The organism is Rhizobium sp. PK7-22, assembly GCF_056530405.1.
The window spans coordinates 1-55,427 of sequence record NZ_CP096513.1; the positions used below are offsets into that span (position 1 = coordinate 1).

Below are 55,427 nucleotides of genomic sequence, written 5' to 3' on the forward strand. Positions count from 1 at the left end.
ACCTGCGACTCAGATTACATTGAGTCTTTTTGCATCCAAGATCTTGCTTTGCTCGAGAGTGTTGGTTTCCACCGGAGCTTCAAAGCCAGCAGTTGTTTCTCCCCGCTTCAATATCAAAGGCATTGAGGCTCTACAAAGCTCGGTGAATCCTCGTGGCATAGCCTGGCAGCCTTGCTGTGGCACGATACATCCATCACCCGATCTATCTGGCATTGGCCGCGGACCAATCCCCCGTCGGCTTCGACTATGACCGTCTCGTGCTTCTCCTGCCACCCGTCCACGCCACCGGGGAAGCAAGCCATCGTGACTAGAGCCGAAAAGCTCCAGCTTCCGGCGCTCCAAAGTTTGGTCCCAGAGCAGAAACCCCAAGACTCGCCGGAAAAATGGAGGGAAAGTGGATCTCAGGTCATTCGAAAGACCGCATTCCGCCAGCCTGACGTCGGCGGGTAATGCCATGCGCCAAGATTACAACGATAATAGTTTGACTGGTTCAGATTTTTGTATGGGGTGGGTCGCCACTTCGTGCATTTGAGCCCCGGAACCGACTGCAGGGTCTGAATGGCGTGGTCGATGCGCTGGTGTCTGCGGCGGCCATCTGGTTCTAGAGCATTCGAGACATCAGCACGACAATCCAATGTCGATCGAAAAGGCTCCCTATCAATCCCATAGTTGTTCTGACGGATTGTGGCCGGTGTGAGAAGGTCTCTGCAAGCCAATACAACTTCTAGCATCTGTGTTTTCTTGTCCTTGGAAGGTAGACAGGTTCCCAAACAAGGAGCCTTCAATTGTCCCTACCAGTCTCTGAAACCGAAGATCTTCTCATGCTCACCAGTGAAGTTGTCACGGCTTATCTGCATAAGAATGTGGTGCCAGCAGACAGTCTGGCTTATCTTATCAACACTGTGCACGGTTCGCTTGCTGGCCTTAGTTTCAAAACCGAAGAGATGAAGGCGACAACGTTGGTGCCGGCTGTGCCAGTGAAAAAGTCCCTCAAGGCCGACGCCATCACGTGTCTTGAGTGCGGCGTGCAATACAAGTCCTTGAAGCGGCACCTGATCAGCAGACATCAACAGACCGATGATCAATATCGTGAGAGGTGGGGACTGCCATCCGATTATCCGATGGTGGCTCCAGACTATGCGCAAGCGCGCTCGAACCTAGCCAAGCAAACGGGGCTGGGTAAGAATAGATCGAAGGGTGCGAGAGCAAAAGTAGCGCCTGGTACTTGAGATCGTGGAGGTGAGCAGACAGTGAATCTTACCTGTGATTGATCCTAACAACTAAACAGCCCGCTCTTTGAACTGCGCTTAATGGGCAGAAGGTATTTATGGCGGCGGTCACGCATCGATAGCTGCGGTTCCAAGGCGTGCGAAGGTCATCTTCGCGAGGCCGTTGCCGCGCCCGTCGCGGCTTGCGGTCGAGAGCGCTTTTCAAGCTGAACCGGATGGACCGCCGGCCGTCATGCAAGCCCAACCTCGACACGATGCCGACCAGGACACTTGTCGTAGAGGATGGAGCTCTCCTGCTGATGCTGGCCTGCGACGTCGTGCGGGAGCTTGGCTTCGATGTCTTGGAGGCCACCAACGCCGATGCAATCGGATTGCTTCAGAACTCTGCGTAGTTTGCGACTGCGCGCGCCTGCATGTTTTGGCACGATGAACGGCTAAGGTGCCTGCTGAGCCGTGTTGATTGAGGCAACGAAGCGGCGGGTCCGCTCCTGCTCCGCCGCGCCGAAGACCTTGTCGGCAGGGCCTTGCTCGACAATCCTGCCTGCCTCGAGGAAAACCACGTCGCTCGCCACCCGCGAGGCGAGGCGCAAGTCATGGGTCGCAATGATCATGGTCGTACCTTCAGCCGCAAGCTTGCTCAGGACTTCCACCACTTCGGATGCCAGTTCGGGATCGAGCGCAGACGTTGGTTCATCGCAAAGCAGCACGCGCGGTGACATCGCGAGCGCGCGAGCGATTGCGACGCGTTGCTGCTGTCCCCCCGAAAGCGTAGCCGGCCAGGCATCCACCTTGTCTTCCATGTTGACCTTGGCAAGAAGCAGGCGCGCGTGCAGTTGCGCTTTCTCTCGCGGCCATTTCAGCACCGTCAACAGGCCTTCCATGACGTTTTCCACGGCCGTCAGGTGCGGAAACAGCTGAAAATTTTGGAAGACCATGCCGGTCTGGCGGCGAATCTTCTGGATCTCCGTCCAGCCAAGCTTCTGCGCAGGGCGGAACTCCACCGCGGCGTTGCCAATGCGGATCGTGCCGGTGCTTGGGATCTCCAGCAGGTTGATGCAACGAAGCAGCGTGCTCTTGCCGCCGCCGGAGGGGCCGACGAGCGCGGTGACGCGGCCTTCGGCAACTTCCAGACTGACGTCATCGAGCACCAGCGTCTCGCCAAAGCTTTTGGAAATATGGGAAAGAGCAATCATCGGCCGGCCTCCAAGACACCGCCATAGCGGGAGAAGCGGCGCTCCAGCCAAGCCTGCAGATTGGACAAGATGGAGCTCAGCGCAAGATAGAGCAGCGCCGCCTCGATATAGAGGATGAGCGGCTCGTAGGTGGTGGCGACGATGCGTTGTGCCGACTGGAAGAGTTCAGGGACGGTAATGGCAGCAGCAAGCGAGGTATCTTTGACCAGCGAAATGAAGGTGTTTGAAAGCGGTGGCACGGCAACGCGCGCCGCCTGCGGCAGGATGGTGCGCCGCATGGCCTGCCGCCACGTCATGCCGATCGAATAAGCAGCCTCCCATTGTCCTCTCGCAACCGAGGCGATGACGGCGCGGATGATCTCGGAGGAATAAGCACCCACGTTGAGCGTAAAGCCGATCAGGGCGGCGGGGAAAGCATCCAGCAGGATGCCGACGCTCGGCAGACCGTAGAAAATCACGAAAAGCTGGACCAGGAGCGGCGTCCCGCGGATCACCCAGACGTAAAAGCGGGCAAGCATCGCAAGTGGCTTCGGCGCAAAAAGGCGGGTGATCGCGGTGACAAGGCCGAGTGTGAGGCCGAAGGCGAAGGAGAAGATCGTCAATGGCACGGTGAACCGGATGCCGGCCCAAAGGAGCGTCGGCAGCGAGTCGATCATGAGTTGAAGCCAATGCGGCACAGGCTCACCCTCTGCTGTTAATCTTGCGATGCTTTTTCAAACAAGCACGCCCGGCGCTGAGCGCCGGACTGTCCTTGGCCCGGGGGTATGCCCGGCACGGCGCCACGCAACCTATTTCGAGACATCTTGTCCAAAGTATTTGTTGGAGATCGCCTGATAGGTGCCGTCTGCCTTGACCGCTTCCAGCGCCCTGTTCACCTCTGCGACAAGCTCGTCGTCGCCCTGGCGCAGCAGGATGCCGGAATAGCTGGCGTCCGCCTCTTCAGCGACAATCTTGACCGGCGCATCGGGCTTCTGCTTCTTGAAATCGAGGAAGGAGAGGCTGTCGTTGAGGGTCGCATCGGCGCGCCCCGTCAGTACGAGCTGGATCGACTGGTCGAATCCCTCCGTGCCGACCAGTTCGGCGCCTGCGTCTTCGGCCATCTTGCCGTAATTGCTCGTGAGCGACTGAGCAGCCTTTTTGCCCTCAAGATCTGCGAAATCTTTGATGTCTTCATTGTCGTCGCGCACAACCAGCACGGCCTTTGACGCGATATACGGCTCCGAAAATGCGTATTTCTGCTGGCGCGCCTCGGTAATGCCGACCTGATTGATCACTGCATCGTAGCGGTTGGCATCAAGGCCGGCAATCAAGCCATCCCACTTGCCCTCGATGAACTCGGCCGTGACGCCGAGTTTGTCGGCCACCGCCTCACCGATTTCCACGTCGAAACCGACGAGTTTGCCGGAGGCATCATGGAAGGTGAAGGGCGCATAGGTGCCCTCCGTGCCGATACGGATCGTCCCGGCGGACTTTATCTTGTCGAGGTTGTCGCCTGCAGTTGCCGGCAAGGTGGCCACGGCTTGCACGAGAACGGCGGCGACAACGAGCGAGAGCGAGGTCTTGAAGAGGTTCATCTATGGTGTCCTTACAGCGGTTCGGGTGACCTTAATCGCAGAAAGTAGGTGCTAAGGGAGGAAAGGAAACTGCGGCAGGACGTGGCAAAGGCGAATATTTTTGCTCTGACGCAGTGCCGGTCTGAGCCAAACACTGCTGGTCTTGCCTGCCAAAATCATGGACTTGCGTCGGCGAGGCAACATCTCTTGCCTGCTCTTGAGCTCGGAGCAAAGAACAGGCTGCCGTCGCAAATACATCATAGATTTAACGATGACCATCGCACTTCTTGACGAACGTCAATGTTGAACCTCCGGTGTCGATTTGCGTTGTGAGCCAAAGAAGGAGTCACACAATGCTCAGCACGAACACTTGGCTAACGATCATATGCAGCTTCATGGTCAACGCGGTTCTATTTGGCGCAGGCGCAATACTTGTTCTCTCGGTCCCGTCCCTAGAAGCATAGGCGAAGTACCTGATCCCCGCGGTCATTGTCCTTAGCTTCGCTTTTACCTACTTGATTACATCACGCATCGCACCGCGTATGCGCCTGCGCCACTGGGGACAGCGTCGCTGGAAGAAAGGCGACAAGATCTCTGGCTAAGACGTTGCTATGATGTTCGAGTGCAGACCAAGCCGGCCTATCAACAAGCCGGCCTGTCAATTCGGGTGCAATCGCGTTGATCAAGTTCGGTCGAGCTTTCGCCGCCGCCATATGCTGGTGCACCGCCGCAAGGTCCGTGGCGGAGCATATCCACAGCCGACAGCTGCACCGCGATCACATTGGTGTTCGCTGGATCCAGTTTAGGGTATGAGAAATTTTGACCTAGATCTGCAGGCATATGGAAACGTCGCTTTATCTTCCTGTCAAAACCTATCTTGAATCGGCAGGCTACACTGTGAAGGGCGAAGTAGGCGGTTGTGACCTCGTCGGCTTGAGCGATGCGGATCCGCCTGTGGTGATCATCTGCGAGCTCAAACTTAATTTCAACCTGGAGCTCATCCTTCAGGCGGTCGATCGCGCGGCTGTTGCAGACGAAGTCTGGATCGCCGGGCGTCTATCAGCCCGAGGCAAAGGCCGCGAGAGTGACAAACGCTACCGTGATCTCTGCCGCAGGCTCGGGATCGGCATGCTCGGCGTCTCCGATGCAGGCGAAGTGAGTGTCATCGTCAGCTCGATATCACCAATGCCGCGGACCAATCCGAAACGCCGTTCTCGTCTGACGCGTGAACACCAGAAACGACGCGGCGACCCGGCATCCGGTGGCAGCACCCGTACGCCAATCATGACCGCCTACCGCCAGCAAGCGCTCGGCTGCGCTTTCGCGCTGACAGCGGGACCACGGCGCGTGCGTGACATCAGGGCTACTGCACCGGATGCTGGCAAGATCCTGCTTGCCAATGTCTACGGCTGGTTTGAGCGGCTCGAGAGAGGCGTCTATGACTTGACCCCTGCCGGACGGGAAGCGCTGCGAAGATGGCCGCAGCAGGATAAGCCAGCAGCAACCGCCGGCCCAGCCTGAACTCGTTGTGCCTTGAACCGCTGCGGAAGGATCACTGCGTGGGTGGCGGTGCCGATTGTCCCTGGTCGATAGCGCTGGATCGCTTTGGCCAGCACCGCGTTAAGAGCACATGGACTTACTCGCGCCTGAACATCGGTTCGTCAACGTTGGCAGTGTCCGGCTTCATGTGGTTCAGTTCGGCCCCCCCGACGGGCGGCCGGTCATGCTCCTGCACGGATTTCCAGACTTCTGGATGGGCTGGAGACGGCAGGCCGACGCGCTGGCATCTGCGGGGTATCGGGTCATTATTCCCGACCAAAGAGGTTACAACAGCAGCGACAAGCCGCGGGGCATTGAGGAGTATACTCTCCATAAGCTGGTCGGTGACGTCGTCGCTCTTGCCGACGCGCTCGGCCATGCAAGGTTTCACCTGGTCGGCCACGACTGGGGCGGCATTGTCGCATGGGCGACCGCGGCGATCGCGCCGCATCGCCTCGACAAGCTCGTCATCTTGAATGCACCCCATCCGGGAGTGCTGCTGGCTCACTCTTTGCAGTCGCCGACGCAGTTTCTACGCAGCAGCTATGTGGCGTTCTTCCAGATCCCCTTGCTGCCGGAAGCCGCCCTGGGCGCTCATCGGTCGGCCTTGCTGGTGCGAGCCCTCAGGGGCTCCAGCCGACAGGGCGCCTTCGATGACAAGGACATTGCCGCATATCGGCAAGCTTGGGAGCAACCGGAGGCTCTCACCGCGATGCTCAACTGGTACCGGGCCTTACGCTTTCAGCCGAGCCTCAAGCAAAGGGTCTCGACAGCGACCCTCGTGATCTGGGGACAACAGGATCAAGCGCTGGAGTTCGGGCTGGCCAAACGAAGTCTTGACCTGTGTGACAACGGTCAGCTGCGCGTTTTCGAGAACGCAACCCATTGGGTCCAGCGGGAAGAAAGCAGCGCCGTGAACGCCGCGATCCTGACCTTCTTCGACGGCTGAGGGCAGCGGCAGCGCAATCGATCTTGTCTCGCACGCCAATCTCGACCGCGGCGGGTGGCGCATCAGCGATGATGCTGGCATGGCGCCCGGGTGTTGCGTCAAACGCAGCAATCCTCTCCGTTCCTCGACCTTATCCATGGCCGATTAGTCGCTTCTAAAAAACCTCTGCCCTGTCGACTTGACTCTTTTCGATCGGAGGAACAGAAGAGGAACATCGAGAGTTTGAAACAGCACGTTCTGTGCAACGCGAGCCTGAGGAGGTCCGTGAACGATGTCGCGTGTCCGCACTGCTCGGGTGATTGATGAACTGAAAGTCCAGATCGCACATCTGGAGGGGCGCGCAACGAGGAAGACTGCCGTCTTGCCGTTCGGCATCGCTGGCATCGATGAGCGATTGCCGGGTGGTGGCCTCGCCTATGGTGCCCTGCACGAGGTAGCAGGCGGCGGCACGGGTACGGTGGACGGAGCGGCGGCAGCATTGTTTGCGGCAGGGATAGCGGCGAGGGCAAACGGCAAGGTGCTGTGGTGCCTGACCAGGCCCGACCTATTTGCGCCTGCGCTGTCGCAGGCAGGTCTTCATCCCGACCGCGTGATCTATTGCGAGGCAGACAGGGAGGAAGACGTTCTGGCATCCATGGAAGAAGGGCTGTCATTCGGCGGTTTGGGCGCCGTCGTCGGCGAGCTTGTTCGTCTGCCCATGACGGCGTCGCGTCGCCTCCAGCTCGCGGCCGAGAAAACCGGGACCATCGCGCTGGTTGTACGACGGTGGCGGCGACAGACCGAGGCCTCCGACTACGGCAATCCCACGGCCTCCACCACCCGGTGGAGGGTGAGCGTGCTGCCCTCGGAGCCATTACCGGTGGCGGGCGTGGGCAGGGCGCGGTGGCTTGCCGAGTTGATGCGCGTGAAGGCAGGTGAGTGTGCCGAGTACGAAGTTGGAGCCTGTGATGCCAAGGGTCGTGTGTGTTTACTTCCCCTATCTGCCGACAGATCGGATCAGACGTCTTGGAGAGGGAACCGTACCGGCTGAGCAACCGCTCGTCGTCATCTCACGGTCGGGGGCCAAGCGCTGGCTGTCTGCCGTCGACAGGGCCGGCCGCGACGTCGGGCTGCGGCTGGGCATGCCCGCCAGCAAGGCGCAGGCGAGCATCGCCGGCCTTGCCATGATGGACGCCGACCCGACTGCGGATGCAGCGGCTCTGGAGAGGCTTGCGCTGTGGGCGCTGCGGCAATACAGCCCGATTGTCGCCGTGGACGGCCCCGATGGCATTGTGATGGACACGCAAGGCGCCGACCACCTGCGTGGCGGCGAGTCGATGATGGTCTCCGGCCTTGTGAATGCGCTTCGTGGTCGCGGACTGACAGCGCGGGCAGCAATCGCAGATACCTGGGGAGCCGCCCATGCGCTGACCCGCCTCACGGCTGCCGAAGCCACGGTCGTTCCCGTGGGTGAGGTCGTCAAAGCCGTCGCCGGACTGCCCATCCACGGACTGCGCCTGCCAGTCGATACGATTCGGGATCTAGGGCTCCTTGGTGTCGAAACTGTCGGCGAACTGTCGGCGATGCCGCGCGCGCCCTTGACCTTGCGATTTGGCCCTGAGGTCGCAAGACGGCTCGACCAGCTGTTCGGCCGGGTGGCCGAGCCGATCGAGCCGATCCGGACGCCCGAGCTTGTCGAGGTCGCAAGATGTTTTCAGGAACCGATCGGTGCCGCTGAGACCATTCGCAAATATATATGCCGGCTGGTCTCCCAGCTGAGTGCAGAGCTCGAAGGGCGTGGCCTGGGTGTCCGCCGTTCTGACTTGATCATCCATCGCGTCGACAACAGCCGGCAGTATCTGCGAGCCGGACTTGCCAAGCCTGTTCGCGACCCCGTCCGTCTCTCCAGGCTCCTGTGCGATCGAATAGAGCAGATCGATCCCGGATTTGGCATCGAGAAGATGGTGCTTGTTGCCGTCATCACGGAGCCGTTGGAAGAGCGACAGGTCGCGTCATCTTTGATTGAGGAACAGGTTGTCGACGTGACGCCTTTGATCGACATCCTGGTCAACCGGGGGCAGCGGCTCTATCGCCTCACACCGGTTGCCTCGGATGTTCCGGAGCGGTCAGTGGCCCGCATCGCGCCGACGGCGCAGGAGACCGGAACCAACTGGGCAGCAAGATGGCAGCGTCCGCCCCGTTTGATGGCCAAGCCGGAAGCAATCGAGGTTACCGCATTGCTTCCTGACCAGCCACCGGCCGTGTTTACCTGGCGCGGCAAGCGACGCCGCGTCAAGAGGGCCGACGGTCCCGAACGCATCTTCGGCGAATGGTGGACCCGCCCTTCTGAGATGCAGGCCGTGCGTGATTATTTCGTCGTCGAAGACGAGCTGGGCGAACGCTACTGGCTCTTTCGTGCCGGCGACGGCGTCGATTTGGAGACCGGTTCGCATCGCTGGTTCATACACGGAGTGTTCGGATGAGGTATGGCGAACTTCAGGTGACGACCCACTTCAGCTTTCTGCGGGGCGCAAGTTCGGCCGCGGAACTGTTTGCCACGGCAAAGGCACTGGGAGTCGACGCGTTGGGCGTCGTCGACAGGAATTCGCTGGCCGGGATCGTGCGTGCCTGGGAAGCAGCCAAGACCACGGGCGTTCGCCTTGTCGTCGGTTGCCGACTTGATCTCACTGACGGCATGTCAATTCTGGTCTATCCGATTGACCGCCCGGGATACTCCCGGCTCACCCGGCTGTTGTCCCTTGGCAAGAGCAGGGGGGGCAAGGGAAAGTGCATTCTACACATCAGCGACCTTGAAACCTACAGCGACGGCCTGATCGCGGTCCTGGTCCCGGACGAGGCCGACGACGTTTGTGCGAGCCATCTCAGGAAGCTTTCGGTCATCTTCGGTGACAGGGCCTACGTCAGCCTATGCCTGCGTCGCCGCCCCAACGACAGGTTGCGCTTGCATAACCTGTCGAACATGGCCACCAAGCACAAGGTTAGAGCGGTCGTTACCAATGATGTCCTGTTCCATGATCCAGGACGCCGACAGCTTCAGGACATTGTCACCTGCATCCGAAATCGCACCACGATCGACAGCGTCGGCTTTGACCGGGAGCGGCATGCGGACCGTTTCCTCAAGGCGCCCGACGAGATGCACCGGCTGTTTGCCGACTATCCGGAGGCGCTGGCGCGGACGCGGGAGATTGTCGAACGCTGCCGCTTTAACATGAGCGAGCTGCAGTACCAGTACCCGCAAGAAGCTATCGTTCCTGGCCTGGACGCCCAGCAGTCCCTGACAAAATTCGTCTGGGAGGGCGCCGCAGATCGATATCCCGAAGGCGTCCCGGACAAGGTTTGCAAGTCCATCTTGCACGAGCTCGATCTGATCAGGAAGATGTCCTATGCTGCCTATTTCTTGACGGTCTACTCGATCGTCAGGTTTGCACGGTCAAGCAACATCCTGTGCCAGGGGCGCGGCTCGGCTGCCAATTCCGCTGTCTGCTATTGCCTGGGGATCACGAGCATCAACCCTGAGACCTCGGACCTGCTCTTCGAGCGCTTTGTCTCCATGGAGCGCAATGAGCCGCCCGATATCGACGTCGATTTCGAACACTCCCGCCGCGAGGAGGTTATCCAGTGGATCTACGAGACCTACGGGCGCAGCCGGTCGGCGCTATGTTCGACCGTCACACGATATCGCACGAAAGGCGCCTTGCGCGATGTGGGCAAGGCGCTGGGCCTGCCAGACGATCTCATTGCGCAACTCTCTTCGGGAGTATGGGGATGGTCAAAGGACGGGATCGGTGAGAAGCAGCTGAAAGAAAACAACATCAATACCTCTGACTACCGCCTTCGCCTGGCGCTGGACCTTGCAGATCAGCTGATGGGCGCCCCACGCCATCTTGGCCAGCACCCGGGCGGTTTCGTTTTGACGCAGGACAGGCTCGACGACCTGGTTCCAATCGAGCCGGCGACGATGAACGACAGGCAGGTTGTCGAGTGGGACAAAGACGATATCGAGGCCCTCAAATTCATGAAGGTGGACGTACTCGCCCTGGGCATGCTCTCGTGCATGGCGCGTTCGTTCGAGCTCCTGGCCGAACACAAGAACGAGCCGATGAACCTTGCCGAGGTGCCTCAGGAGGATCAGAAGACCTATGCGATGATCCGGCGTGCCGACACATTGGGGACGTTCCAGATCGAAAGCCGTGCGCAGATGGCAATGTTGCCGCGTCTAAAGCCGAGGACGTTTTACGATCTGGTCGTCCAGGTCGCGATTGTGCGTCCCGGCCCGATTCAGGGCGACATGGTGCATCCCTATCTTCGCCGCCGCGAAGGCAAGGAAAAGGTCGAATACCCGACGCCTGAACTGGAGGCGGTGCTGGGCAAGACGCTCGGGGTGCCGCTGTTTCAAGAATCTGCAATGAAGGTTGCCATGGTCTGCGCCGGTTTCAGCGCAGGCGAAGCCGATCAACTGCGGCGGGCCATGGCCACCTTCAAGTTCACGGGCGGAGTCAGCAAGTTTAAGGACAAACTGGTCAACGGGATGGTGACCAATGGCTACTCTGCTGAATTTGCCGAACGAACCTTCACGCAGCTGGAAGGCTTTGGGTCTTACGGCTTTCCTGAAAGCCACGCCGCCAGCTTTGCGCTTATCGCCTATGCCTCGTCGTGGATGAAATGCCATCACCCCGAGATCTTCTGCGCCGCGCTGATCAACAGCCAGCCCATGGGGTTTTACTCTGTGGCCCAGATCGTCACCGACGCGCGGCAGCATGAGGTCGAGGTCAGACCGGTCTGCGTGAACGCCTCAAGATGGGATTGCACTCTTGAGCGTGTCGCCAACTCGCACCGTTGGGCCGTCCGCCTCGGCATGCGCGTCATCCGCGGCCTGGCTGTCAACGATGCCGCTCGCATTGTGATGGCCAGGGCAGGGCAGCCGTTCCACAGCGCCGACGACATGTGGCGACGTTCAGGGGTTTCCACTGCCTGCCTTGTCAAGCTCGCCAATGCTGACGCCTTCCTGCCGTCTTTGGGACTGGAGCGGCGAGCAGCACTCTGGGACATCAAGGCTTTACGCGATGAACCTCTCGAGCTTTGGGTTGCCGCCGCCCAGCGCGAAGCAGGGACGATCGTGGAGATACAGGAGCCGGACGTCAGACTGAAGTCGATGACGGAGGGCAGGGAAGTGGTCGAGGACTATACCAACACCGGGTTGACCTTGCGAGCACATCCAGTTTCTTTCCTGAGGCAGGATCTGAGAAGGAAGCGGATCGTCACCTGTGCCGAGGCGATGGGCGAGCGTGACGGCCGGTGGCTTTGGACGGCAGGGCTGGTTCTCGTGAGACAGCGGCCTGGATCAGCCAAGGGCGTCATGTTCCTCACGCTGGAAGACGAAACGGGCATCGTCAACGCAGTTGTCTGGCCGAGCCTGTTTGAAAAGCAGAGGCGCATCCTGATGACGGCAAGCATGTTGGGCGTTCACGGTCGCATTCAACGAGAAGGCGAAGTTGTCCATCTCGTCGCCCAGCGCCTGTTCGACTTCACAGCTGACCTGTCCAGCCTTGGTCAACGAGAGGGGGCGTTTCCTTTGCCGCAGGGTCGGGGCGATCAGGTCAAGCATGGTGGAGGTCCGGATCCTCGCGACAAGGTGAAGCCAGTGGTACAGGTGCGAGACATCTACATCCCGGATCTTCACATCGACACGCTGAAAACGAAACCGAGGAACTTTCACTAGCGTTTAGCGCCCCGCGACACCTTTGCAGTCGATATCGACGCCGCGTCTCTTCCCCCAATCGCCGTTGCGGCCATCGGGTTGTTACTTGTCACTCAGATGATCGCGGGTCGCCATTTTTTATGGCTGTCGAAATCCATCTCGCGGCGCCGCTTGTCGACAAACAAGCTGTGGGCCTCGTTCTGACGCTGTTCATGTCGCTGACGGACTGCTGGTCGCAATATCCGTCCGGCTACTCGCCATCGCTCCTGCCGTTGCCTGGTCCTTCGGATTGGGCGGCCCAGTGGGCACGGCCGACGTTTGCCAACGGGAACTCCTGAAACCTTGGCCGTCGAGGGATGTTCGTCCCTTCGGGATCAATGGATCGGGAGCACACCGTCTCCCGACCGCCGACAGGAGGGAACTAACGACAGTGACCGAAGAGCCGAACCAAGAGAAGAAGACTGAAGCGCGAAAGGACGCCGATCGATCCATGCGTCTGGGCGGGCGCGGCAAGTCGAAGATCGATGACAACATCGCCGACATCCGAAAGTGGCAAGCCGATGCTCCGGAAGCGGGTGCATTCTGGATGGGCCAGATCCGGCCCCTTGATAAGGAGCGGCGCAAGCAGGTCGAGTTCTTCCTGCCGAGCATCAACATCCCATGAACTGCGACTGCTGCAGTATCGGAGCGAGAACATGAAGGTCGATTTGAAGAATGCGGTGGTCGTGATCACCGGAGCCTCCAGCGGAATAGGTGAAGCGACTGCCTTGGCATTCGCTCGGCAAGGCAGTCGGCTAGTGCTTGCGGCACGTGATCTGGATGCTCTCAACGCCGTTGCCGTGCACTGCCAGCGTCTGGGAAGCGAAGCCATCGCTGTGGAAACGGATGTTATCGATGCAGCCGCTGTAAGGCGGCTTGCCGAGCGGGCAATGGGCTTCGGCAGGATTGACGTGTGGGTCAGCAATGTTGGCGTTGGCGCTGTCGGACGGTTCCACGAGACACCTATCGAGGCGCACGAACAGATTATCCGAGCCAATCTGATCGGACATATGAACGACGCTCACGCGGTGCTGCCGATCTTTCTCAGGCAGCGGTACGGCGTCTTCGTCAACATGATCTCGCTTGGAGGATTTGCGGCTGCCCCGTTCGCCACTGCCTACAGCGCGAGCAAGTATGGGCTGCGGGGGTTCTCGGAGGCGCTGCGCGCTGAATTGGCGGACCAGTCCAATATCCACATCTGTGACATCTACCCGGCCTTCGTGGATACCCCTGGCATCAGCCACGGCGCGAACTATGTCGGGCGAAAGCTGACTGCGCCGCCGCCGCTTGTTGATCCCCGGGATGTAGCAGACGCCATTGTCAACGTTTCCCAGGCACCCAGGGCCACAACCACCGTGGGATCGGTCACCAACGCGGTGCGGCTTGCTCATCTTTTGGCACCGAACCTATCGGCCCGGATCCTCGGGCGGTTCATGGCCTCATACTTCCAAAGGGCAGATCGCGTTGCAAAGAGCAGCGGCAATGTATTTCTGCCGCCGCCCGAACCTGGCGGGATTGACGGAAGGATGCGATCTGGCGACCGATTCATCAGTCACCCAATGATGTTCGCGGTGCTTGCGATTGCAGCCATGGCAGGTGGGGCAGCAGCGGCAGACGCATTCAGACGTCATAGATGAACGCCATCAACAGGTGGGATGCAACACCGATGACGTCCCTAGATATTGCTCCCGACGAGGCGGCGACTTTCTACGCCGGTTGTGCCCGTGCTGGAGCTCAGGGCGACGACGACTGCTGGCTGTAGGAAGCCCCGATTTCGGGAACAACCGAGGCGGGGCACGGAAGTTTCCGAGGTTTCGGCATCGTTCAGCTGCGCGACAAAATCGTCAACCTCCTGGTGTCGATGGATTGGCAGGCGCAAGCGCCGGACCGGCCGGGGCGGGATCATCGAAACTTAGAGGAGTCGTCGTCGAAGAGGTCGTCGGGTTGTCGGGGGAACCGCCGACCTGCGCCCATAGAAGCACCGCCACAAAGACGACCAGTATGCCTGCAATCCAGGCGCCCATGGATGATCGCCGGCGAAGGACGTGAGGGTTGTCAGCGGAGTTTTGTATTTCATGTCTGGGTTTTGCCATTCGGGTCGCTTCCGTTGCGCGCCGCGTTGATCGGCGAATTCTCGGAAGTCGTCTTCTGCCCTGACGTATTCGAGACAGCCCTTTGCAACTCAGCTACCGTGAGAGGTACGTCGGATCTGAGGATGACGGTTCCATCGCGATCGACCAAAAAGAGCTCGAACTTGCCACCATCAGCCTGCAGTTCGCGCCGTAGATCAGCGACTGGCAGTGCTTGAGGCTGACCGTTGACCATCGACGGCTCGCCGTCGGTGGCAAGGCATAGAACAGCAATATCCAGATCACGCAAGGCATCTTGATCGATCTTCAGCAACTCTGTCTGCCATTTGCGAACAGGTGCAAGACTGTCTTCGAAGATCACCAGCGCCCGCTTGTCGGGAACGAGACGAGCTACTGCTCCCACTTGCGGCGCGGGGACTGCGCCAAAAATTTCTGCCAACAGGGACTGTAACATTTGTGGTTCCTCCTGTGGCTCTAACACCATTCATCAGCCGCAGTTCCGTCGTCTGAAAAGCCTCGCCATCCATGACGAATTCTGCTCTTGAGCCGCACCTCTGCGCCCGTTAAAGCTGCCGATGCGCCTCTCCCGCGGTTCTTTCGATGCGGCCGGTCGAGACACGATCGAGAGCGATCCTGCACTTAGCAACGCCCTCCTGCCGATGCTGCAGGCCAGGCAGATGCGGTTTGCACCCGTTTCATGGGCATACCAGGTGTCGGTGAGATCACGGCACTGAGCTTCAAGGCTGCTGTTGACGATCCCACTCGCTTCAAGAGATCGCGTACCGTGGGTGCACACTTCGGTTCTGATGCGATCTTTAATGACCGGTTCGGGCCGACCTCGGTCGTGGTCCTGATGCGCCACAAGCGGCCGTTTCATGAACGGATCTTAACGCTCTCTTGAGGCGGCGATGCAACTAGTTTGCAACTAGCGGATCAGGAGCTGAAAGATGCCGGGAAACCACCAGGACATAAGAAGCTTGTACATCTTGAGCGGCCGATCACGTCACGTTCTTTGGATGGTTGTGGTTGTGTGCCTCCTGGCATTCTCGTGGTTCATCTTCTACCTCTAAGCGTTGGGGGGCAGGTTGCTAGCTACGTGGGCAATATATGCTTGGTCCGTTGCGTTGGCAGGCTTTCTGGTCTGGAAAGACAATTACCGGTCACCCTTCTGCAACATCGATGTTCGGACGAGATTTGGTTGGCAACTGACAACCGCTGCCGTAGCTCCGATTGTCGCTGTATTAGTGCCGTTCAACTTTGTGACCCCGTTTGCGAACGCGAGCCTTATGGGACTCCAGTGGGCGCTGCTTCCGGCAATGCTTCTAGCGCCTGATTCTCTGTCGATGGTACGTGACTGGATTGCCAGGTAATCAGCCGTCCATCCTAGCGTCAGCTTAGGGCCGACTTCGGACTAACAAGACAGGATCGGTGGGTCGATTGCCATCAACTGCCAAACGATCATGAAATGGCTAACAACCGCTTAGTCCGGATTTTCAGCGCGAGGCCACCTCAGATCGACCCATTGGAACTATACGCCGAACAGGATGGCGCCATAATCAGTGGCGCCATGGAGGATATGGATGATGACTACCTTTTCGAATTCCACGCGGTAGAAGATCAGGTAGTTGCCGTGAACACGCCGACGGATACCATGGTGCTCGAAGCGGGGAACGGAGGCGAAGCTGTTGCGAGCATCGAGGAGAGCCTCGCACTTGCTCCGCAACTCCCAGACGAATGACACGGCGCGACGGGGATCGTCTTGAGCGATATAGTCGGCAATCTGCTCAAGGTCGTTTTCCGCCTCACTGGAAAACTCAACATGCAGATTATTCGGCCTTGTCCGTCATCGCACGGTATTTGGCGTCGAGACGATCGAATACATCGCGCGCCGGCTTCGTTCGTCCAGCGTCCGCATCTGCAATGCCGCGCATGATGGAAGCATCCAGCGCGACAAGCCGGGTCTCACGGTCCTGGACCAGTCGCACACCTTCACGTAGGACTTCGCTCTTCGAGCCATAGCGTCCTGTATCGACGAGTTGTTGGATGTAGCTTTCGAGCTGCTTTCCAAGATCGGCACTGATCATGCGGTCCTCCATCTGACATGATGGAGACAAAATAGGCTCGTTATCAACTATTATCAAGAACGATCCCGCTCTGTGCGGGCGGGTTGGATGTTCTTCCGATACACCGTAAGGTAGCTGCCGAGAATGCAAGATGCGCACTGGCTGGAGGGTCTTGCAGGACGCCGTTCGCCAATGTCACCGGCGTATCAAGACGTATGACTGGCGCCGGTACGGCAATATGCCTACTTTATGGGCGGCGCGATTAGGGCTACCTCTCTATTATCCATGGGCTTGCTGGATTGGGACTGTTCGCGAACGCTCATCTGGAAGCTGATCTTCTGCTGCCGGTATCAATGCTGTAGTTAGTCCCCTTTCTTGCTTGAGGCATCGATAGGGGTCCCGTCGCATGGTGGATGTCATCTTACTCCACCAAAGAGGACACAGAGAATGCTGCAGGAGATCCGCGCGAGGACTGATCGACATCAGGAGATGGCGTAGCCGCCGTCGACAGGAATGACAGTGCCCGTTATGAATGCTGCGTGGGGGCTTGTCAGGAAAAGCGCGATGCCCTGCAGGTCCTTCGGCGTACCCCAGCGGGCCAGCGGCGTTCGTGCCAGGATCGGTCCGGCGCGGGCCGGATCCTCCTGCAGCGCCCGGGTCAGCGGCGTTGCGATCCAGCCCGGCGCGATGGCGTTGACCCTGACGCCCCGTGGAGCGTAGGCGATCGCCAGGGACTTGGTGAGTTGGGCGATGCCGCCCTTGGAGGCCGAATAGCCCGGCACGAGGCCGCCACCGAAGAAGCTCAGCATGGAGGCGATATTGATGATGCAGCCGCCGTTGATAGCCAACCGGTCAAGCGAGGCCTCGCAGACGCGCATCGTGCCGTTCAGATTGATGTCGACCACGGTGTCGAAGACATCCGGATCACGCTCCTGCCCCCGGCGGATGATGCCGGCACAGTTGACCACGACGTCGAGCTCTCCGAGCGTCGCGATGAAGGCGCGGACAGCATCGTTGGACCGGACATCCAGAACGCCGTAACGGATCGAACCGGATGCGTCGCTGCCTCGTGCCTCCTTACATTCGGCGTCCGTTGCCCCAGTGGCGTGGACCGTTGCGCCGGCGTCACGGAAGCACTGCGCAATGGCCCCGCCGATTCCCCCCGTTCCCCCGGTGACGAGGACCGTGCGGCCTTCCATCCAGCCACGGGCCCATGCGGCGGTGTCAGCGGACAAACTGGTCGACATAGTCCGCCCCCAATCCGACCTCTTCGTAATGGGCACGACACATGTCGATCTTGGTGAAGACGTCCTCGTAGCCGATCTGCTTGTTGTCCTTGTCGAGATAGACCATGCAGCCGGAGATGTTGAAGAAGGTGATCATCTCGTCGCAGTCCTCGGGGACGTTCAGCGTGTGGATCTCGCCGGGCGGCTCGAAGACGAAAGAGCCTTCCTCCGCCACCCAGTCGTGCTCGAAGTAGTGCCATCTGCCCTTCATCACCATGCCGAAGACCGGAGCGGGGTGCACATGCCGGGACAGGATGCCGGAGCGAGTCACCTTCAGGAGGTTGCACCACTGCCCTGTCAGCGTGTTGAGAAACAGCGGCCGGAAGAAGACGTCCGGAGCCTGGGGCACCCAGACGCGCGGATCGTCCGGTATGGCCTTGATCGCGATCTCTACCGAGGCCAGTTCGTGGGTCGAACCCTTCATGGACGTGTACATAGCTGCCTTTCTGCGCTCACCGGCCGACTGTCGACGATGGCACCATTGCTCAGGTCTGGATCCTACAGGGGAGCGGAGCGGTTTTTGGGCCTGATCCAAGAGACGATGATGGAGACCCAGATCACGCAGAGGATCATGAATATGACGAAGGCGATCGGCCTATTGATGAAGTCCACTAGATTGCCCTGCGATTTGATCAGCGTGGAAATCAGGTTCTTCTCGAGGATCGGCCCGATGACAATGCCGAGGACGCAGGGCGCGATTGGCACCCCGTTTTCCTCCATCAGGTAACCGACGACCCCGAAGATGAGCATGATCGTCACGCCGTAGACGGCATTGTTGGAGGCGAAGGCGCCGACGATGCAGAAGATCAGGATCAACGGCATCAGCACCGCCTTGGAGACCAGCAGGATGTTTTTCGAGAACTTGATCAGGCCCCAGCCCAGCGGGATCATGATCAGGTTCGCCAGAATGAAGATCAGGAAGACGGCATAGATCGTCTGCGGGTTGAAGATGAACAGCGTCGGACCGGGATTTAGGCCTTTGACGTAGAGCACGCCGATGACGATCGCCGTCATCGTATCGCCGGGAATGCCGAAGACGAGTGCCGGCACCCAGGCGCTTGCGAGCGAGGCGTTGTTGGCCGCGGATGCTTCCACGACGCCCTCGACGTGGCCTGTCCCGTATTTTTCCGGCGTCTTCGAAAAGCGGCGGCTGATGGCATAACTGACGTAAGCCGCAACATCGGCTCCGGCGCCGGGGAGGATGCCGACGGCAGTGCCCGTGATATTGCCGCGGATGAGCTGCCGCCAGTAGGTCTTGAGCATGCCGCCCCAGTCCCGGAAGATGTTGCCGACCTCTTTCGGAGCCTGGTCCCAGTTCTTGCCGCCGCTCAGTATTGTCCGGATGACCTCGGAGATGGCAAAGATGCCGATCATGACCGGTATGAAGTCGATGCCCGCCAGCATTTCGGTCGAGCCGAAGGTGAGGCGCGGAACACCTGCCGGGTTGTTGAGGCCGACGGACGCAATGGTCAGGCCGATGAAGAGGCTGAGCAATCCCTTGACGGGGCTGGATGCTCCCATGAAGACGGCGCATGTCAGTCCAAGCAGCGCGATCCAGAAGTATTCCTGAGAGGAGAACTTGATCGCGAATTCGGCTAGCGACGGGGCCGCAAAAATTAGGACGATTGTTCCGAAGAGGCCACCTAGCGCCGAGAAGAGAACGCAGGCTCCGAGGCCGAGCTCGGCCTGGCCCTTCTGCGTCAGCTTGTAGGTATCGTCGACATAGGCCGCCGAGGCGGGCGTTCCCGGGATGCGCAGCAAAGCGCCTGGGATGTCGCCTGCAAAGATCGCCATGGCCGAACATGCAACGATGGCGCCCACGGCGGCAACCGGCTCCATGAAGAAGGTGAGGGGAACAAGCATGGCCGTGGCCATGGTTGCTGTCAGTCCCGGGACTGCTCCGACAAAAAGGCCGAACATCGATGCGGCGATGACGGTCAGCAAGACATTCCAGTTTGCCACCAGACCGAACGCTTGAATTATGACGTCCATGTCAGTCTCCTACCACGGCAGCCGCGGGACGATGCCAAACGGCAAGGGCACGAGCAGCATTGTTCTGAAAATGAAGTCGCATGCGAAGGCGGCGATGGTCGCGATCATGGCTGCCTTGGCGGGATGAACCTTCAGGATCAGAAACATCACGAAGGTGATGATGAACGCCGTCGGGATGAACCCGAGGATGCGGTCGAAAAAGATGTAGAAGACAACGAGAGCCAGCATGGCAGCGACGCCGGCCAGCGCCCGCGGGCTCTTGACCTCGTCTGCCAGAAACACCCATGGCTCGCCGCCATTTCGGATGCCGGAGTAGAGAAGGCGGGCGGAACAACCGATTAATCCCACCGCCACCATGAGAGGGAAGGTGGCTGCACCGTAATCCTGACCTGGGATGACGGGCAGTCCGTAGGAGTACCAAGCGAGAGACACTCCCAGCAGAAGGAAGATCGCCCCGATCGTGGCGTCATTGAATCGCATTAGGCTGGACCTTGGCTGATTGCGGGCAGCGGACAGGCCGGTCGTGCGACAGGCCTGTCCTTGTTCTGGCAAAAGCCGGCTACTGGGCCAGACCGATGGCCTTCATGGTTTCACCGAAGTTCACGTCGTTTGTCGCCATGAATTTTCCGAACTCTTCCCCCGGAAGGAAAGTCGCGCCAAATCCCTGCGCCCCCATGAACTTGTGGTAGTCTTCGCTCTTGAAGACGCTGTCGAGCGCCGAGATCAGGCGATCACGAATGTCGTCAGGAAGGCCTTGAGGCGCCACGATGCCGCGCCAGGCGCCGAACTCCCAGTCCGAGCCGGTTTCTTCCTTGAGCGTCGGCACGTCTGGAAAGAGTGCTGAGCGTTCGCTGCTCATGTAAGCGAGCGACTTCACCCGGCCTGCCTCGATCAGGGCACGGGCTTCGACGAGCGAGGACGGAACGATCTCCGTGCCACCTGCGAGAAGCTCCTGAAGGCCGCTGGCGGCACCATCGCTCGGCACCCAGGTCACAAGCGATGCGTCGATGCCCTCGGCGTTGAGCATGCCGGCGATCGCGACATGCCAGCTCGATCCCTGGCCGCTGCCGGTTGCCCGGAAGGTGGCGGGCGGTGACGTCTTGATGGCCTCGAGCAACTCGCCGAGGTTCTGGTATTTGGAGTCGACGGAAACCTGCACGCCGGCGGGGTCCTGGTTCATAAGCGCGAGGGGCGTGTAGACCTTGTAGTCCAGGTCCGTCAGTCCGAGCCAGTGCATCAGGTTTACTTCGGTGGTCGCGAGACCGATGGTATAACCGTCGGGTTCGGCGTCCGCGATGGCGGAATGGCCGACGACGCCTGAGCCGCCGGTGCGATTGACCACGTTGACCGGCTGTCCCAGTTCTTTTTCGAGGCCGACGGCGATCACACGCGCCACGGCATCTGTGCCGCCGCCGGCGCCCCAAGCGAGATACAGCGTGATCGGGCGGTCGGGGTAGTCAGCCCACGCAGGAAATACTGTCGTGGACAGCAGGATGGCTGCGATCAGACCTTTTGAAATGTTCATGTTGTTTCCTCCCAGTTTCAGTTGAAGCGATGTTTTCTTGATCCTCATTTCCTTCAGTGGTTCGTTTCCTCCTCTTAAATCACTGCCACCGTGTCGATACGGCGCTCGGCTACAGGCCTCCCGCCACAGTGATGACGGTGCCGGTCACAAAGCCGGATCCCGGGGACGCGAGCCAAAGGGCCGCCTGCGCAATGTCCTCTGGCTCGGCAATACGACCCATGGGCGTCATGGCAGCAATTATCGCCGGCCGCTGCGGGTTTCCTCCCTTGGCATGGATGCGGGTGTTGGTGGTGCCGACGCGAATGGCATTCACCCGGATGCCGTCGGCCGCCAGTTCCTTGCCTGCGCCCACCGTGATGGATTCGACCGCCCCCTTGGATGCCGCGTAGTGAACGTATTCGTTCGGGCTGCCCAGCATGGCCGCGAGAGAGGACATGTTGACGATCGTTCCGCCCTTGCCGCCGTTGCGGACCGACATTCTTTTGGCGGCTTCCTGGATGCAGTAGACGACGCCATAGGTGTTGACGGCAAAGGTCCGCTCCAGTTCCTCCGGCAGAAGGTCTTCCATCCTGCAGGCCCGGCCAATGATCCCGGCATTGTTCACGAGGCAGGACAGGCGTCCGAACGCTTCGTCACAGGCCTGAAACACCCGCATGACGTCGTCGCGATCGCCGACGTTGCCGGGGACTGCGATGGCGGTGGCGCCCGCTGCCTCGCAATCGGCCACCACGGCGGCGGCAGCCTCATGATCGCTCAGGTAATTGATGCAGAGGTCGTAACCCTCTGCCGCGAGAAGCCGTGCGGTCGCGGCGCCGATGCCGTGGCTGGCACCGGTGACAATGGCGACAGGTCTGTCGCTTTCGGCAGGCTTCTTCAGTCTGGAGGCGCTGCGCATCACATCACGCTTTCGAGAATGTCGGCGTAGTCCTGTTGGCTAAGGACGCGCGGATTTGTCTGGTGGCTGTGATCCGCCAAGGCGCGCTCGCAGGTCCAGGCAAAGACATCGCGGGTGACACCAAGGTCGGACAGTTTCGCCGGCACGCCGAGCTTCAGGTTCAACGCATCCAGCGCATCAGCCAGCGGCGCGTCTTCGATCCCGGCAATGGCTTCGAGCCGCTTGATCTTGTCGGCGGCAGCGGGCACCGCCGCGTTCACCCGCAGCACCGGCGGCATCAGGATTGCATTCAACGTGCCATGGTGAAGCTTGAGGTCGCTCAGACCGCCGAGGGCGTGGCTGAGGGCATGAACAGCGCCGAGCCCCTTCTGAAACGTCAAGCCGCCCTGCAAGGCACCCATCATCACCTCCGAGCGGGCTGAAAGATCTGACCCGTTGGCGAAGGCCTTCGGCAGCGCGTCCCAGAGGCGCGCGAAGCCATCAACGGCAATCGCTTCGGCCGGCGGATTGAACCGCGGTGAGAGATAGGTCTCGATGCAGTGCGACAGGGCGTCGAGACCTGTCGCCGCGGTGAGAAAAGGAGGCAGGCCGAGGGTGAGTTCCGGATCGCAGATGGCGCGGCGCGGGATGAGATACGGGCTGATGAAGCCGAGCTTACGGCCGTCCTGCAGCGTGATCAGTGCGGCCCGCCCCACTTCGGACCCTGTGCCGGCCGTGGTCGGCACCGCGACCAAGGGCGCCACCGCGCTGGTGATCTTCGGAATGCCGCCCAGAATTGCTGCATATTGTTCCAGGTCGCCGCCGTGCGTGGCCAGCAGCGCCACGCCCTTGGCCAAGTCGATGGGCGAGCCTCCGCCGATTGCGACGACGCCATCGCAGCTGTGCTGGCGGTACAAAACCAGCGCTTCCCTGACGGCGCCCTCGGTCGGATTGGTTGGGACATCGAGAAATGCCGGGGCCGAACCCAGGAACTGCATTGCCTGACTATCCAAGAGACCGACAGCCTTCACGCCGCGGTCGCTGATCACGAGCGGCTTCGAAACGCCAAGATCCCGCAGCGTCTCCGCGAGCGAGGCGATGGCGCCCGCCCCAAAATGAATGGTGGTCAGATAATTGATGATGTTCATTTCCGCTCCGGGATCAGGATTGTTTCGGCACTGGGCATGGGGAAACGCGGCCGTCGACAGACGGCTTGAACCCGCGCGCGTCCAGACCGGCACGCGGATTGCAGCGGACCTCGGACGCTCGCGTGCGCCCGTGACCACGTTCATTGATGCATCCGTATCGAGCTTGTTATCTTGACGTTCATTGATGCCTCCCAGCATACTCACATCATCGGCAGGTCGTCCTCCAAACCGATCCGCCGGCGTTGTCCACATTATGGACAGTGTGCCCATATCTATGGTCGCCGAGGTCGCAGTCTTTGTCAACGTCATTGAGGTCTCAAATCTGGCGGAGCTACGGGGAAACTCGCAGGCTTCTACCAATGGCGGAGTTGCGCTCCATTCGGTTGAGGGTCACCCTGCAGCGGTGTTATGGAGTATGAAGGACGGCGGCGCCGAGCGGTCAGCACCGTCTCACGCACGATGAAGCTTGCAGTCAGGAGCCGGTAATCGCCTCGAATACCGCCGACCAACGGAACCGGAACGAAATCTCCGCCAGACATGGTTGGAGAGGATGAGCAATCAACGATGAACAAGCACAGTCCCGTGTCCAACGGAAACCCACTTCCACAGTCGGTGCAGGGGACCGCCTCGTTTTCGAAATTCATGACAGTCCTGCAAGCCATCGCCGACAGTCCAGGCAAGCTCGATATCGCAAAGCTGACAGTGATGACGCAGTTTCCGCGCGCTACGACGCATCGCATCGTGGCGGGACTGGTGGCGGAAGGGCTTGCCATTCAGGACCACAGCGGAACCTATTCGCTGGGATTCCGGCTGATCCAGTTTGCCTCGCGAAGCTGGGAGAGCTCCGATCTTCGCACCACCGCGCGTCCCTTCATCGAGGCGCTGCGCAATGCCACGAATGAAACCGTCCACCTTGCCGTGCCGAGCGGCAATGGCATGGCCTATATCGATAAGCTAGAAAGCCCGAACGCAGTGCGCATGACGACGAGGATTGGCGCCCGGGTGGAGTTTCATTCGACCTCGGTGGGAAAGGCCTATCTCGCGGCACTTCCTGAAGAGCGGGCGCACCAGATCATCGCCACGCTGGACCTGCCGCGCTTCACGAAGTTCACCATTACCGATCCCATCGCCTTCACCGAGGAGATTCGCAAGACGCGGCAGCGCGGCTATTCCTACGATCATGAAGAGAACGAACTCGACATCCGCTGTTTCGGCAGCATGATCTACGACCGATCCGGCGAGCCCGTCGCGGGGGTGAGCATCAGCATTCCCCTCTATCGGTACAATGAGGAGGATCATGCAAACTATGCTCGAAAGATCAGGGAAACGGCTGCTGCAATCTCCCAAGGACTGGCGATGGTTGTGAAATAAACCGATGCAGGTGAACACTCGCGAGCAATCGGCTGTATGCACCCCATCGACGTCTCAAACGGTGGCTTACGTCACGTGGGCTAGCGGCTATTAGGTCTCGCCCGAATGTTCAACGCAATATATATAATGTTGATCATAGGAGGTTCTGATGTCTACACGAATAAGGGCTGCCGCAGAAAGCGAAGCAAAGGTCGCGTCGGCGCGCAATAAACTCGTTCTTGACCAGGCGAAAGCTGCCGGGCTCCTCGGCGCAGCCAAGAATACGCGTCTTTCAGGGCGAGTGTCCTCTGATTTGATCGAGGCGGCTAAGAAGCGCGCTCATGTCACATCCGACACGGAGCTGTTGGAACTGGCGTTGTCGCGTCTGGCCATCGAGGATGACTTCGGCGCCCATCTGGTTGGCCGAAAGGGCAGTATTCCGGCGGATATAGATCTTGCGATTTGATCTGGGGCACGCTCCGATCACTAAAGCCCCAAAGGCATTCGAGAACACTCAAACGCCGCGCCGATGAGGATCTTCCGTGGGTTGCTGACGAACCCGCAATCGGCGGGGCGCTGTTTCTGGATACCACCGTCTACCTTGACGTGCTGCAAGGAAGATCGACGGATGAGGTCGATAGGTTGCTTTCCTATCGTCTGTGCCACCATTCCTCGGTCTGCTTGTCTGAACTGACCCATGCCTTCGGTCGACTCGATCCAAAGCATGGATCGACGAAGGCCGTCCTCGAAACGCTCGAGGCGACGGTGGAGGACGTACCACAGCACCGTCTTCATGCACCCGACGCTGCTGTCTGGGGGAAGGCCGGCGTGTTGGCGGGCCTCCTGTTTCGACTAAGCAATCTACCAAAGGGGGAAGGGCACGAGCGTCGATTCATCAATGATGCGCTTGTGTTTCTGCAGGCGCGTCAATTGGGAGTGAGCGTGCTGACGGGCAATGTGCGGGATTACGATTTTCTATCCCAGATCATGCCAACCGGGCGATCATCCTCTATCGAACTTCGCAATCACCATGAGTGTCGTGGTCAATCTGTGGATTTCCACTGAGAGCTCTCAGTGGAAATCAACAGATTGACAGTGAGAACTAAACCGAAGGGCGACGTTGCGACGGTGATAGCGAGCAGTGACTAGGAGCCGATCCGCCTCCTGAGGGAAAGAACTCGAACCCTTTCAGCCGATAAACCGGTTGGCTACTTCAGGCAGCCTCTTCCTCTATTGCCAGCTCTCTCAGCAGCGAATGGATATCGTCGCCACTGAGCCGGGACGGGTCAAAGCCGCTGGAGGAAGCGATGCCGGCGAAGCGCTTCGCATCGACGTCGGACCTTCCGATAAAGCCCATGGCCCAGTTCGGGAAAGACAGCTGCTCGATAGGGTCGAGAGCCAGCAGGGACACGTCACCATGGCGCTCGTCCTGCTGGATCCGCTCGAACACAGCTTCGAGTTTGTCGAGAGGGCCTTCCAGGACCTGGGCAAAGCACCCGGCGTTGAACAGCAGCGCCCCGGTAATCTCGTCGCGCAGGTTATTGACCCGACTTGCGGCGAGGATCTCCTCGACATCGGAGGCAAACAAGGCCTCATCGCCAGCAACTTGGTTGCGGCTGTAATACACCAGCCGATGCAGTCGGTTGCCCATGCTCATACCTTGTCTTTCTCCAAATCACTAAGCGCCAGGAACACAGGGACCTGATCCGTGCTCATAGGTCGTCCGGTAAAATAGCCCTGCACATGCGTGCATCGCTCGTCGCGGATCCGAGCAAGTTGTTCAGCCGTCTCGACACCTTCAGCTGTGATCGCCATCCCAAGACTGGTGCCAAGGCTTGCGATGGATCGTAGGATCGCTTCGCTGTCTGCATCGTCGCGAGCGACGAATGAGCGATCGATCTTGATCTTGCTGAAGGGAAACCTCTGCAGGTAGCTCAAGGACGAGTAGCCGGTTCCGAAATCGTCCATAGAGATCTTTACGCCCAGCTCGCGCAGAGCATTCAGCGTCTCAATTACGTTGTCTGTATCATCGAGAAGCGCTCCTTCGGTGATCTCGATCTCCAGCCGGTGCGCCGGTAGTCCCGAGCGCTGGAGCGCCGATGAGACTGTGTCGAGCAATGTGTCTGCCTTAAATTGAAGCGGTGACACATTGACTGCCACGATAATCTCGCCTGGCCAGGAGGCCGCTTCCGTGCAAGCTGTGCGCATTACCCACTCACCAATCTTGACGATCAGACCATTTCCTCGGCCAGTGGAATGAACGACAGTGGCGGGATGTTGCCTTTGACTGGATGCTCCCAGCGCAGAAGAGCCTCGAAACCATCGACCTTGCCCGTGGTTACATCGATGAACGGTTGGTAATTCAGCTTGAACTGTTTCAAGGCCAACGCGCGGCGGAGATCGATCTCTACTTCACGGCGGCCAAGAAGGAGAGCGTCCATCCCGTTCTCGAAGATGCGATAGCGACCGCGCCCGGCCTTCTTGGCCTCATAAAGGGCAAGATCGCCGTTACGAAGCAGGTCGCGCGCCTGGACACCCTGGCCGCCGAACGCCACGCCGACGCTGACGCCGATGTTGATGGTGTGGCCGTTGAGGACGTAGGTGCGACCGACAAGGTCGACGACACGCGAAGCCAGTTTCTCGGCAGCAGCCTGGTCATCAACGTTACGCTGCAGGATGATAAACTCGTCTCCGCCAAGACGGGCAACGATGTCGCCCTTGCGGCAGGCCGCTGTCAGGCGCGCTGCAACCTTTTTCAAAAGCAGGTCACCGACCGCATGTCCAAGTGTGTCGTTTACCATCTTGAAACGATCCAAGTCGAGGCAGTGCACGGCGATCGATGAAGCCAGCGTGTGATCTTCAAGAGCGGCAAACAGGTGTGACAGCAAGGCCGTGCGTCTGGTGAGGCCGGTCAGTTCGTCCAGCGCATTGGCCACTGGCGCTGTTGACCCATCGACGCGGGCGCGCAGATCAATCAGAAAGTGTCCGTCACCAAATGACGCAACGGCGGCGTCGAAGTCCTCGCCATTCCTTGAGGCGATAACGCTGGACGCGATGCCAGTGACGCTGGCAAGCGCCGATGTGAAACCTGGAAAGAGTACGTGGACGTCAGTGCCAACGACAGATCCCAGAGGCGCTTGGCAGGCCCTGTTGGCTTGGATGACAATACCGTCAGGCGCAATGACCAAGACAGGATGCGGTAAGAGTTCAAGAACCTGCTCCGCACCGGGAAATGCTGCAGGATTTTGGTCGGGTTCGTGTAGGAGGGACGTTACAAAGCTCATGCCAGCCTGCCGTTACAAGATCCATCAAAAGATAGTCGGCAGAAGTTAGCCAGCAGCAAACGCTAGCTTGGCGGAGCGCTGCTTTTTCGCCAAATAGTTACCAGTTGCTGAAGACGGATGAGCTGGCGGGCGATCTCTTACGGGATAGGCTTGCTGAAGGGATCGGCCGGCGTCGGCAACAGGGCCGAGGCCGTCAGCCAGCAGGCTTCTCTGCCGGTCGAAGACAGCTGTCCGTGGTGATGCTACCTGTCGTCCTCGGAGGTAGACAGAAATTCGTGCTCGTACCATCGGGAAGTAGATACCGCGCGATCTCGGCGGCCGATATCACGTGGCCCTCGACGATCAGCGGCTTCGCGCCCCCACCGGCCATTGCAGGATTGTTACGAGGTGATCAAAGGCGACTTGTGCCTCCAGTCTTGAGAGGTCACCTGATCCACCACGAAGGTTGCAACATCTGCGCGCGAGATCGAGCCACCGTGGAAGGTGTCTAGGTCAGTAAGCGTCCGGATCGTGTTACCCCCGGGTTTGTTGTTGAGAATAGATGGACGGACAATCGTCCAGTCGAGCTCGCTGGCCCTGATGATGGCCTCCTGTCGGTTCTTGTCGGCGTACACCTTTCGCAGGAGCAACGGGAAGATCAGCTTATTGAAGAGGAAGCCGCCGTGTCCCTGGCTGTCGCCGGCGCCGATCCCGGTGATGGTGACAAGACGAAAGACGCTTTCCGCCTTCATGGCGTTGAGGAGGGCTCTCGTCGCAGTGGAAAGAAGGGTGACTTCACGCAACGGACTTGCAGGCGTGCCAAGTGCGCTGATCACGGCATCACGTCTTTTAATTGCCTGGCGCAACGCTCTGCGGCTTTTTCCGGTGATCGCACCAGGGCAGTGACATCAAAGCCGCGGCTCAAAGCCTGGCTGACGATATGGCGGCCGGTCGGACCGGTCGCACCGAGAACGACGATCTTCGGTGCAGCGGCTGAACGTGCTTCAGTGTTGGACGTGGTCATGGCATATGTCCTCTGGTAGGCGGGGCGCCTCCTTAGGAGGCCGCCCCGTTCGGCTGTTGACGGTGATATCAGAGCCTGCCCTCTGCGAGCAGTTCTCGGGTGCGCTTGAGTGTCGACAGCAAAGCAGATTTGTACCCCTTGTCGCTGTCGAATTGCGCCTGCTCTGCCTGCTCTTCAGGTCCGTTCGGCCCCTTATCGCGAAGGCCGATGTAGCAGTAGAATTTCAGCTGCAACGCGCCTGCTTCATCCTCGAACAGCTCGTTGATGATGGCACCTTCGCGGGGACCGGTCGCCTGGAAGAAGGTGACCTTGCTCTGCGGCTCGAGAGTGATAATTTCCCTGATGTCAGAGCCAGCGATGGTGGCCTCGCGCACGAAATGTGTGGCGCTTTCCTCCACGACATCGCAGCGGGTGCAAAGGCCGGGTGGGAGAAACAGGCGCGCGTCGCGCGCCTTCAGTTCCAGGCCTTTCCAGACCTGCTCCCGGGTGAGCTTTGTTTCGCCTGCCGGATTCACCGGGACGGTTGCGGTCGAATAGATCATGAATGATGGTCCTTGTCTGGAAGGCTGATGGCTGCGATGAGTGCCGGTTGTTGTTTCAAGCCGATGCAGCCGTCTCGGAAGCGAAGGCGCGGTAGGAGCGTAAGGGACGGCCGAGGATTCTGGTCGGGCGCTCCACGTCGCCGCCTTCGGGAAGCATCCCGTCGCTCAGGAAGCGTTCACCCATCGTCCGCATGTCGTAAGCCATCCAAGACGGCATGAACTGCTTGAGGTTCTGCTCGAAGGCTGCAGTATCTTCACCGCCATAGTTGATCTGGCGGCCAAGAACGTTTGACCAGATGGCTGCGATATCCGTTCCGGTGAGTGTTTCGGGACCCACCAGGTTGATGCGGTCGAGCGGAAGGAGCTGTGTCGCCTGTTCGCGACGAAGCAGTTCGAGGGCAGCGATCTCTGCGATATCGCGCACGTCGATCATGGCCAGGCCCTTGTCGCCGACGGGCATCGGGTAGACCCCGTAGCCGGTGATCGCATCCTTGATCATCAGATCGTTCTGCATGAAGTAGGCCGGGCGCAGGATCGTTGCGTTCATCCCCATGTGTTCGATCATCCGCTCAACACCAAACTTGCCGGCAAAGTGGGGCACGTTCACATAGACGTCTGGGTGGATGACTGACAGGTACACGATCCGTTCGATGCCGGCTGAGCGGGCGACATTGAGCGCGATTAAGGCTTGGGTGAATTCGTCGGGCACGACTGCGTTGAGAAGGAACAATGTCGACACGCCGGACATGGCCGCCCGCAGCGAGTCGACATCGAGAAAGTCACCTTTCACCACGGCGACCCCGGCCGGAAAGTTTGCCTTCGATGGATCGCGGACGAGAGCGCGGACATCAACGCCGCTGTTTACAAGGTGTTCGATGACTTGGCTGCCGATATTGCCGGTGGCGCCTGTTACGAGAACGGTCATGGGATTTTTCTCCGGGTTGGTTTGCTTGACAACCCCAATATGGAGGGATCAGTATTGATCCGATAGACCTTCAATCAAGACGGTACGTCTCACTGATGGAACACTGATGGATCTCCTTGCGCTCGCTGATTTCAACCTGGTTGCGCGTCACGAAGGCTTTGGGAAAGCCGCTAGGGCGTCCGGTCGACCCAAGGCCACGCTGTCTCGACGAGTAGGGGAGCTGGAAGCGAGTCTGGATATTCGTTTGTTTGAACGAGGCGCACGCAATCTCAAGCTCACCGAGGAAGGACGTGCTCTTCATAAGCGCACAGCCGCGCTGCTGAGTGAACTGGACGAAACAGCCGCCGCAATCGCTTCCGGCTCCGAAAACCCGCGTGGCAGACTGCGCATCAGCGCGCCGCTGCTCTTGTCGCAAACAGCCATGGGCAAGATCGCGGCAGGTTTCGCGATCACGTATCCGGAGGTGCGACTTGAGATCACAACAGAGGACCGAGCCGTCGACATGGTCGAGGAAGGCTATGATCTGGTTATCAGGGTCAATCCGAATCCGGATGAAAGTCTTGTTGGTCGCGCCTTTCTGCGTGATCGTCTAGTCGTTGTGGCAAGGCCGGACCTTTCCCACCCTGCCGGTGACTTACCAGCCCCGGGCGTGGTGCGCGGGACGAGTGATCAACAGACCTGGGATGTCATGACTTCGAACGGCTCTGTGAAAATCAAGATCGAGCCGGTCCTCACTCTGTCGTCGCTCATTATGGTCAGGGACGCCGTGCGAGCTGGTGTCGGTGCTGCACGCCTGCCGATATCGTTGGTGGGCCACGATTTGGCAGCCGGCACTTTGGTTCTTTGGGGAAATGTCGAAGGTTCCGAGATTGCGCTGTGGGCTCTCTACCCATCGCGGCGTCTGCTCAGCGCTCGCGTGTCGGCCTTCCTGGATTACCTGAAGAAAGCCTTTCCGAACGGAACACCCGATGAACTGGCAGCCTACATCGGCAAGTAGCTTCTATCAAACGCTGCCTGACCCTTATGCGGGTCGCGCTCGGCGCGCTGTGTAAATCTATGACGCATGCGTAGGTTAGGCGCGGGCTTCCCGAATGATGTCGTCAATCGACTTTTCGAAGACGGGGCTATCAAAGCCCTCGTCAATGGCGGCCTGGATGGCTTTGCGTTTCTCGACGGGCGAAAGCGCGTCGAACCATCCACGCTGCTCCTTGGTCGGAGCAGCCCACGGATAGACGTCGATGCTGATGGTTGCGAGCATGCTCATGACATCATGCATAGCCCAACCCGTCCGGAATTGCCAGAAAATCGGCCGCGCCGGAGCCGTTCTGAACGCGGTCGTCCGCGCAAAGAACGGTTGATCGCCCGTTTTGGCGTCCATGGCGCTATGCCATGTTCGGCAGCGATCTGGGCCGGTTTGGCTGCCCAAGCGGCGATCCGGCGACGGCCTCCGACAATTGGGCAAGCGTCAACTTGTGCGCACGGCCCAGCGCACGCCGCGCCTTCGTGCCGCCGCCACCCCCTGTTTGGTTCGGCATGTGAGCATCCGTTACTCTAACTCGGCAAGGCACCGCGCTGAGCTTTGGGATCCATCGAGCGGCGAAACCACGGCTTCTGCTCCGGTCCTTCCCATCCTGCCTCATCCGGGGCACCGGCAGTATTGCTTTGCCCCTAGCAGAACGTGCTTGCTCGCTCACTGGCATCGAACTCTCGCGATCCATAGTGGCACAGCTTAGGAAGAAAGACCCACTAGGTTCTAACGAAGTTCACATTGGCGACATGACCACGACCCGAGTGGGCGAAGGATTCTCTCCTACAGCGCCTCGATTAAAACGGCGACCGTCACCTCAAGGGCGGCTACCGTTACGGCAGGGCGCCCCGACCACGATCATAGCTAAGAACTGCCAGAAGCAGACGTTGCGATTTCCAAACGCTCTGGCGGCTATGACAGGTCGTGAAGGTCCTTTCCCAGGGCCGGCCCAAGATGCCATTCACCAAATCGTACCTCCAGGCCTGCACGTTCGGGAGTGCAACACATGGGGCCGACCAGATAGCGATCCGCTTTTGGGAACGGGCAGAGGCGGACCAGTGGCCAAGTCTTCCCATCGTCTGACGCTTGTATCCTCAAGACGCCGCTCTGGACGGTCACCCTTATCCAGAAATCCGAGGGATCGCCGTCGTATCGCCCCGTGGCCCAATCGGAGGCTTCATCCGTCAGAACACTGCCCAGCAGGCCATATCCGTCCGAGAACTCGATCCCGGTCTTGACCCACCGTCTTTCGTCGAGCCTGACCATAAGGCCAGCCTGATCGTAGAGATGTTCGAAATGTGCTCGGACACGAACCTGGGCGGTGAAATCGCCCTCGGCCTGGAACGCGTAGAAGTGGCCGTTGTCGCGGACGAAGCCATAGTGGGTCTCCCGCCAAAAATCGGTCTTCGCGTCAGTTACTAAATACAGCTCATCGTCCGACGCTTTTGCTTTCGTGGGCTCGTTGAGCCAAGATCCGTTTTTGAGAGTCTGCAACAGCGGCTCCTATGACAGCTAGCGAATTTGCCTACCCGCATCTTTCGTCGGGTGCTTAATCGTAGAGCCCACTAATTGCCAATAAACAAGCGCTGACCAAGGTCTCCCCCTTCGCGCCACAGGCAGACGTCCTTGACGACGGAACCCTTGGAAGCTAGTTTTCTCTCGTCTAAAACAGGTTAGGCTCGGGAAGGTTGGCCCGGCCCCCACTAAAGTGGGTCCTTCCGCTATAATCTAGCGGCCCGAGACTACGATGGCATGTGCATGGTGCGCGCGCCAACTGTAGGAGTATGGGCATGAAAGCTAGAATATCAGTCGTGACGCTGGGCGTTGCCGATCTCGAAAGAGCTGTTTCTTTCTACCGCGATGGGCTTGGCCTTCCAACGGAAGGTATCATAGGCCGAGAGTTCGAGCACGGTCAGGTCGCGTTCTTTGATCTAGATGGTGGTCTAAAGCTTGCGCTCTGGTCGCAGAGCGACCTTGCTCACGACACTGGATTGCCTTTGCAACCTATAAGCCCCACGTCTTTCACTATCGGCCACAATGTCTCGGCGAGGGAAGAGGTGGATGCGGTTATGGACGCCGCAAAACGAGCTGGAGCCCAGATCGTTAAATCCCCGGCTACTACCTTCTACGGCGGCTATGCTGGTTATTTCCATGATCCGGACGGGCATCTGTGGGATGTGGTCTGGAACCCTCATCTGCTCCCTCCAGCCGACTGAGCTTCCCGAGCATCGTCAAAGCTCCCGACCTATACGATGCTGGTCGACAATTTTTAGTTGAACTGGAGACTGAATGACGAATTCACCTGAGGGGCCGAGCGCCCCCGCATTGTGTTGCATCGCTCCTGGCAAGCAGGACCATATCGGTGAAAGCGTAAAGCTCGAGCCGCTTGGTGATCACCATGGCGAGGACTTGTGGAATGCAGCTCAGGGCGCTGATGAAAGCTGGACCTACCTGGGATACGGTCCGTTCGCGTCCCTTCAGGATTTCCGACGCCACATAGCAAAGCTAGCAGCTCTCGCCGATCAACACTTCTTCGTGGTGATCCCGAAAGCTGGGGCCGCTAGCGGCTGGTTGTCATATTGCGATATCGAACCTCATAATGCTGCAATTGAGATCGGTAGCATCTGGTTTTCACCTCGTTTGCAACGGACACGAGCTGCGACGGAAGCCATATACATTCTGCTTGATCATGCCTTCGAACAGGGCTTCAACCGCGTAGCCTGGCGCTGCAATGCTTTGAACCAGCCGTCACAGCGGGCCGCCGAAAGGTTTGGATTTACCTCCGAGGGAACGTGGCGAAGAGCTCAGATTATCAAGGGAAAGTGGCGGGATACAAGCTGGTATTCGCAATTGGCCGAGGAATGGCCTCTCAGCAAAGCAGCTTTCACTCGATGGCTCGCGAATGCTAATTTTGATGAGAATGATTATCAGCGCTCTCCATTGCGGCGGTGAGCAATACCTTCTTGTTCAGCTCCTTGTGCCATCAACTATCGGTTTCTTCGTTTCGCAGACGGGCCCAGAACTCCGACACCGATCTCATGAGCTATGAGAGGCGAACCGATGCCCATCCATCAACGTGGCGAGCGGGTGGCTTATCGTCAGCCACGCCTGTTAAACTCAAACCTTGTTGGTCCATCAGGTCAGCATTTCGTTCTCAGTTCATCACCACTGAGAATGTGCCAGTCAAATAGTCCTGTCCGCCTTTGATGCCGTAGCTTGTCCGCTAAGCGCCGTCAGACGTCATGGCGCCTGACGGCGAGGGTGACTTGTAGAGGTTCACTAAGCAGCACCTCCCGTTTGAGATCGCTCGATGCACACGCAACTCGCTACTACAGGAGAGGCAGCGCGGCGCAAGCTGCTGATCCTGATGGTCAAGCTGATGCAGGCGAAAGCAAGGAAGATGCCGGCTGGGATATCGACGAGGTAGTGGCTGCCGTGGGTAATTGCCGAGATGGCCATGCCTATGTTGATCAGCAGCACTGGGTAACGAAGGTGGCGGACGCTCCAGGCTGCCCAGGTGCATAGAGCAGCCACCGCAGCGTGGACGGATGGAAATGTGATGATGCCAGCCACATCCTGCATGGACAACGTGAACTGAGGGTCACTTCTGACGGCATCAAACTGATTGAGGAAAAAGTATCCGAAGTGGATGTTTATATTGTCGAGCTGATCTGGAACTACTTTGTAGAACGGAAAGGCACCTACAGCTGGGAACCAGACGGAGATCAAGCTGGCAGAGAGGCCGATCAGGGCGTATGCGGTTATAAGCCGATATGCTCGCGCTACCTGCCCAACGACAACCAACAGCAAGGGCAGCACCACTAACTGAACCGCGAATGACTGGTATGCCAGCCCAAGTACCTGAGCGAGCCATGGCAATGCGTCCACTGCACGTACGAAGCCATGCCAGTTGAACCCGATCGCTCGGTCGACCCGCCCGAGATGTTCATCAACGAGAGGCAGGGCGGGCAGTGCAGCGAGATACGTGGAAACGACGACCAGGGTGGTCAGGAGAAAGCCGAGTCCGATCGCCTCTACCAAATGGCAGATCGCAGTCATCCTCCGCCACGAGCAGTAGGCGCTGATCAAGAGCATTGCGACGCCCCAAATCAACAACGGCTCTAAGGAATCATAGTCGAGGCGCAATCGACTGGATAAAACTGACCCCAATACGACAACCGACGCAGCCATCGCCGTAAGAATAAGAACCAAACGTGCGCGGCTTACTTCCTCCGCCATCCTCGTACCCTTCGCGGCTCAATTGCAGGAACAATGGCTCGCAAAGGTTAAGAATACCGGGACGCTGAGCCTCCTTTTCTTCAAGCAGCCGTAGGCCTTGCAGGACCCGGCACTGCCGATTTACGCCTAGCCGCGTCTGACGGCAGCCGTCTTCCGCTTCGCGCCAAAGGGGTTGAGAGCTTTGCACTGATTTCGGACTTGCGCAGATCGATCCGTGTCGGCGGGGTTTGAGCCGATGGCCGCCATGGCGCAAAAGCGCCATCGCAACGTTCATCGCCAGCCTATCGCCGGATTGCGTCGATCCGGGTCATCGTTGGAGACCAGTGATCTCTCTTCCGCGCGGGGCGGTCCTTCTCTTGAGGAACGGTTTGTCGAGGCGGATCATCCGGCTACGGAGCCGCCAAGAGGGCTCAGTTGCTCCATCATGATGGATGCGGCGTTGTAGCAGTGAAACGAGATCACCTTGCCCTCCCTCATATGGAAGACATCACAGCAAGGAACATCGATGGCTTTTCCAGTCGCGGGCACGGTTCCTTCGGGCGTCACAAGCGGCCTTTATGCGTGCCGCGAATTGCCAGCTCTACAACGATCACGTCGGTCATCGCGTATATATCGAAGATCTCCCGATGAATATCCGGAAACGCGTCGGCCATGCCGCTCGCAACATGGGCGATATCCTGGCCGTGAAATTCAGCCCCTGCCGGCACATTTCGAACATACGCATCCGCAGAAAAGAAGGAGAGGAACGTCTCCAGATCAAGCGAATGCCCCTCGGCTGCGGCGTAGAGATCTCTGATCGTTTGGATGTTGTCGCTCATAATCAGACCTCTACTTTCTGTTTTCGGTAGCTGAGACATTGTCGAGCCTCAGATGAGCGGTTACATAAGCTAGCCATTACCAAGAAGGTAGAACCTACAAAAAGGTAAGTGTTGAATTTATGGAGAAAACTCAAACGCCATGTGGCCTCGACGTTTCGCTGATGTTCATCGGCGGCAAGTGGAAGCCATTGATCCTCTACCATGTTCAGGGCGACCCGACACGTTTCTCGGAACTGAAGAGGCGGGTCGGCGGTATCAGCGAGAAGGTGTTGATCCAGCAGTTGCGCGATCTGGTTGGAATGGGCGTCCTCGTACGCCGAGATCACCAATGCGTACCGCCCGTGGTTGATTATGAACTGACGCCGTTCGGGGAAACGCTCGTCACGGCGTTGATCCCCTTGTGTGAATGGGGCAACGACAATCGCATCAAAGTGCAGAACCTGCTGAAGCAGTCGTCGCAAGAGATTGCCGAATGAGGACAGCCGAGCGTGGTGCCAGCAGAACACGTTTGTGCGAACCCTTAGAATGTCCACTTCTGCCAACAGCGCATCTTCTCACCTCACCCTTCCTCCCAACCTTCGCTCCAGGCTCTTACTCCGCGTAATATAGAGCGAGCTTGTGGAAATAGCTTAGCCGTCGCGGAACCAAAAGTCTGGAGGCGTGTTGACATCATGTTGTCTTATTGATCGCAGGTTGTCATGATTGCCACGGACGCACAGAAGACTGTTCGGGACTTCGTCCTCGCTGTGTTCGAGACGAATGGGCTCTTGGTCGATGCGGGCAACGCGCTCGTCCAGCCATTAGGGCTGACCACCGCATGGTGGCAGGTGCTTGGTGCGCTCGGCTACTCTCCGGTGCCTCTGCCCGTTGCGCACATCGCCCGCAACATGGGACTGACGCGGCAGGCAGTTCAGCGTGTCGCTGACCTACTTGTCGAACGGGGCTTTGTCCGGTTTGAGCAGAATCCGCATCACCGACGCGCAAAGCTTGTCGTCTTGACCCCTGCCGGTCGCGCGGCCCTCAGCCAGGCTGAAGCTGAAGTGCTTCCCCTTGATCGCCAGATCCTCGATCGGATCGGCAGCGAGCGACTCGCTGCCGCCATGGCGGTCCTTAGGGACCTGAACGATGTCATCGATGAAACCTTGGGTGCGGCGGCGGCCGACCTTTCCCGTACGCAGGAAGAGGAACGAAATGACCATGCCACCTAAGTCTGACCGTTTCGACACGGACGTCATCATCATCGGCGCTGGACCAATCGGGCTCACCACAGCCTGTGCACTTGCCCATCACGGCATCGGATTCCGCATATTCGAGCAGAGGCGCCACCCCAAGCCATACTCGCGTGCCAACAATCTGTGGGCGCGCCCGCGGGAGCTGCTGGCAAGCATTGGCATCCGCGATGCGCTCGCCGAGAAGTCATACCGCATCACCCAGGTGAACACGCTTCTGAACGGACGCCCGGTGAACCCGGTGGTGATCGCCGACGTGCCGAGCCCCTATGGACCGGTTCTCTACAGCGGCCAGGATGTGATCGAGACAACGCTGTCGGAACAGATTGAGAGTGCAGGGGGTCAGGTCGAGCGCGGCCGCAAGGTCGTTGCCTTCGAGCAGGACGCGGAAGGCGTTCTTGTGACGATCGCGACTGTCAGCGAAGACGATGACCATCATATGGAGGGGCCGACCGAGCAATTGCGAAGTCGCTACCTGATCGGCGCCGATGGCCATTCAGGTTTTGTCCGCAAGGAATTGGGCCTCGATTTTGAGCTTGAGAAGTTACCTCATGTGATCAACCGGCAGCTCGATGCCAAGCTCAATTGGCGCCGCTCGACAGACTTCGACCACCTGTGGTTCTTCTACTATCACCGCGGCTTTTGCGGCGTGCTGCCCGTCTGGGAGGGCTATCACCGTCTATTCTTCCTGTCCGACGACACGGATATTCCCGACCGCGATCCGACGCTCGAGGAGATGCAGGCGATTGCGCGGGAGGTGACGGGAGACGCGTCTCTGACGTTGACCGATCCGATCTGGCTGACCCACAGCCGTTTCCAGCATGGCGCCACAGCGCATTATTCCAAGGACCGGGTGTTTCTCGTCGGCGACGCCGGCCACGAATCGCTGCCGGCCGGCGGGCAGGGCATGAATTCCGGCCTTCACGATGCTGTGGGGCTCGCCTGGCGGCTGGCCATGGCGCTGAACGGCAGTGCGGCGCCGATCCTGCTGGACTCTTACGGTGCCGAACGCGGTGGCGAGCATCGCAGGCTCGACGGTCAGCAGGTCCGCGGCTTCGAAAACAGTGTTTATCGCGGAGCCGTCAAGGACGCAGCCTTTGATCTGGCTGCGCGCTTTCTGCCGGACATAGGCGCGTTGATCCAGGGCAGTGCCGATCTTCAACAATTGTCCGTGGCCTATCCGGAGAGCCCGCTTAACGAGGACGATCTGACTGGCCTTGCGGATCTGGTTGGGCAAGGCGCGCCGAAGGCGGGTGACCGGGCACCGGACGCCAAGGTCATCGCATCAGATGGGACCTCAACGACCATGTTCCAGTATCTCTACAATCCCGACGGCCACAGTTGGGGCTGGACGCTTTTCGCCTTCGATGGGCGAGACACAGATGCTGTCGCGTCACTGCAAGCTGCTTGTGCTGAGGTGCGAGACTGGAGCTTCGTACGGCCCAGGCTCGTTCTCGGAGCGGGTTCTGCGACCGAGCATGCCCTCGTTTTCCTATCGGATCTTGATAACGAAGCACATTCCGCCTACGGCCTCCGCTCTGCCGCGCTGGTTCTCATTCGGCCGGATGGGCATATAGCCTATCGCGGGACTGCAGATCGACCGGACAAGCTGCGCATCTATTGTGAGAAGGTATTCGGCTCAGTGGCGGCATCTGCGCGGTGACTTGGGATTGGTTTTGGTTGGTCGGTGTGGTTACCGTCTCACTGGATAGGCCGGCTGCCCACGTCAGAGTTGATACCGTTGTGCGCACTGGTGGTTGGCTGCGTAATCCCGTCGCATTTACGCATCCCGACGCGCCGTATCAGAAAGGCGCATCGGTACCGGATTCTGCCAAAGGTCGTCGCATCTCATTGAGATGGGCTCGCTCGCAGGTTCCGCGCTTGGTCACCTCTCCGACTTGACGGCCTCAAGGATGACGTCGGCCGTCTCCTGCGGATGCGACATGTAGACCATGTGGCTGGACTTGATCTCCTTTATCTTCGTCGACGTGCGGCCATACATCCATCGCAGAAACTCGGGAGAAAGGACCTTGTCTTCGGTTGTCACGATGCCGAACGACGGCTTGTCATGCCATGCGGCATTCTTAAACCGTATCTGGAAGGTATCCACCCTCATAGGCTTGGCCGACGCTGCCATGAAATCGGTGACGTCGACGGGAAGATCGGCGCCGATCATCTCATGATAGCTCGCGCGATTGGGAACGAACCGCTTGTCGTCGAGCATTTTCGAATCGATGCCCATCGGAAAGCGGCTGCTGATCTCAGCCAGACTTTCGCCCTTGTCGGGTTGAAGGGCCGCGACGTAGACCAATGCCTTGACGTTGGGTGCCATGCCAGCCTCGGTGATGACGGCGCCGCCATAGCTGTGGCCAACCAGAACGGTGGGGCCGTTTTGTGAAGCAACAGCCAGTTTCGCTGCTGCAATGTCGTCTTGGAGGCTTGTATGCGGCAATTGAACGATGGTGACCGTCAGCCCCTTCGCCCGCAAGATTTCGAAGACATCCTTCCATCCCGAGCCATCCGTCGTCCCACCATGCACGAGCACGACGTTGCTTGCGGGGGCTGTGGCCGGTGCGACCCCTTTGTTAGAGACTTGAGCGTCGGTAGGCCCCTCGGCGTAGGCTGGACCTGCAAGTGACAGCGCCAGCAGGGCGGCAGACAAGGTTCTCATCAAAGACATTTCATTACCCTCCAAATACTTCCGGAGCACCAAAGGTCGCTCCACCACTTCTAGGAAATCCCTGCGGGCTTAAACTGCTGCGACCCCGCCATCGACGAAGAGCTCATGGCCGGCGACGAAGCTGCTTTCGTCTGACGCCAGGAACAGCACAGCATTGGCGATTTCCTCGAGGTGTCCCAAGCGTCCGAGCGGAACCCCCTTGACCACCTCTTCCTCAGCGCCAGGTGCCGCATCAAAGTAGCTGCGCATCAGCCGGGTCTCGGTCGCGCCGGGAGAGACGACGTTGACGCGGATGCCGCTCTCTTTTAGGTCGATGGTCCAGCTTCTTGCGAGGGAGCGGACTGCCGCCTTGCTTGCGTTGTAAAGTGACTGTCCTGGGTAGGCCTTTGACCCGGCGATCGAGCCGTTGAGAACGATCACGCCCCCTTGCGTCATCAGTGGGAGTGCCTTCTGCACCGTGAAAATCACTCCCTTCACGTTGAGGCCGAACGTCGAATCGAAGTGTGCTTCCCCGATCGCTTCAAGTGGAACGGGTTGGTGCATGCCGGCATTGGCAAAGACGACATCGACCTTGCCGTGGTCACGCTCGACGCGCGAGTAGAGCGACGTCAGCTCAGCAAGGTCGGTGACGTCGCCTTGCACGCCGACCGCACCATGGCCGATTTGGCGGACTGCCAGATCGAGCAAATCCTGCCGCCGCGCGGTGATGTAGACCTGGGCGCCTTCTTCTGCGAAGCGCTGCGCAGATGCCAACCCTATGCCGTCACTGCCACCAGTAATAACCACAACCTTGCCTTCGAACCGATTAGGCATCATAACTTCCCTTGTCTAAGTGGATACGTTCTCCACTTACGATATGGAGACATTCTCCACTTTGCAAGCCGGGGAGAAAAAATGTCCGAAATTGGTCTACGCGCCGATGCGGAACGAAACCGTCAACGCATTCTCGTCGCTGCGGAAAAGCTGTTCCTGGAACGGGGGGCGACGGTCTCGCTGGACGAAGTCGCCAAGCGAGCTAAGGTCGGGGCGGGCACTCTGTACCGCCGTTTTCCGACGAGAGAAGCCCTCTTAGCCGCCACCAGCAACGAACGCTTCACGTCGGTTGCAGAGGCGAGCCGCGCGCGAGATGCGGATCATCAGCCCGAGGACGCGCTACGCCAGTTTCTTGAGGAGCTCGCACTGAACACCAGCGTCTACCAAAGCCTCGCGGCTTCGCTCGGGACTGTCATTCAACACGGAACGCCGGGCTGCAACGCGATCACCGAGGAAGGGCACAGATTGCTCCGGCGCGCGAAGGAGACCGGAATTGTGCGGCAAGACGCCAGCTTCGACGACATCATCTGTGTTGTGAGCGCGATCTCGATCGCGGTCGAAAAGGACAGCGAACCTGGACCGCGCGTGGCCCATCTCGTGGACCTGCTCTTCAATGGTATGCGCGTGCGGTGAGATATCTGAAGACCTGTTCGGCCGATATTGCGGGTTTCGCGCATAGGCACGGCGTCTCGAGCAATGAGGCAGCCGAGTTTGCGCTACGTTGTCCCCTTCTCAGGCGGAGGCACCCAGTCCTGCAATAACAGCTAACGAATCACGGCTCTTCACAAGTCAGTACTCTGCTGGGGGCTACGGTCTACGCACTGACGACCTTACCAGGATCGCGCACCTCGAATAGACTGGGCTGCGCGGTTCAGCGGCAATTGCCCGGCAGGGGGTGCAGGGCTGTTCCCATTATGTGGCGGTAATATTCCTCCGGCTTGCCGTAGGCATCGCCCGCGAACTCCTCCATGGCCTTGCGGTCACGCATGGTTATCACGCCGCGCTCGGACCGAATGAAACGGTTTCCTTCCAGGACATGCAGCGCCGTCGTGACGCTTGGACGGCGGACGGCCAACATCAGGGCGATGTACTCGTGGGTCAGGCGCAGCTCGCCTGCCTGGATACGGTCATCACACATGAGCAGCCAACGCGCCAAACGCTCTTCGACGCTGTGAAGCGCGTTCGATGCTGCAGTGTAGGATAGTTGCACACTGAAGGCGGCAACAGAACGGTGGACCAACGCGCGCAAGTTCTGAATATCTGTGATAACCTCCTGGAAGGCGTCGAATGTCATCCGAAAGCCATCCGCCTCAACCTGGATGACAACCTCATGCGGGCTTAGCCTGACCCCCGCAGCCACATGGGCCGGAACATAGCCCTCAGCGCCGAAGAGACCCGCTTCCACGCGGCGACCTTCAGTTGTCACCACGAGAACCGAGCCCAAGCCGCTTGCCAGGAAGTATATGTGATCGACTGGTTCATCTGGCCTTGCGACAACCGACCCCTTGGGTAATTCGACGTACTCCAGACGAGGAGCGACAGCTTCGAAATCTGCAGACGGAAGCGCTGCAAGGAGTTTGTTTGCCATCTGTGCCTGCTTCAGAACAACCATGCCTTACCATTCAACAGGAAGAGCAGAGGTCCTTGCCACCGTCTACTCCGAGCCTTTCGGGGTTAGGGAGAAGAGTAGCGCGCTGCCGCCAGACCGCAACAAAAGGGTGCGGAACCGCACCGAGCGTCTAGTCCTCACGCGTGAGTGTGCCTGCGAAAGGTACCGTCAGCAGGACGCTTCCCTGTTCGTCAGTGATCTGGATGCTTCGTGAGGAAATGTCCCGCCCTTCCCGGATCGCGTCGCTCATCAGGCTGCGGGCGTCCATGATTGCCTCGGTTCTGGCATGTTCCAGGTCCGGCAGATCAGTGCCCTCGACGTCACGAACAAGACCCGCCTTCGTGACTTGGTGGAAAAAGTACCTCGGCATGCTCCCGTCACTCCACGCGCGTTATAGGATGGGTGGCATGCGCAACAGCGGCCATCAATCTTGAATCAGAACAAATAGGAGCAGCAGGCGGGAAAGGCTAGGCTGTGCTCTGGCGTTGTACGGATTGACGAAGAGAGGGCTGCCCCTTCCACGTGGCGCGGAGAGACGCCAACGGCGCGTTGCTTCTATCCAATGCCTGGCTGAAAGGCGTCGGCCTTGTTTACGCCTGCATTGGATGCAATGGATGATCTGATTGCCCGCTACGACATCAGGCGCGGACGGCTGAGAGACCGCCTTTGCTCTTGCCTGAACAGGAGCAGCTGACACATGACGCGGTATTTCTTCAATCTTCATGACGGCATTTCTCTCCCGGACACGGTAGGGTCAGAACATCCTGATCTTGCCAGCGTACGTAGCGAGGCAGTCGAGACCACCGCTGAGCCCCTCAAGGGAAGTCTGCTGAAAGAGGCCGATATCTCGTCCTGGCTGATGAACGTTACCGATGAACACGGGTTTACCCTTATGGTCCTGTCGTTTTCGGCCGCTGTACAGATCATCGATCAGCCTTCGCTCGCAGCGGCAAGGGCGGCCGCAGAATAGAAATGTCAAAACCGTACACAACGCCTCTGGCTCTTGGCCGATCAAGCCAGTTTGACGCATAAGCTTATCATTGCTGACGCCTCGCCACACGTCGCATGAGACCGGGCTCGTTCCCGCCGGAGGCTGGAAGATGTCTGACCTTCTTCAAGAGAATACTTCAAATCTTCTTCTGCGTGCGCTCTCTCCTGAAGCTTACGCGCTTCTGCAACCTTCGATGCAGCGTGTCGAACTACCATTGAAGTTCGCTCTTATCACCGCCAATGTGGCCACCGACCTCGTCTACTTCCTGGAGCGGGGTTTGGGATCACTTGTGGCGACCAACTCGGACGACAAATCCGTCGAGGTCGGCCATATGGGCTACGAAGGCATGGCGGCTTCACATATCCTCCTGAGAGTCGAGCAGACGCCGAACAAGGCCTTCATGCAGGTCGAGGGGAGCGGGATTTCGGTGCCAACGGCAGTGCTGTTGTCGATGGTCGATCAGGTACCGGCCGCCAACGATCTCCTACTGAGATATATTCATTGTTGCGACCTGCAGCTTGCGCATTCCGCGCTTTCCAATGCTCGATACAACATGCATGAGCGCCTGGCTCGCTGGCTGCTGATGTGCCATGATCGCCTGCGGGATGATGACCTGCGTCTGACCCACGAGTTCCTCTCGCTCATGCTTGGCGTGCGCCGATCAGGTGTTACCAACGAAATTCATATCCTGGAAAGCGCTCACGCCATCAAGGCCACGCGGGGTAACATCAGGATAGTGAACAGGCAGAAGCTGGAGGAGATCGCTGGCGGCTCCTATGGCATCCCCGAGCAAGAATACGAGCGTCACATAGGGTTCCCCATCAGACGGTCTTGAACTTCCGAAGCCACGAGATGTCAAAGACCAAGGCTTCAGCGCCTGCTCAAAATGTGTCGGATGCGCGCAATTGACCATGTGGTAAGCGGGCGTGCGCCGGTCGCCTCCTCGGTCGCCTCGATCGCGGCCCTGAGCGCGGTTCCGTCCGCCAGCCTTCCATCGGTCTCCACCGTGAAGGAGATGACGCAGGGCATTTTGGCCGTCTTGGCTGCGCGGGCGATACCCACCGCCTCGTTCACTTTGTTCATCGTCACGGCAGAGACCATATCCGCACTGGATCCGGCGAATATCTCAACCTGAAAGGCGTGATACTCCTCGGCCTCGGCAGCTTCCATGCGGCCGGCCTTGTACCCGTCGCCACGTGGGCCGATGACGCCGTTGAGTACGATCGGCGTCGACGGCGTCTCCCAGGTGTTGCGCAACGCGGCGACGAGCTCCACCGCTGCGACGTTGATGGCCTTCAGGCGGTCGGCATCTAAGCCGATCAGCCGGCCTCAGTCGAGGCTTGCCCGCCACGTGGCGGTGTCAAGCACAAACCCCAGGCCGCTCTGCTGCGCGATTGGCAGGAATTGTCGTAGTACTTCACCAGTTCTGACCGACCCTTTTCGTCGTTGAGCAGGACGAAAGCGGCGAACTGCGGCAGGTCGAGACCCTGCAGGAAAATCAGCGCAGTTTCCTTCCGCGACAAGAACGAACTGGCGCGCGCCATGCTGCGCCGGCACGTCGATGTCGACGAGCGCATCTTCGACGACATCTTCGGCCGCGCAGGCCAATAGGTAGAGTTCCTTCCGGTGACGCGCCGGATTGGCATTTCATGCCGGGCGGCGCTATCCTCGTCGCTCTTCGGGGATGCGAGATGACCATGCCCAATGGCAACGACGGGGCAGACCCTGTGCAGGACGCCGGGCCGGCGCCGCTGCATGTCAGTCTCGTCGCCCTGCCGGAGGCGGTGGTCTCGACGCTGAGCGGCATTTTCGACGTGATGAACGCCTTCTCGATTGTGCCTCAAGCCAGGGGTCTACCCCGACCCCCACCCTTTCGGGTGGAGATCGTCGGCGAGCAGGTGGGGCCTCTGATGCTGGCCAGCAAGGTGCCGGTGCAGGTGGCAGTGGGAGAGATCGAGCGGACGGACATCGTCATCGTTCCCTCGGTGCTGCTCGGCCCCAACGGCTGGATCACCGGGCGCTGTCCGGAGCTGGTGGCGTGGAGCCGCGCGATGCACGACAGGGGCGCCCTGATCTGCTCGGCCTGCTCCGGGCTCTTCCTGCTGGCGGAAGGAGGCATGTTCGACGGCGCGATGCGACCGTCCATTTCGGCTACGCGCGGGCCTTCCAGGCCGTCCACCCGCAGGTGCCGATCCATCCGGAACAGGTGCTCGTGGCGTGCGGCAAGCGCGACGAGCTGATCACCTCCGGCGCCTCCATGACCCGGCACGACCTGGTGCTCTACCTGATCGCCCGCCATGCAGGCGCCACGGCGGCGCAGACGATCGCGCGGGCCTTCGCCCTGCAGTGGCATCAGGACGGACTTGCGCCCTACATGGTCTTCGAGGGCAGGCGCGATCACGGCCACGCGGCGGTCCAGGCGGCGCAGGACTGGCTCGCGGATCATTTTTCCGGCGCCAATCCGCTGGAGGAGATGATCCGGCGGGCGGGTCTGGCGGAGCGGACGTTCAAGCGGCGCTTCACCCAGGGGACCGGCCTCAGCCCTATCGCCTATGTGCAGCGCCTGCGCGTCGAGGAGGCAAAGCGCCGGCTGGAGCGGACCGAGACATCCGTGGACGAAATTAGCTGGCTGGTTGGCTACGAGGAGCCGGCCTTCTTCCGGCGCTTGTTTAGGAGGGTAACCGGCTTGCCCCCGAGCAACTATCGCCGCCGCTTTCAGATGCCGAACTATGCCAAGCCGTCTTTGCAACGCGACCAGCACCAGTTGCTGGTGAGGGCGAAAATCGTGGCGGAAGAAGTCCCGGAAGTAGGTGGGCCAATGATGGTGGCTAGAGCGGCCATCTTCCGCGACGACGGCGGGAGCCACCGAGTGGCTTTGGATCATCTTATTCAAATGCCAGCTCGACCAGGGGCCAACGAAGGAAGAGGCTAATTTGATGCAGTATGTTCCTTGGAGACTGCGGCGCAATGGGGTAGAATGGTAGAAGATTGGTGAATTAGGTAGAATAGGTACACTCACATGAGCCTCAACGTGAAAGACCCTGAAGCGCACCGCCTCGCTCAGGCGATTGCTCATGCGACCGGGCAGAGTATGAGCCGCGTCGTGACCGATGCGCTGCGTGAGCGATATGCGCAAATTGAAAAACAGAGAGGCAAGGCGTCTGTTGAAGAACTTCTAGCGATCGCCGACAGGGCCGCAGCCCATCTGACGCGACCTTGCTCCGATCACGCCGAGCTTCTCTATGACGAGAACGGCCTGCCGAAATGATTATCGACACGTCCGCCATGGTTGCAATTCTCTATGGTGAGCCGGAGGCTGCTGCCTTCACGCGAATGATCCACGGTTCCGGAACCAGCCGGATCAGCGTGGCAAGCTATTTGGAATTGTCCATGGTGATCGAAAAGCAGCTCGGATCGGAAGGTATGAGGCAGGCCGATGCCTTCGTCCGCCGCGCAGCGATCGACATCGAGCCAGTAACCGTGGAGCAGGGCCATCTGGCCCGACAGGCATTCCTCGACTTTGGGAAGGGGAGACACAAAGCTGGACTGAATTTCGGTGACTGTTTTGCCTACGCTCTCGCCAGGGATTTTGACGAACCATTGCTGTTCAAGGGAAACGATTTCACAGAGACAGACATTCGATCGGCAGCATGACGCACGAACTGGTATGATGAGTAGAAGGCTAACGTGCTGACTGGTGTCTTGGTGCCCGGAAGGGGCTCCGCTTTCGGCTCGTTCGTTTCGCGGATCGCTGAGCAGATTGAACTGTAGGTTCGTGACCATCGGCGGATTGCCGATGGTCCTCTCGCGCCAACAGGACACATCAAAGCTTTGTCTTGGTAAGCCGGATTTGGTTGCCCTTGGCCTCGCGCTCGTTGCCCCAGCCGAGACGCCTGTAGAAGCACACCGCTCGGCTGTCTCTTTCCGTTTCAAGCCAAATCTCTGAGTGGCGCTTGGATAGCTCGCTCTCCGCTACAAGCACGAGTTGGGTGCCCAACCTCTTTCCCTCGTGTGCTGGGAGAACGAACGCGGCAAAAAGAGAGCGTTAACCAGGTCAATCATTGAGAAGCCAACGATTTCATCTCTCAAGACAGCGACCCAAGCGCATGGCGAAGCGGAAATCATCTCAGAGACTGAAGTGTCGGTAACGCCTAATTCAGCAAGACGCTCTCGGCATATGTGGTTCTCCCGCACCGAAGTCCGAATATGAAATAGGATTGCAACATCACTAGGTTCAGCAAGCCTGATCTCTACTGTCATGGCGTTCCCTGCATTTTCTGCGAATGGTCCCACTGAAATCACCTACATCCTAAACAATTGACGGGTCATCGGCATGTCGCCCAGGGCCGGCAGGCGATTCGGCCAGATCGCGCCATCTGCAGTCATGGACATGAAGTCTTCTCTGTATAACATGGCAGTTTTCAAGTCCGGATGGGTGCGCATGAGTAACGTGATCTCGAATGGGGAAAGCATCACACCTCAGTGGCTGAGCGACGTGCTTCAAAAAGAAGTCACCTATTTGAAAATGAAGATCGAGAGCAGCAATTGGTCGAGCCAAGTGCCGCTGACTGTGAAGTTTCGCGACGGGAAGACGGCATCGCTTCGGGTCAAAATATGTGTAGGATCATCATTCGGCCGTTCGGAGGTTGATTATTACACGCGCGACTATGTCACGATGGCTGATGCGCCTCTTGTGAAATGCTGGAATGCCGAATTTGACGGTCAGGTCGGCTATCATTTGTTGCTGGATGATCTGGCGGAAACTCATAGCAACCGTCGAGACGTGCTGCCCAGCCGTACTTACGGTGTTGCGGTGGCAAAAGCGCTGGGTCGTTTACATAAACATCACTGGGAGGCTCTTCCTGTACCTGATCAAAAGGCTCTGGACCGATATTTCCATGAAGTCCGCCCTGGAATTGCCGCGCTAAAGTACATTTCGGGTCATGACCTCTACAACGAAGCAACAGCACTTGAGGTGCAATTGCGGGATCGACTGATGGACCGTCGTGGAATGAGCCTACTTCATGGCGACCTCAACTCAATGAATATTTTGACGCCGAGAGGCAACGACAGCCCGGTTTTCTTCATTGATCGTCAGCCGTTTGATTGGTCTCTGACTTACGCATTAGCCATACACGATCTCGCCTACTTTCTCGTATTGTGGTGGCCGGAAGATCTCAGAATTGCACACGAAGCAGAGATCGTCCGCTGTTGGCACAGCGAGGTAGACGATCCTTCCTATCCCTGGGCACAGGCTCTGATCGATTGGAAGACTGCCGTGCGCCAATGTTTGCATGTCCCGCTTGAATGGTGTTCTAAACCCGAAACGGCAGAGAAGATGCGCTGGTTGTGGGAATTGCAACTGAGTCGGGTTTTATCTGCCGTGGCGAGTGCCGACGAAATCTAGGGATTAATAAGCCGATAGGAGTCTTCCGCTTCGCGCCGATACCGTTGAAAAACTCACCTTGATCAAGGGATCACTTGCAGGAGTAGAGTAGGTGAGCTGAGGAAAATGCCAACCACGAGGCCGACGAAACCCGAGGCAATCGCACCGACAATTCCGTGGGATTCCCAGCCGATCACCGCGCCTAGTCCGGTGGACCCAATGATAATCGACACTGTCCAGATCACCTTGATGATGGACCAAATGCGTTTTCCAGCTGTGGGTTGTTCAGGTGGCATAATAGCTCGCTGCAGTGCTCGGCTAGCTCGATATAATATTGGATTTGCATTCCACGATAGGCATGATTCAATCGTCGTACCGATTTGCGGAGGATTGAGCGATGATGGGATGTCAGACGGCTCCGGCGGAGCTCTTCTACGACTTCTGCCTCGATGATCACGTCCCCACAGACCACCTGCTGCGCGGGATCGACCGCCATCTAGAACTCGATAGCATTCGAGCGCAGTTGAAGCCTTTTTACAGCAACACGGGTCGCCCTTCGATTGATCCCGAGCTGATGATGCGAATGCTGATCATCGGCTATTCCATGGGTATCCGCTCGGAGCGGCGACTGTGCGAGGAGGTTCATCTTAACCTCGCCTATCGCTGGTTCTGCCGCCTCGGACTGGACGGAAAGGTGCCCGATCACTCCAGCTTCTCGAAGAACCGCCATGGCCGGTTCCGGCAGAGCGACATTCTGCGACATATGTTTGAGACGGTCGTGGAGCGCTGTCTTGCGCAAGGGCTGGTCGGTGCGGAAGGATTTGCCGTCGATGCCAGCCTGATTGCAGCAGATGCCAACAAACAGCGCTCGGTACCGGGTACGGAATGGGAAGCCAAAGAGGACGCTGGCCGCTCAGTTCAAGAGTATCTGGCGGTTCTCGATGATGCGGCTTTTGGTGCTGCCTCGCCAGTGACGCCGAAGTTCATCTCTTCATCCGATCCGGCCGCTCAATGGACCGGTGCCCACAAAGGCCATGCCTTCTTTGCCTATGCCACCAACTATCTGATCGATACAGACCACGGCGTCATTCTGGACGTGGAGGCGACACGTGCAATTCGCCAGGCTGAGGTCGGTGCATCGCGCACGATGCTCGACAGGACAGAGAGTCGGTTCGGCCTACGGCCGGATTATCTTGCTGCTGACAGTGCCTATGGTTCCGCAGACAATCTCGCATGGTTGGTCAAGGAGAGGAAGATCGCGCCGCACATTCCGGTCTTCGATAAGTCGAAGAGGACGGACGGCACCTTCTCCCGCTCGGACTTCTCATGGGAGGCCGAGAATGACCGCTACATCTGCCCGGCGGGTAAGGAGCTGAAGCAGTTCCATCGAACCTATGCTACACCCAGATCAGGGATCACGGCCGAAGGGACGCGGCTTTACCGTGCCAGCAAGAGGGATTGTGATCGCTGCGAACTAAAACCTCGCTGCTGCCCGAACATGCCGATGCGCAAGGTGCCTCGTGATCTGAATGAGGATGCCCGTGATGTCGCCCGCGCGATTGCCACGACGCCGGAATACGTGCAGTCGCGCCATCGCCGGAAGAAGGTTGAGATGCTCTTTGCTCACCTCAAGCGCATTCTACGGATGGCACGATTAAGACTGAGAGGGCCGTGTGGTGCGCGAGACGAATTCCTCCTTGCCGCAACCGCCCAAAACCTGAGGAGATTAGCCAAACTGAGGCCGACGCGTAGCATCAATGCCGCTTAATAGCGGCATTGATCGATGTCCTGCGCTAGAGCGCGGGGGCATATGCTACGTCTATCTCGTTCCGAGATCAGATTTGAGCGGCTCAACGGCAAGTCCAGCGAGTTTTTCAACGATATCCGCCAGAAGCGGTCATGGTGGCTGCCTCAAAAACAACTATTCTGTGACTTCACAAAAGTCAGAAAAACAAGTGTTGCTTTAATTCGGGTTATTGCAGCAACCCTACAAATGAAAAGACAGAAACCGCTCAGGCGAGCCATGGAAAAATGACGGGATGACCTGACAAGTGCAAGGCAGCAGGGAACGTCTTTCCTCATTCCGGGTCAGGCACGCCGTAGTGGACGGAGTGGATGCCGTCGAGGCCAACACGGCGCTGGCCTACGGCCGCCATATGCACGATCAATTCGGGATCGGCTTGATCAACAGGGGCGCCCAAGTTTCGCTCAGCGGTCGGGGTATGGTCGAAGCAGAAGCGGGCGACGTCATCACCGTCAATCCAGGCGAGGTGCATGACGGCGCACCCATCGGTGATGGCGGCCGGGCTTGGCAGATGCTGTATTTCGAGCCGTATACCGTCTCAGGCTTTTTTTACGACATGACGGAAGGACGAACAGGAGCCTTCGAACTGCCCGATCCGGTCATCCGGGATAGGGGCGTTGCGAATCGCTACCGCTCGCTTTTTGCCGCCATGACTGTGTGCTCCGGTACTGCACAAAACATGCAGGCCGAGGAGCTCCTGTTTCTCATGCTTGAGCAACTTGTCGAGAACAGGAAAGCAGTCAAGGAGGCACGATCCGTCCCGAAGGCGATTGCGGCGGCCATAGCGAAAATCGATGATGAGCCGGACGCGCCTCTCTCTCTGTACGATCTCGCGCAACTTTGCGGGATCAGCCGCTTCCAGTTGCTGCGTGGGTTTGCCCGTGCGACCGCGTTGACGCCCCACGCCTATATGATCCAGCGCCGGCTACAGATGACGAAAAGGATGATCGCGCGCGGGAATGATCTGGCGGAGGCTGCCGTATCCAGCGGCTTTGCGGATCAAAGTCATATGACGCGGCTGTTCGTGCGCACCTACGGCATGTCGCCGGGGTACTATGCGGCGGCAAGGCGATAGGCTCAGACTGCAATTTCGTTCAAGACGATGGGGCGCCGCAGGAGGACAACGGCTCAAAATCTTAGTGAGCCAGCCACATGCCTATAGACTTTCAAAATACCGTTACGACGCTGTTTGAATTCCCGGAGCTCGCAACGCGCACCCTCCACCTTCAATCCATCCATCCCAACGCCGATGGTTCTGATGCTATCGCCCGTTTCTATGCAGTTGCCATCACCCGGCTTTCCGCATCATCCGAGGGCGAGTTACCAGAGATACAGGCGTGGCGACGTGCTTTCGCCAAGATGGGCCTGAAGCCGACACAATACCGGTGCGCCTCGGAAGCGCTGTTGCGCCGGTTTCGCAAGGAAAGGCGCCTGCCGCGCCTTCGTACGCTCATTGACCTATGCAACGCCGTTTCGCTGGCCTACGCGGTCCCGATCGCGGTCTGCGACGCAGAAAGGATCGGCGGCGGGCTGGAAGTCCGGCCCGCAACCGGCGCGAAAATGTACGAGACGTTTTCCGGCGAGATAGAAAACCCGGAGCTTGGCGAAGTCATTTTCGCGCGTAGGAGCGGCCGAGCGCGCGCGACGCTGGACGAACGGGAAAGCGGGTACTCCGCCGTTCACAGCAAAACGATCACCGCCTTCATCGTTGCAGAGGCATTGCATCCGACCGCAGCGCAAGACCTTGCCAACCTTATGGCGGCACTGAAAGCCGCCCTGCTTCAATCATGGTCTGCATGCAAGGTGGCAGCGGCATGAGCATCGAGTTTTTGCTGACGACGCTCGTGATCGTCGCCTCTCCCGGCACGGGGGCCATATACACGCTTGCCGCCGGCCTGTCGGGCGGAGTGCGGGCCAGCCTTGTCGCCGCATTCGGCTGCACACTTGGAATTGTGCCACATATGATTGCCGCGATCAGCGGCCTTGCGGCGTTGCTCCATACGAGCGCCGCCGCCTTCCATATCCTAAAAGGGCTCGGCGTGGCGTATCTGCTCTATATGGCATGGTCCATGTTCCGTGAGCGAGGTGTCCTGCGCATCGACGGCGCTCCGATCGTCAAAAGCAACCGGCAGGTGATCGCTTCAGCGATCCTCATCAACCTGCTCAACCCGAAGCTCTCGATTTTCTTTTTTGCCTTCCTGCCGCAGTTCGTAGCGGTTGGTGTGGCCAGCCCGATCATGCTGATGCTGCATCTCAGCCTTGTGTTCATGGCGCTGACCTTCATTATCTTTGCGGCGTACGGCGTGTTCGCCGCTTATCTGCGCCGCCACATCGTCTCGAATCCGATCGTTCAACGTTGGATGCGGCGCGGCTTCGCGGCTGCGTTTGGAGCGCTTGCCGCTCAGCTCGCATTGGCGACCAAATGACGAGCTCAGTCCTAATTCTTGTCGCGAAAGTCCTATCAGTCGGGCTTGATGCCAGCGCATATAGCACCCACTCAATGAGGAGAACTAAGGCAGCACATTTACAAGAAGACGGGCAATCTTCGGGCGGTCCAGATTCTGCTCGGTCACACGAAGCTCGAAAGCACCGTCCGATACCTCGGCGTAGAGATAGACGATGCTTTCAGAATTGCGGAGCAAATTGAGCTTTAGGTTCTTGACCATCGGCGACAGCCGGTGGTCTCGCTCGCGCCCGGAGCTGACATTCTCTACGACGGTGGTAAGTTTATTTTTCTCAAACTCGGGGAATCACAATGGGTACAGCGAAACTGTTGTCGGGTGGCAACCCACAAATTCCTAAAGGCGAAGGTGATGGTCCGGTTCAGGCATATATCGAGGCAATGCCAGGTTGGAAGAATGGGATAGGAAGGCAACTTGACGACCTGATCAGTGCTGTCGTTCCCGATGCCCAAAAGGCAGTGAAATGGAACACCCCCTTCTACGGTATCCCTGACAACGGTTGGTTCGTGGCCTTTCACTGTTTCGAAAGGTACGTCAAGGTGACCTTCTTCAAGGGTGCATCGCTGTCTCCGCCGCCGCCAGTTGTCTCTAAACAGGATGAGGTACGCTACGTGCACCTTCATGAAGATGAAACAATTAATGAGGAGTTGCTGAGGAGTTGGCTTACTCAAGCAGCTAATTTGCCAGGCGCTAAGCTTTAGAATGAAACAGTCTATTTTGCGCCATTGTCCGTCATCTAATCGAGCGTCGTGTCTGGCTGCACTCCGTCGCATTTGGAACCCCATCTTCGATTGGCCGGACCCCACCCCGTGATAAAAATCCAGTGTCTCCCGCTTATTCGAGCCCGTCATGAGCACTGTTTTGTAACAATCGGCCTCTCAGGCTAGATCAACGGCCTGCAGAAGAACCTGTTTGCCGAAGCCTCTGTTTCGAAAATTGCGGTGCGTGACGACATTTTCGATGAGCCCGTATGGCCTTCCGCCACGCGTGAGATTCGGAACAACAATCAAAGTGCAAGAGGCCACCAAGGCACCCGCCACTTGCCCCACTATGATCGCGCTGCCTTGTAAGCTTTTAGCCACTCAAAGACTTCCTCCGCCGAATCTAGGCTCGGTCGCTCGTCCCCCTCCGCCAGATGCTGATAAAGTTCAAGCAGGGCTGAAAGTCGTCGCGACTGGCTTCTCGGGTCATAAAAACTGCGGTGCTCATGCCTGTTTTTTGCATCATGTAAGGGCTTACGCAATGGCGGCTTTGGGCCGACTGCCGTCATGGCTCAGAAGCGAACTTTGCAGTCATCGAAATGCAGCGGGAGTCTAGTAGGCAGAAGCTGACGGAAGGTGAGGATGCTGATTATCCTGGGTGGACTGCCGGGTTCGGGGAAGAGTACGGTTGCCCAGGCGCTGGCTCGGCGAATAGGCGCGTGTTACCTGCGGGTCGATACTATAGAACAAGCCATCACCTCTTGTGACCTGGCGGACGGACAGGATGTCGGACCAGCAGGATACGTTACCCTTTATCGGTTAGCGGCAGATAATTTGCGGCTGGGTCAGACCGTCATCGCCGATTCCGTTAATCCGGTCGAAATCACCCGCGCTGCATTCAGAAATGTCGCGATCGAAACGGGCAGTAAGTTCATTGAGGTAGAAGTCTTCTGCTCCGACGTCACGACACATCGCCATCGGGCCGAGACGCGATCACCTGCCATAGAGGGTCGAGCCAATCCAACTTGGGTCCAAATACAGGAACGACAGTACGAGCCGTGGTCCCCCGATCTACGTCTGGACACGTTCCTCCTTTCTGTTGAAGAAAGCGTGTCACAAGTGGTAAAACTGCTCTGAACAACCTCAAGGCGAGCCAACCGCTGATGGCGCTGAAGCGCCAGTACCGGACGTCTCTCCCCGACGGAGGAATCCATGATACCCACTCTTGTGACGGACCATATAACGCTTCGTCCCATGATGATCGAGGACCTTGCTGCCTACGAGAACTTTCTAGCTTCCGAACGGTCAGCAGCCATGGGTGGCCCCTTTGATAGGGCAGCGGCCTGGGGACTTTTCTGTGGGGACATCGCGATGTGGCACCTCTTT

59 protein-coding genes and 7 pseudogenes (1 of these 66 running past the window's edge) are annotated in these 55,427 nt (G+C 58.8%); 36 read left to right on the forward strand and 30 right to left on the reverse strand.

Going from position 1 to position 55,427, the window contains the following annotated elements; translation table 11 throughout:
- The first annotated feature begins 176 nt into the window (after positions 1-176).
- Both M1E10_RS00005 and M1E10_RS00010 read left to right on the forward strand, forming a co-directional pair.
- A complete protein-coding gene (locus M1E10_RS00005) occupies positions 177-311 on the forward strand; it encodes a hypothetical protein (protein WP_499172991.1) in 135 nt (44 codons plus the stop codon).
- A 510-nt stretch (positions 312-821) separates the two neighbouring features.
- Positions 822-1,229, forward strand: a complete 408-nt coding sequence (locus tag M1E10_RS00010; protein WP_499173415.1) for a Ros/MucR family transcriptional regulator — start codon at positions 822-824, stop codon at positions 1,227-1,229.
- Between the two features lie 434 nt (positions 1,230-1,663).
- Here M1E10_RS00010 and M1E10_RS00015 read toward each other — a convergent pair whose 3' ends face one another.
- From M1E10_RS00015 to M1E10_RS00025, 3 genes are all read right to left on the reverse strand, one after another.
- Positions 1,664-2,422 carry an amino acid ABC transporter ATP-binding protein gene (locus M1E10_RS00015; RefSeq protein ID WP_499172992.1) on the reverse strand — a complete coding sequence of 253 codons (759 nt, stop codon included), beginning with the start codon at positions 2,420-2,422 and terminating at the stop codon, positions 1,664-1,666.
- Positions 2,419-3,099: an ABC transporter permease gene (locus M1E10_RS00020; protein ID WP_499172993.1), complete on the reverse strand. Its 681-nt coding sequence runs from the start codon at positions 3,097-3,099 to the stop codon at positions 2,419-2,421. The genes M1E10_RS00015 and M1E10_RS00020 overlap by 4 nt, the downstream gene beginning before the upstream one ends.
- 111 nt (positions 3,100-3,210) lie before the next feature.
- Complete coding sequence (locus tag M1E10_RS00025) at positions 3,211-3,996, reverse strand: amino acid ABC transporter substrate-binding protein (RefSeq protein WP_499172994.1); 786 nt, start codon at positions 3,994-3,996, stop codon at positions 3,211-3,213.
- A gap of 819 nt (positions 3,997-4,815) precedes the next feature.
- On the opposite strand from M1E10_RS00025, the gene M1E10_RS00030 reads away from it, so the two are divergent.
- The 8 genes from M1E10_RS00030 to M1E10_RS00065 all read left to right on the forward strand — a co-directional run bounded on the left by M1E10_RS00030 (position 4,816) and on the right by M1E10_RS00065 (position 13,837).
- Positions 4,816-5,496, forward strand: a complete 681-nt coding sequence (locus M1E10_RS00030) for a DUF2161 domain-containing phosphodiesterase (RefSeq protein ID WP_499172995.1) — start codon at positions 4,816-4,818, stop codon at positions 5,494-5,496.
- 109 nt (positions 5,497-5,605) lie between these two features.
- Positions 5,606-6,463 carry an alpha/beta fold hydrolase gene (locus tag M1E10_RS00035; protein WP_499172996.1) on the forward strand — a complete coding sequence of 286 codons (858 nt, stop codon included), beginning with the start codon at positions 5,606-5,608 and terminating at the stop codon, positions 6,461-6,463.
- Between the two features lie 271 nt (positions 6,464-6,734).
- Positions 6,735-7,493: an ImuA family protein gene (locus M1E10_RS00040; protein ID WP_499172997.1), complete on the forward strand. Its 759-nt coding sequence runs from the start codon at positions 6,735-6,737 to the stop codon at positions 7,491-7,493.
- Entirely contained in the window at positions 7,411-8,925 is a 1,515-nt protein-coding gene (locus M1E10_RS00045; RefSeq protein WP_499172998.1) for a Y-family DNA polymerase, read from the forward strand. Before M1E10_RS00040 ends, M1E10_RS00045 begins: the two co-directional genes overlap by 83 nt.
- A complete protein-coding gene (locus M1E10_RS00050) occupies positions 8,922-12,182 on the forward strand; it encodes an error-prone DNA polymerase family protein (protein WP_499172999.1) in 3,261 nt (1,086 codons plus the stop codon). The genes M1E10_RS00045 and M1E10_RS00050 overlap by 4 nt, the downstream gene beginning before the upstream one ends.
- A 119-nt stretch (positions 12,183-12,301) precedes the next feature.
- Complete coding sequence (locus M1E10_RS00055; protein ID WP_499173000.1) at positions 12,302-12,499, forward strand: hypothetical protein; 198 nt, start codon at positions 12,302-12,304, stop codon at positions 12,497-12,499.
- Between the two features lie 92 nt (positions 12,500-12,591).
- Entirely contained in the window at positions 12,592-12,825 is a 234-nt protein-coding gene (locus tag M1E10_RS00060; RefSeq protein ID WP_499173001.1) for a hypothetical protein, read from the forward strand.
- 31 nt (positions 12,826-12,856) lie between these two features.
- Entirely contained in the window at positions 12,857-13,837 is a 981-nt protein-coding gene (locus tag M1E10_RS00065) for an SDR family oxidoreductase (protein WP_499173002.1), read from the forward strand.
- 436 nt (positions 13,838-14,273) lie between these two features.
- Here the strand turns inward: M1E10_RS00065 and M1E10_RS00070 are convergent, their stop codons facing one another.
- On the reverse strand, positions 14,274-14,744 hold the full coding sequence (locus M1E10_RS00070; protein ID WP_499173003.1) for a DUF4174 domain-containing protein: 471 nt from the start codon (positions 14,742-14,744) through the stop codon (positions 14,274-14,276).
- A 231-nt stretch (positions 14,745-14,975) separates the two neighbouring features.
- Here M1E10_RS00070 and M1E10_RS00075 point away from each other — a divergent pair.
- A pseudogene (locus tag M1E10_RS00075) lies at positions 14,976-15,092 on the forward strand (transposase); the annotation flags it as partial.
- 726 nt (positions 15,093-15,818) lie between these two features.
- Here the strand turns inward: M1E10_RS00075 and M1E10_RS00080 are convergent.
- From M1E10_RS00080 to gbd, 9 genes are all read right to left on the reverse strand, one after another.
- On the reverse strand, positions 15,819-16,115 hold the full coding sequence (locus M1E10_RS00080) for a type II toxin-antitoxin system RelE/ParE family toxin (RefSeq protein WP_499173416.1): 297 nt from the start codon (positions 16,113-16,115) through the stop codon (positions 15,819-15,821).
- A gap of 1 nt (position 16,116) precedes the next feature.
- On the reverse strand, positions 16,117-16,374 hold the full coding sequence (locus tag M1E10_RS00085) for a type II toxin-antitoxin system ParD family antitoxin (protein ID WP_499173004.1): 258 nt from the start codon (positions 16,372-16,374) through the stop codon (positions 16,117-16,119).
- A 461-nt stretch (positions 16,375-16,835) separates the two neighbouring features.
- Positions 16,836-17,600: an SDR family NAD(P)-dependent oxidoreductase gene (locus M1E10_RS00090; protein WP_499173005.1), complete on the reverse strand. Its 765-nt coding sequence runs from the start codon at positions 17,598-17,600 to the stop codon at positions 16,836-16,838.
- Positions 17,578-18,075, reverse strand: coding sequence for a 2,4'-dihydroxyacetophenone dioxygenase family protein (locus tag M1E10_RS00095; RefSeq protein WP_499173006.1), 498 nt, complete (start codon positions 18,073-18,075; stop codon positions 17,578-17,580). Before M1E10_RS00095 ends, M1E10_RS00090 begins: the two co-directional genes overlap by 23 nt.
- A 62-nt stretch (positions 18,076-18,137) precedes the next feature.
- Positions 18,138-19,631: a tripartite tricarboxylate transporter permease gene (locus tag M1E10_RS00100; RefSeq protein WP_499173007.1), complete on the reverse strand. Its 1,494-nt coding sequence runs from the start codon at positions 19,629-19,631 to the stop codon at positions 18,138-18,140.
- A 9-nt stretch (positions 19,632-19,640) separates the two neighbouring features.
- Positions 19,641-20,111 (reverse strand): tripartite tricarboxylate transporter TctB family protein, encoded by a 471-nt coding sequence (locus tag M1E10_RS00105; protein WP_499173008.1) that lies wholly within the window; start codon positions 20,109-20,111, stop codon positions 19,641-19,643.
- A gap of 79 nt (positions 20,112-20,190) precedes the next feature.
- Entirely contained in the window at positions 20,191-21,156 is a 966-nt protein-coding gene (locus M1E10_RS00110) for a tripartite tricarboxylate transporter substrate binding protein (RefSeq protein WP_499173009.1), read from the reverse strand.
- A 109-nt stretch (positions 21,157-21,265) separates the two neighbouring features.
- A complete protein-coding gene (locus M1E10_RS00115) occupies positions 21,266-22,051 on the reverse strand; it encodes a Rossmann-fold NAD(P)-binding domain-containing protein (RefSeq protein ID WP_499173010.1) in 786 nt (261 codons plus the stop codon).
- Positions 22,051-23,178, reverse strand: coding sequence for an iron-containing alcohol dehydrogenase (gene gbd, locus M1E10_RS00120; protein ID WP_499173417.1), 1,128 nt, complete (start codon positions 23,176-23,178; stop codon positions 22,051-22,053). Before gbd ends, M1E10_RS00115 begins: the two co-directional genes overlap by 1 nt.
- A gap of 642 nt (positions 23,179-23,820) precedes the next feature.
- Here gbd and M1E10_RS00125 point away from each other — a divergent pair.
- The 3 genes from M1E10_RS00125 to M1E10_RS00135 all read left to right on the forward strand — a co-directional run bounded on the left by M1E10_RS00125 (position 23,821) and on the right by M1E10_RS00135 (position 25,593).
- The gene (locus M1E10_RS00125) at positions 23,821-24,549 is read left to right on the forward strand and encodes an IclR family transcriptional regulator (protein WP_499173011.1); all 729 of its coding nucleotides are present in this window, start codon (positions 23,821-23,823) and stop codon (positions 24,547-24,549) included.
- A gap of 148 nt (positions 24,550-24,697) precedes the next feature.
- A complete protein-coding gene (locus M1E10_RS00130) occupies positions 24,698-24,994 on the forward strand; it encodes a hypothetical protein (protein ID WP_499173012.1) in 297 nt (98 codons plus the stop codon).
- Positions 24,991-25,593: a type II toxin-antitoxin system VapC family toxin gene (locus M1E10_RS00135; protein WP_499173013.1), complete on the forward strand. Its 603-nt coding sequence runs from the start codon at positions 24,991-24,993 to the stop codon at positions 25,591-25,593. The genes M1E10_RS00130 and M1E10_RS00135 overlap by 4 nt, the downstream gene beginning before the upstream one ends.
- Positions 25,594-25,741: 148 nt before the next feature.
- Here M1E10_RS00135 and M1E10_RS00140 read toward each other — a convergent pair whose 3' ends face one another.
- From M1E10_RS00140 to M1E10_RS00160, 5 genes and pseudogenes are all read right to left on the reverse strand, one after another.
- Positions 25,742-26,185, reverse strand: coding sequence for a BLUF domain-containing protein (locus tag M1E10_RS00140; protein WP_499173014.1), 444 nt, complete (start codon positions 26,183-26,185; stop codon positions 25,742-25,744).
- Positions 26,182-27,812 (reverse strand): annotated as a pseudogene (locus M1E10_RS00145) (putative bifunctional diguanylate cyclase/phosphodiesterase). The gene M1E10_RS00140 and the pseudogene M1E10_RS00145 overlap by 4 nt, the downstream one beginning before the upstream one ends.
- A 380-nt stretch (positions 27,813-28,192) precedes the next feature.
- Positions 28,193-28,815, reverse strand: a pseudogene (locus tag M1E10_RS00150) (NAD(P)-dependent oxidoreductase).
- Between the two features lie 68 nt (positions 28,816-28,883).
- On the reverse strand, positions 28,884-29,357 hold the full coding sequence (locus M1E10_RS00155; RefSeq protein ID WP_499173015.1) for an SRPBCC family protein: 474 nt from the start codon (positions 29,355-29,357) through the stop codon (positions 28,884-28,886).
- A gap of 55 nt (positions 29,358-29,412) precedes the next feature.
- Positions 29,413-30,282 (reverse strand): SDR family oxidoreductase, encoded by an 870-nt coding sequence (locus tag M1E10_RS00160; RefSeq protein WP_499173016.1) that lies wholly within the window; start codon positions 30,280-30,282, stop codon positions 29,413-29,415.
- 106 nt (positions 30,283-30,388) lie between these two features.
- Between M1E10_RS00160 and M1E10_RS00165 the strand changes: the two genes are divergently transcribed.
- Positions 30,389-31,279 carry a LysR family transcriptional regulator gene (locus M1E10_RS00165; RefSeq protein WP_499173017.1) on the forward strand — a complete coding sequence of 297 codons (891 nt, stop codon included), beginning with the start codon at positions 30,389-30,391 and terminating at the stop codon, positions 31,277-31,279.
- Positions 31,280-31,354: 75 nt separating this feature from the next.
- On the opposite strand, the gene M1E10_RS00170 is transcribed toward M1E10_RS00165, so the two are convergent.
- Positions 31,355-31,660, reverse strand: coding sequence for a hypothetical protein (locus tag M1E10_RS00170; RefSeq protein WP_499173018.1), 306 nt, complete (start codon positions 31,658-31,660; stop codon positions 31,355-31,357).
- Between the two features lie 561 nt (positions 31,661-32,221).
- Entirely contained in the window at positions 32,222-32,803 is a 582-nt protein-coding gene (locus M1E10_RS00175) for a DUF1349 domain-containing protein (RefSeq protein WP_499173019.1), read from the reverse strand.
- 296 nt (positions 32,804-33,099) lie between these two features.
- Here M1E10_RS00175 and M1E10_RS00180 point away from each other — a divergent pair, with 296 nt between their 5' ends.
- Entirely contained in the window at positions 33,100-33,525 is a 426-nt protein-coding gene (locus M1E10_RS00180) for a VOC family protein (RefSeq protein ID WP_499173020.1), read from the forward strand.
- Between the two features lie 73 nt (positions 33,526-33,598).
- On the forward strand, positions 33,599-34,261 hold the full coding sequence (locus M1E10_RS00185) for a GNAT family N-acetyltransferase (protein ID WP_499173021.1): 663 nt from the start codon (positions 33,599-33,601) through the stop codon (positions 34,259-34,261).
- Between the two features lie 327 nt (positions 34,262-34,588).
- On the opposite strand, the gene M1E10_RS00190 is transcribed toward M1E10_RS00185, so the two are convergent.
- Together M1E10_RS00190 and M1E10_RS00195 are read right to left on the reverse strand one after the other, a co-directional pair.
- Positions 34,589-35,548 (reverse strand): phosphatase PAP2 family protein, encoded by a 960-nt coding sequence (locus M1E10_RS00190; RefSeq protein WP_499173022.1) that lies wholly within the window; start codon positions 35,546-35,548, stop codon positions 34,589-34,591.
- Positions 35,549-36,090: 542 nt separating this feature from the next.
- Positions 36,091-36,366, reverse strand: a complete 276-nt coding sequence (locus M1E10_RS00195) for a nuclear transport factor 2 family protein (protein WP_499173023.1) — start codon at positions 36,364-36,366, stop codon at positions 36,091-36,093.
- A gap of 161 nt (positions 36,367-36,527) precedes the next feature.
- Between M1E10_RS00195 and M1E10_RS00200 the strand changes: the two genes are divergently transcribed.
- From M1E10_RS00200 to M1E10_RS00210, 3 genes are all read left to right on the forward strand, one after another.
- Positions 36,528-36,842, forward strand: coding sequence for a winged helix-turn-helix transcriptional regulator (locus M1E10_RS00200; protein ID WP_499173024.1), 315 nt, complete (start codon positions 36,528-36,530; stop codon positions 36,840-36,842).
- 222 nt (positions 36,843-37,064) lie between these two features.
- Positions 37,065-37,574 (forward strand): MarR family winged helix-turn-helix transcriptional regulator, encoded by a 510-nt coding sequence (locus tag M1E10_RS00205; RefSeq protein WP_499173025.1) that lies wholly within the window; start codon positions 37,065-37,067, stop codon positions 37,572-37,574.
- A complete protein-coding gene (locus tag M1E10_RS00210; RefSeq protein ID WP_499173026.1) occupies positions 37,558-39,258 on the forward strand; it encodes an FAD-dependent monooxygenase in 1,701 nt (566 codons plus the stop codon). The genes M1E10_RS00205 and M1E10_RS00210 overlap by 17 nt, the downstream gene beginning before the upstream one ends.
- A 222-nt stretch (positions 39,259-39,480) precedes the next feature.
- Here the strand turns inward: M1E10_RS00210 and M1E10_RS00215 are convergent, their stop codons facing one another.
- Both M1E10_RS00215 and M1E10_RS00220 read right to left on the reverse strand, forming a co-directional pair.
- Positions 39,481-40,257: an alpha/beta hydrolase gene (locus M1E10_RS00215; protein ID WP_499173027.1), complete on the reverse strand. Its 777-nt coding sequence runs from the start codon at positions 40,255-40,257 to the stop codon at positions 39,481-39,483.
- A gap of 87 nt (positions 40,258-40,344) precedes the next feature.
- Entirely contained in the window at positions 40,345-41,088 is a 744-nt protein-coding gene (locus M1E10_RS00220) for an SDR family NAD(P)-dependent oxidoreductase (RefSeq protein ID WP_499173028.1), read from the reverse strand.
- Between the two features lie 81 nt (positions 41,089-41,169).
- On the opposite strand from M1E10_RS00220, the gene M1E10_RS00225 reads away from it, so the two are divergent.
- Positions 41,170-41,721, forward strand: coding sequence for a TetR/AcrR family transcriptional regulator (locus M1E10_RS00225; RefSeq protein WP_499173029.1), 552 nt, complete (start codon positions 41,170-41,172; stop codon positions 41,719-41,721).
- 238 nt (positions 41,722-41,959) lie between these two features.
- On the opposite strand, the gene M1E10_RS00230 is transcribed toward M1E10_RS00225, so the two are convergent.
- Both M1E10_RS00230 and M1E10_RS00235 read right to left on the reverse strand, forming a co-directional pair.
- Entirely contained in the window at positions 41,960-42,700 is a 741-nt protein-coding gene (locus M1E10_RS00230; protein WP_499173030.1) for a Crp/Fnr family transcriptional regulator, read from the reverse strand.
- 127 nt (positions 42,701-42,827) lie between these two features.
- A complete protein-coding gene (locus M1E10_RS00235) occupies positions 42,828-43,067 on the reverse strand; it encodes a DUF6894 family protein (protein ID WP_499173031.1) in 240 nt (79 codons plus the stop codon).
- A gap of 327 nt (positions 43,068-43,394) precedes the next feature.
- Between M1E10_RS00235 and M1E10_RS00240 the strand changes: the two genes are divergently transcribed.
- Together M1E10_RS00240 and M1E10_RS00245 are read left to right on the forward strand one after the other, a co-directional pair.
- On the forward strand, positions 43,395-43,667 hold the full coding sequence (locus M1E10_RS00240; protein ID WP_499173032.1) for a DUF6894 family protein: 273 nt from the start codon (positions 43,395-43,397) through the stop codon (positions 43,665-43,667).
- A gap of 130 nt (positions 43,668-43,797) precedes the next feature.
- Positions 43,798-44,523, forward strand: coding sequence for a Crp/Fnr family transcriptional regulator (locus M1E10_RS00245; RefSeq protein ID WP_499173033.1), 726 nt, complete (start codon positions 43,798-43,800; stop codon positions 44,521-44,523).
- 35 nt (positions 44,524-44,558) lie between these two features.
- Here the strand turns inward: M1E10_RS00245 and M1E10_RS00250 are convergent, their stop codons facing one another.
- The gene (locus tag M1E10_RS00250; RefSeq protein WP_499173034.1) at positions 44,559-44,963 is read right to left on the reverse strand and encodes a homocysteine S-methyltransferase family protein; all 405 of its coding nucleotides are present in this window, start codon (positions 44,961-44,963) and stop codon (positions 44,559-44,561) included.
- 44 nt (positions 44,964-45,007) lie between these two features.
- The gene (locus M1E10_RS00255; protein WP_499173480.1) at positions 45,008-45,232 is read right to left on the reverse strand and encodes a hypothetical protein; all 225 of its coding nucleotides are present in this window, start codon (positions 45,230-45,232) and stop codon (positions 45,008-45,010) included.
- Between M1E10_RS00255 and M1E10_RS00260 the strand changes: the two are divergent.
- From M1E10_RS00260 to M1E10_RS00275, 4 genes and pseudogenes are all read left to right on the forward strand, one after another.
- Positions 45,201-45,290: pseudogene (locus M1E10_RS00260) on the forward strand (TetR/AcrR family transcriptional regulator); the annotation flags it as partial. The gene M1E10_RS00255 and the pseudogene M1E10_RS00260 sit on opposite strands and share 32 nt — an antisense overlap.
- A gap of 95 nt (positions 45,291-45,385) precedes the next feature.
- Positions 45,386-46,425, forward strand: a pseudogene (locus M1E10_RS00265) (GlxA family transcriptional regulator); the annotation flags it as partial.
- A 282-nt stretch (positions 46,426-46,707) separates the two neighbouring features.
- Positions 46,708-46,956: a type II toxin-antitoxin system VapB family antitoxin gene (locus M1E10_RS00270; protein WP_499173035.1), complete on the forward strand. Its 249-nt coding sequence runs from the start codon at positions 46,708-46,710 to the stop codon at positions 46,954-46,956.
- A complete protein-coding gene (locus M1E10_RS00275; protein ID WP_499173036.1) occupies positions 46,953-47,342 on the forward strand; it encodes a type II toxin-antitoxin system VapC family toxin in 390 nt (129 codons plus the stop codon). Before M1E10_RS00270 ends, M1E10_RS00275 begins: the two co-directional genes overlap by 4 nt.
- Positions 47,343-47,511: 169 nt before the next feature.
- Here the strand turns inward: M1E10_RS00275 and M1E10_RS00280 are convergent.
- Positions 47,512-47,709: pseudogene (locus M1E10_RS00280) on the reverse strand (GNAT family N-acetyltransferase); the annotation flags it as partial.
- Between the two features lie 420 nt (positions 47,710-48,129).
- On the opposite strand from M1E10_RS00280, the gene M1E10_RS00285 reads away from it, so the two are divergent.
- From M1E10_RS00285 to M1E10_RS00315, 7 genes and pseudogenes are all read left to right on the forward strand, one after another.
- Positions 48,130-49,095, forward strand: coding sequence for an aminoglycoside phosphotransferase family protein (locus M1E10_RS00285; protein WP_499173037.1), 966 nt, complete (start codon positions 48,130-48,132; stop codon positions 49,093-49,095).
- Positions 49,096-49,471: 376 nt separating this feature from the next.
- Complete coding sequence (locus tag M1E10_RS00290) at positions 49,472-50,842, forward strand: transposase (RefSeq protein ID WP_499173038.1); 1,371 nt, start codon at positions 49,472-49,474, stop codon at positions 50,840-50,842.
- Positions 50,843-51,185: 343 nt separating this feature from the next.
- Positions 51,186-51,953: an AraC family transcriptional regulator gene (locus M1E10_RS00295; protein WP_499173039.1), complete on the forward strand. Its 768-nt coding sequence runs from the start codon at positions 51,186-51,188 to the stop codon at positions 51,951-51,953.
- Positions 51,954-52,036: 83 nt separating this feature from the next.
- Positions 52,037-52,696, forward strand: a complete 660-nt coding sequence (locus M1E10_RS00300) for a B3/B4 domain-containing protein (protein ID WP_499173418.1) — start codon at positions 52,037-52,039, stop codon at positions 52,694-52,696.
- Positions 52,693-53,304 carry a LysE family translocator gene (locus M1E10_RS00305; RefSeq protein ID WP_499173040.1) on the forward strand — a complete coding sequence of 204 codons (612 nt, stop codon included), beginning with the start codon at positions 52,693-52,695 and terminating at the stop codon, positions 53,302-53,304. Before M1E10_RS00300 ends, M1E10_RS00305 begins: the two co-directional genes overlap by 4 nt.
- A gap of 29 nt (positions 53,305-53,333) precedes the next feature.
- Positions 53,334-53,532, forward strand: a pseudogene (locus M1E10_RS00310) (tyrosine-type recombinase/integrase); the annotation flags it as partial.
- A gap of 101 nt (positions 53,533-53,633) precedes the next feature.
- The gene (locus M1E10_RS00315; RefSeq protein ID WP_499173041.1) at positions 53,634-54,041 is read left to right on the forward strand and encodes a DUF1801 domain-containing protein; all 408 of its coding nucleotides are present in this window, start codon (positions 53,634-53,636) and stop codon (positions 54,039-54,041) included.
- A gap of 177 nt (positions 54,042-54,218) precedes the next feature.
- Here M1E10_RS00315 and M1E10_RS00320 read toward each other — a convergent pair whose 3' ends face one another.
- Positions 54,219-54,422: a GNAT family N-acetyltransferase gene (locus M1E10_RS00320; protein WP_499173042.1), complete on the reverse strand. Its 204-nt coding sequence runs from the start codon at positions 54,420-54,422 to the stop codon at positions 54,219-54,221.
- Between the two features lie 261 nt (positions 54,423-54,683).
- Here M1E10_RS00320 and M1E10_RS00325 point away from each other — a divergent pair, with 261 nt between their 5' ends.
- The gene (locus tag M1E10_RS00325; RefSeq protein WP_499173043.1) at positions 54,684-55,178 is read left to right on the forward strand and encodes a P-loop nucleotide/nucleoside kinase family protein; all 495 of its coding nucleotides are present in this window, start codon (positions 54,684-54,686) and stop codon (positions 55,176-55,178) included.
- Between the two features lie 75 nt (positions 55,179-55,253).
- Positions 55,254-55,427: the 5' end (the start) of a GNAT family N-acetyltransferase gene (locus M1E10_RS00330; protein ID WP_499173044.1), read on the forward strand. Its footprint extends 324 nt past the window's final position; only the first 174 of its 498 coding nucleotides appear in the window; its start codon is at positions 55,254-55,256; its stop codon lies beyond the right edge, outside the window.

Coding starts and splice junctions, on each gene's coding strand:
- M1E10_RS00200 (WP_499173024.1), top strand. CDS start 36,528: ATGTTCATCGGCGGCAAGTGGAAGCCATTGATCCTCTACCATGTTCAG.
- M1E10_RS00115 (WP_499173010.1), bottom strand. CDS start 22,051: ATGCGCAGCGCCTCCAGACTGAAGAAGCCTGCCGAAAGCGACAGACCT.
- M1E10_RS00155 (WP_499173015.1), bottom strand. CDS start 29,357: ATGATCTATTCGACCGCAACCGTCCCGGTGAATCCGGCAGGCGAAACA.
- M1E10_RS00160 (WP_499173016.1), bottom strand. CDS start 30,282: ATGACCGTTCTCGTAACAGGCGCCACCGGCAATATCGGCAGCCAAGTC.
- M1E10_RS00285 (WP_499173037.1), top strand. CDS start 48,130: ATGAGTAACGTGATCTCGAATGGGGAAAGCATCACACCTCAGTGGCTG.
- M1E10_RS00205 (WP_499173025.1), top strand. CDS start 37,065: ATGATTGCCACGGACGCACAGAAGACTGTTCGGGACTTCGTCCTCGCT.
- M1E10_RS00210 (WP_499173026.1), top strand. CDS start 37,558: ATGACCATGCCACCTAAGTCTGACCGTTTCGACACGGACGTCATCATC.
- M1E10_RS00240 (WP_499173032.1), top strand. CDS start 43,395: ATGACGCGGTATTTCTTCAATCTTCATGACGGCATTTCTCTCCCGGAC.
- M1E10_RS00195 (WP_499173023.1), bottom strand. CDS start 36,366: ATGAGCGACAACATCCAAACGATCAGAGATCTCTACGCCGCAGCCGAG.
- M1E10_RS00165 (WP_499173017.1), top strand. CDS start 30,389: ATGGATCTCCTTGCGCTCGCTGATTTCAACCTGGTTGCGCGTCACGAA.
- M1E10_RS00040 (WP_499172997.1), top strand. CDS start 6,735: ATGTCGCGTGTCCGCACTGCTCGGGTGATTGATGAACTGAAAGTCCAG.
- M1E10_RS00185 (WP_499173021.1), top strand. CDS start 33,599: ATGACGAATTCACCTGAGGGGCCGAGCGCCCCCGCATTGTGTTGCATC.
- M1E10_RS00015 (WP_499172992.1), bottom strand. CDS start 2,422: ATGATTGCTCTTTCCCATATTTCCAAAAGCTTTGGCGAGACGCTGGTG.
- M1E10_RS00290 (WP_499173038.1), top strand. CDS start 49,472: ATGATGGGATGTCAGACGGCTCCGGCGGAGCTCTTCTACGACTTCTGC.
- M1E10_RS00315 (WP_499173041.1), top strand. CDS start 53,634: ATGGGTACAGCGAAACTGTTGTCGGGTGGCAACCCACAAATTCCTAAA.
- M1E10_RS00065 (WP_499173002.1), top strand. CDS start 12,857: ATGAAGGTCGATTTGAAGAATGCGGTGGTCGTGATCACCGGAGCCTCC.
- M1E10_RS00305 (WP_499173040.1), top strand. CDS start 52,693: ATGAGCATCGAGTTTTTGCTGACGACGCTCGTGATCGTCGCCTCTCCC.
- M1E10_RS00095 (WP_499173006.1), bottom strand. CDS start 18,075: ATGTACACGTCCATGAAGGGTTCGACCCACGAACTGGCCTCGGTAGAG.
- M1E10_RS00110 (WP_499173009.1), bottom strand. CDS start 21,156: ATGAACATTTCAAAAGGTCTGATCGCAGCCATCCTGCTGTCCACGACA.
- M1E10_RS00030 (WP_499172995.1), top strand. CDS start 4,816: ATGGAAACGTCGCTTTATCTTCCTGTCAAAACCTATCTTGAATCGGCA.
- M1E10_RS00055 (WP_499173000.1), top strand. CDS start 12,302: ATGGCTGTCGAAATCCATCTCGCGGCGCCGCTTGTCGACAAACAAGCT.
- M1E10_RS00140 (WP_499173014.1), bottom strand. CDS start 26,185: ATGAGCATGGGCAACCGACTGCATCGGCTGGTGTATTACAGCCGCAAC.
- M1E10_RS00190 (WP_499173022.1), bottom strand. CDS start 35,548: ATGGCGGAGGAAGTAAGCCGCGCACGTTTGGTTCTTATTCTTACGGCG.
- M1E10_RS00035 (WP_499172996.1), top strand. CDS start 5,606: ATGGACTTACTCGCGCCTGAACATCGGTTCGTCAACGTTGGCAGTGTC.
- M1E10_RS00325 (WP_499173043.1), top strand. CDS start 54,684: ATGCTGATTATCCTGGGTGGACTGCCGGGTTCGGGGAAGAGTACGGTT.
- M1E10_RS00010 (WP_499173415.1), top strand. CDS start 822: ATGCTCACCAGTGAAGTTGTCACGGCTTATCTGCATAAGAATGTGGTG.
- M1E10_RS00275 (WP_499173036.1), top strand. CDS start 46,953: ATGATTATCGACACGTCCGCCATGGTTGCAATTCTCTATGGTGAGCCG.
- M1E10_RS00090 (WP_499173005.1), bottom strand. CDS start 17,600: ATGTCGACCAGTTTGTCCGCTGACACCGCCGCATGGGCCCGTGGCTGG.
- M1E10_RS00125 (WP_499173011.1), top strand. CDS start 23,821: ATGACAGTCCTGCAAGCCATCGCCGACAGTCCAGGCAAGCTCGATATC.
- M1E10_RS00255 (WP_499173480.1), bottom strand. CDS start 45,232: ATGGCGCGCGCCAGTTCGTTCTTGTCGCGGAAGGAAACTGCGCTGATT.
- M1E10_RS00225 (WP_499173029.1), top strand. CDS start 41,170: ATGTCCGAAATTGGTCTACGCGCCGATGCGGAACGAAACCGTCAACGC.
- M1E10_RS00100 (WP_499173007.1), bottom strand. CDS start 19,631: ATGGACGTCATAATTCAAGCGTTCGGTCTGGTGGCAAACTGGAATGTC.
- M1E10_RS00070 (WP_499173003.1), bottom strand. CDS start 14,744: ATGTTACAGTCCCTGTTGGCAGAAATTTTTGGCGCAGTCCCCGCGCCG.
- M1E10_RS00235 (WP_499173031.1), bottom strand. CDS start 43,067: ATGCCGAGGTACTTTTTCCACCAAGTCACGAAGGCGGGTCTTGTTCGT.
- M1E10_RS00180 (WP_499173020.1), top strand. CDS start 33,100: ATGAAAGCTAGAATATCAGTCGTGACGCTGGGCGTTGCCGATCTCGAA.
- M1E10_RS00025 (WP_499172994.1), bottom strand. CDS start 3,996: ATGAACCTCTTCAAGACCTCGCTCTCGCTCGTTGTCGCCGCCGTTCTC.
- M1E10_RS00245 (WP_499173033.1), top strand. CDS start 43,798: ATGTCTGACCTTCTTCAAGAGAATACTTCAAATCTTCTTCTGCGTGCG.
- M1E10_RS00220 (WP_499173028.1), bottom strand. CDS start 41,088: ATGCCTAATCGGTTCGAAGGCAAGGTTGTGGTTATTACTGGTGGCAGT.
- M1E10_RS00230 (WP_499173030.1), bottom strand. CDS start 42,700: ATGGTTGTTCTGAAGCAGGCACAGATGGCAAACAAACTCCTTGCAGCG.
- M1E10_RS00085 (WP_499173004.1), bottom strand. CDS start 16,374: ATGATCAGTGCCGATCTTGGAAAGCAGCTCGAAAGCTACATCCAACAA.
- M1E10_RS00045 (WP_499172998.1), top strand. CDS start 7,411: ATGCCAAGGGTCGTGTGTGTTTACTTCCCCTATCTGCCGACAGATCGG.
- gbd (WP_499173417.1), bottom strand. CDS start 23,178: ATGAACATCATCAATTATCTGACCACCATTCATTTTGGGGCGGGCGCC.
- M1E10_RS00050 (WP_499172999.1), top strand. CDS start 8,922: ATGAGGTATGGCGAACTTCAGGTGACGACCCACTTCAGCTTTCTGCGG.
- M1E10_RS00270 (WP_499173035.1), top strand. CDS start 46,708: ATGAGCCTCAACGTGAAAGACCCTGAAGCGCACCGCCTCGCTCAGGCG.
- M1E10_RS00130 (WP_499173012.1), top strand. CDS start 24,698: ATGTCTACACGAATAAGGGCTGCCGCAGAAAGCGAAGCAAAGGTCGCG.
- M1E10_RS00105 (WP_499173008.1), bottom strand. CDS start 20,111: ATGCGATTCAATGACGCCACGATCGGGGCGATCTTCCTTCTGCTGGGA.
- M1E10_RS00170 (WP_499173018.1), bottom strand. CDS start 31,660: ATGGACGCCAAAACGGGCGATCAACCGTTCTTTGCGCGGACGACCGCG.